The sequence below is a fragment of the Pseudomonadota bacterium genome (assembly GCA_039028155.1).
Lineage (GTDB): Bacteria > Pseudomonadota > Alphaproteobacteria > SP197 > SP197 > JANQGO01.
Genome location: JBCCIS010000027.1, coordinates 1 through 56,985, shown reverse-complemented (window position 1 = coordinate 56,985; position 56,985 = coordinate 1). Strand labels below are relative to the sequence as shown.

Genomic DNA, 56,985 nt, shown 5'->3' with positions numbered 1-56,985 from the left:
ACAACGTAAACGATGACCCCGATGGTGCGGTCACGATCGACGGTGTGGCGGAGGAGGATTCCGAACTCACCGCCAACACCGACGAGTTGTCGGATGACGATGGCCTCGGTGAGTTCAGCTATCAATGGCAGGCGCTGGTCGATGGCGAGTGGACGGACATCGACGGTGCGACCGACGACACGTTCACGCCAGGCGACCACCAGGTTGGTGAGCAGGTGCGTGTTGTCGTCAGTTATACGGACGGCCAGGGCACGGAAGAGAGTATCGAAAGTGCACCGACCGATCCGATTGCCAATGTCAACGACGAGCCGGAAGGCGACGTCATCGTCGACGGCGCCGCTCAGGAAGACTCCATCCTGACAGCCAACACCGACGGCCTATCGGATGATGATGGCCTGGGCGAGTTTGAATATCAGTGGCAGGCGCTGATCGACGGTGAGTGGATCGATATCGCAGGCGCGATCGGCGATACATTCACGCCGGGCGATGATGAGGTCGGCGCACCGGTTCGTGTTGTCGTCAGCTATACGGACGGCGAGGGCACGAACGAGAGTGTCGAGAGCGCGGCAACCGATCCGATTGCGAACGTGAACGACGAGCCGGATGGCGGCGTCGGCATCAATGGCGTCGCTGAGGAAGATTCGACGCTGACCGCCGACACGTCGGATCTCAGCGATGACGATGGCCTTGGTCCATTCAGCTATCAGTGGCAGATCCTGACTGATACCGGCTGGCAGGACGTCGAAGGCGCGACGGACGACAGCTTCACGCCCGGTGACGACGAAGTCGGCTTCCAGATGCGCGTGGTCGTCAGTTACACCGACGGCGGCGGTACTGTCGAGACGGTCGAGAGCGCCGCCACCGACAACGTGGCGAACGTCAACGACGCACCGGAAGGCAATGTCGGCATTAACGGCGATCCCGAAGAGGGCGAGGCGTTGACGGCCGACACGTCCGGTCTAAGCGATGACGATGGTCTCGGTGAGTTCAGCTATCAGTGGCAGGTTCTGACCGGTGACGGATGGGTCGATATCGATGGCGCGACGGACGACACATTCACACCGGACGAAGACCAAGTCGGGTTCCAGGTTCGCGTTGTCGTGAGTTACACCGATGGCCAAGGGACGCTTGAAACCGTCGAGAGTGGCGCGACCGACGAGATCGAGCCTGAGCCCGGCGAGGTTGATGTCGTCGTCAACAACAATGGTGAAGTGTTCCTGCAGGGCACGTTTGTGGAACTGGGCATCGGCGCGAACGGTGCGATGGGTACCGTCGGTGCGGCGCCGGAATCGTTTGAGGCATCCAACGAGCCTGGTCTGCCGGGGCTTTCGTTCTATGCCAGCAATGCGCCGCTGGCCGACGGTGACAACGGCACCGGCGATGCGTTCCTGCCGGGTATCCCGGTCGAGAATTTCACGCTCGCCTTTACCGATTCGGAAGGATCGTTTGTCGGATCGAACCAGAATGATGATGGTGGCACCGACATCCCGATGAGCGTCGAAAGCACGTCGTCGGACGACGGTGTGGCATCGGCGACTCTGACGGGCGGTGTCGACGATAAGGTCGAGATCAGCCAGACGGTGAGCCTTGGTGCCGACGACACCTACTACACAACGACCGTAACGATTACCAACACCGGTGACGAGACACTCACCGGCCTTCGCTACATGCGCAACAACGATCCCGATCACGAGGTCGATGCGGTGGGCGGTATCGGCTTCCCGACGATCAACGACGTTCTGCTGAACCCGGATGGCACGGGCGGTGTCGCCGCCGTCAATGCCTTGGGCCAGTTTAGCGGCCAGAGCATCCTCTTGGTCGCCGATCAGTCGGCGCTCAACCAGGAGAACGGTCTCGACGACGGTTCAATCCAGGTGCGTGCGTCGGCCTATGGCTTCGAGAACCTCGACCCGTTCGATTCGCGGGGTTTCGACAATCCATCCGATCCCAATGGTTCGACCGCCGATATCGGCATCAACCTTGTCTATGTTCTGCCGGATCTGGAACCCGGCGAGTCGATCACGATCACCTGGGTGACCTCGACCAACAATCCGTCCGACGGCAACGACTATCTGGTCGCGCAGGCGGATCAGACGACGGTCGATGGCGGCAACGGCGATGACATCGTTCTGGCCGCGCGCGAGGAGACGAGCGAGACCCTGATCGGTGGCAACGGCACCGATGCGCTGTTCGCCTACAGCACCGGTGCGACCGGCGACGTGCTTGTCGGCGGTAATGGCAGCGATTTCCTAAGCAGTGGCGGCGGCGCCGATAGTTTGACCGGTGGCCTGGGCGCCGACATCTTCTTCTATGATGACGAGGATGATGGCCACGTTATCGCGAGCAACACCACCTACTCGTCGATCGCTTCGCCTGAGGCCGACACCATTGTCGACTTCCAGAGCGGACTGGACGTCATTCAGCTGCTCAGCGATGCCTTTGGCGACCTGCCAGAGGGCGCGCTGGTCGATGGCGTCAACTTCTCGGTGATCGCGGACTCCTATGACGGCACCAATGCCGGCACCAACGCCAACCATGATGCCGGCGAGGCGACCTTTGTCTATTCGGTCGCCGACGGCACGCTGCACTATGACGGCAACGGCGCCGATGCTGGTTACACGGCTGTCGCGGCCATGGATCAGCCAGCCGCCTCCGATATCGAGATCGTCTCCAGCACGTAGCCGGGCCGCCGGTTCGCCGGTCTCGAGAAGCCCCAACTCGGGCTGAACATGCCCATTCCGACGCGATTCGGTGTCCGGCCCGCAGATTCGGCTTTAAATCGGCCCAAAGTGTGATGGCTGACACACCTACCTGCATCCGCTACCGGCGATAGTTTCCTTGCTCTAAAGTAGTAGTGCGTTGATATGGCGCGCCCGTGACGCTGGGGCTCAATCAACGCGGTGAGCGCACAAAAAGGGCCAAAAACGGCCTTGTTTGAGGGACACACGCACATGGCGGTCGAAAGTACTGCAAGTACGGCCTTGTCCGCTCCGGTCACGTCACCGTCGCCCCATGTGGTCGATGGCATGGCGCAAGGGCCGTTGAGCCTGCCATTCGGCGACATGGCGCTGCGTGCCGACTTCGACCGTCAGGGTCCCGATCTGGTCATTGAGGGATTGGACGGCACCCAGGTCGTCATTCAGGACTACTTCGCCACAACCGAACCTAGCGACCTCGTTCTGGGCGACGGCGCCGGTGTGCTGAAAGGTGCCCTGGTCTCGGCGCTCGCGGGTTCACCCACCGCCGGCCAGTACGCCCAGGCCGAGACGGCATCGGTGACTGACGGCGCAATCGGCCAGGTCGAGGCGGCGACCGGTGAGGCCTTCGCCATCCGTGCCGACGGCACGCAGGTGGCGCTGGAGGTGGGTTCGCCGATCTACATGGGTGACGTACTTCAGACGCCGTCCGATGGTGCCATCGCGGTGCTGTTCACCGATGGCACGCGGTTCTCGCTATCAGAAGACGCCCGCATGGTTGTCGACGAGCTGATCTACGATCCCGGTTCCGACAGCAACGTCGCTTCGTTCTCGTTGGTCCAAGGTCTGTTCGTTCTGGTTTCCGGTGATGTCGTCAAGACCGGCGACATGACCGTCGAGACGCCGGTGGCGACGATCGGCATTCGCGGCACCTCGGCGGCGATCCAGGCGGCCGCCGAAGGCCTGCAGAACCTCGTCACGCTGCTGCAGGACCCGGACGGTAATGTCGGTCTGGTCGAAGTCGCGACGGAAATCGGGACGGTCATTTTGAGCGAGGTCGGTGCGACGACGACGGTGACATCGCTGGACCAGGCGCCGACACCGGTCGAGATTTTGGGCGGCGCGGACATCGAGGCGCTCTATCGCGCCGCGCTCGCGACCATGCAGTTGCTCAGTGAGGCCAACCTTGGCGTTGGCGACAGCGTGATCAACGAGAGTTCGAACACCAACGCGAACGCGCCGTCCGATGAGGGAGCGGCGTCGACGCTGACGGTGGCGGACGTCACCGAGAACGGCAATCCCGGCGACGACGAATCCCAAGCGGGCGAGCCTGCCGACCCCAACGCCGCCGTGCAGGCGTTCGCCGAGGCGGTTGGCGACCTGTTCGAGGCTCTGGCCGAGGAAATCGAAGAGAACGAGACCGCGAACGCCGAGAGCGACGCGACGGACGATCCCACACCGACTGGCGCGTCCGCCGGCGATGAAATCCCCGGCGTCACACCGCCTGCCGACGAGAGCCTTCCGGACAAGGCGCGCAGTGATCCGCCGGTCGAGACCGACCCGGTGGTCGAGACGGATCAGGCTCCCACCGATCCGGACGTCGTTGTTGTCGGTGGTGCGGATGCGTTCCTGCGAGGCACCTTTCTTGAGCTTGGCGTGTCGGCGAACGGCGCGCTGGGCACCGATAGCGCGCCACCCGACGGCTTCGCTTCCGCCGATCAGCTCAACCGACCGAACCTGTCGTTCTATGGCGATGACGATCCACTCGCCGGCGACGATGCAACGACGGGTGATGCGTTCCTGCCGGGAATCCCGGTCGAGAACTTCACCATAGCGTTCACCGACGGCGCCGGCGCCTTTGTCGGTTCGAACCAGGGCGGCGGTCTGGGCACCGACATTGCCATGGGGCTCAGCGATACCGCGTCCGGCGGCGGCGTGAATTCGGTGACGTCAGCCGGCGGCGTCGACGGCCGTCTCGATGTGAGCCAGACGATCAGCCTCGGCCTGAACGATACCTTCTTCACCACGACCGTGACGTTGACCAATTCCGGCGACGGCACGATCACTGGCTTGCGTTACATGCGCAGTGGCGACCCCGATCAGGACGCCGACGGTGGCGGCACGTTCAGAACCGTCAACGATGTCCTGATGAACCCCGATGAGAACGGCATCGCCGCCGTTGATGCCCAGGGGCCGACCAGCGATCAGAGCATTCTGCTGCTGGCCGACCAGGGTGCGCTGAATGCCGCCAACGGTCTTGATGACGGTTCGATCGCGGTGCGCGCGTCGGCGTTCGGCTTCCTGAACCTGAACCCCTTTAACCCCAATGCGTTTGACAACCCGGCCGATCCGAATGGCCGTGCGGGCGATATCGCCATCAATCTCGTCTACGACCTGCCGGACCTGGAACCGGGCGAATCCGTGACGATCTCCTGGGTGACGTCGCTCAATGCGCCGTCCGACGGCAACGATGTCCTGGCCGTGCGTGGCGATGAGGTAGCCGCCGATGGCGGTGACGGCGACGACATCATCTACGCGACGCGCGACGACACGGTCGAGTCGCTCGAGGGTGGGGACGGCAACGACCAGCTGTTCGCCATGAGCGAAGGTGACAATGGCGATGCGCTGAATGGTGGCGACGGCAACGACGTGCTGTTCAGCAGCGGCGGTGACGATTTCATGACCGGCGGCGAAGGCAACGATCGCTTCGTTTATGACAACGTCGACGATGGATTTGCCGTGGCCGGTAACACCGCGTTCTCCAATCTGAACAGCCCGGCGCCTGACGTCATTGTCGATTTCGAGAGCGGTGCCGACACGGTCGCGTTCCTGAGCAGCGCGTTCGGCGGCCTGCCGATCGGCAATCTGCAGAACGGTGTCAACTTCTCCGTCATCAACGACTCCTATGACGGCACGAACGCGGGCGCCAATGTGAACCATGGTTTGGGCCAGGGCTCGTTCATCTATTCGCTGGCCGATGGCGTGCTGCACTATGACGGCAACGGTGCGACTGATGGCTATACAGCCGTCGCAGCCATGGACCAACCGGCCGCATCTGACATCGAGATCGTCGCGACGGTCTGACCTCTCTTTACATCGACCTTAGCTTGAATTGAGGCGCTGCGAACCGGCGAGAGGGTTGGACACCGCACGTGCCAAAGCCCGGGCGCGCCAACTCTAACGCACGGCCGAACGTCAGGAGCGCGTTGGTGCCTTACCGTCCATCCTGGGGCGTGTCTCGGGCAAACGAAGAACGGCCAGGAACGACAACACCGCCAGAGCGATCATCACGTAGACGGGTGCGAAGTCGTTTCCGGTGCGCTCCACGAGATAGGTCGTGAGCAGAGGTGTGAGCCCGCCGAATATCCCGTAGGCAATGCCGTTGCCGATCGCGACGACACTGCAACGCAAGCGAGGTTCCAGCGTTTCGGCCATCATAAGGCTGTAGACCGCCCAACCCATGGCAAAGACGACTCCCATGGCCGTCTGGCCGGCGAGAATGAGCGCGAAGCTTTCACGATGAATCAGCCACCACAGTGGCCAAGCAAGCACGATCGTGCCGGCTGCCGCAGAAAACGCTAGGGGTTTGCGCCCGATGCGATCAGCCAGCAACCCGGCCACAGGTACCGTGATCATGATGACAAAGAGCGCCAGCGTGTTGATATCGAGCGCCCTTGCCGTCGAGAGGTGCATATGCACGGTCAGGTCCGATACCGCATAGATGAAGGCGATGTAAAACCCGACGCCGCCCAGAAGGATCATGCAGATGTAACAGACGATGGAGCGCCAGGCTGTGCGGAAGACATCCTTGACCGGCATTTGATCAGCGCTATCGATTGCCTCGAAGTCCGGCGTCTCCGTGAGTTTTCGGCGCATGAGATAACCGATCAGCGAAATCACCATGCCGAACAAGAAGGGGATCCGCCATCCCCATGTCTGCATCTGTGCTTCATCCAACAGGTTCCCCATGAGCGCTCCCAAGCCGGAACCCAGGATGAGTCCGAGGAATTGGCCTGTCATGGACCAGCTCGAAATGAACGCGCGGCGTTGTTTCGGAGCGTGCTCCATCAAGAAGACCGTGGAGCTGGCATATTCGGCGGCGACGGCGAAACCCTGCACCAGCCTCAGCAAGACGAGCAGGATGGGCGCAGCAAGGCCGATGGCGTAGTAGGATGGCAAGATACCTATGGCAAACGTCGACAGGCCCATGACGGCAATCGTCGCGACGAGGATCGGCTTTCGGCCGTATCTGTCAGCCATGTGGCCCAGAACGATGGCGCCGATGGGCCGTCCTGCATAACCCACGGCGAAAGCCGCGAAGGCGGAAAGTAGGGAGGCGACGGGATCATCGGAGGGAAAGAACTGTTTGCCGATGGTGACCGCGAAGAATCCATAGACCCCGAAGTCGTACCATTCCAAGACGTTGCCGAAGCCCGCGGCAACGACCTTGGATTTCAAGGTGCCGCCGGTCGCTGTTCCATCGTTGGTCCGACTATTGGTCATCGACAACGCCGCCTGAACACCGACTAGCGCAGCAGCGCGGCCATCGAGGCAATTCGACAACCATGGTCATCATGCTCAATCCAGCGATCGACGTTCGGAATGGTCTCGCCGCCAACTGTTTCACCCGCCGGATTGTCCATCATGGCCTCGCGCGATATGTCCTAGATCACTGATTATTGCGTGTGAATCGTCAGTAGTGCGGGGGCGTTACCACGCCATTGGACGAAAAGGCGTTCAGACAACGAGCCGGCCGGGATTGAGCAGATCGTCGGGATCGAGCGCGTGTTTCAGGCGCCGCATCAAATCAAGTTCGACATCAGACTTGTAGCGCTCCATCTGGCGCAGACGTAACCGGCCGACGCCGTGCTCGGCACTGAACGAGCCGTCCATCGCCACGACCATGCCTTCGACGGCGTCATTGATGTCGCGTTCGCGAGCCAGCAGCCCGTCGCGATCCGCCTCGCTGCGCGATGTCAGGTTGAAGTGGATGTTGCCGTCGCCCAGGTGACCGAAAGCGATCACCAGCGCGTCCGGCGCCATGGCGTTGACGAGGTCCGTGCCCTCGTTCAAGAACGCCGCGACACGTGACACCGGCACCGCCACGTCATGTTTGATACCGCCGCCATTCAGCACCTGAGCTTCCGGGACGCCCTCTCGGATTGCCCAGATGGCCTGCGCCTGTGCTTCAGATTCCGCGATAACGGCGTCAATCACCAAGCCGTCTTCCAGGGCCTCTGCCAACACGCTTTCCACCATCTGACGCAGTGTATCGCCCTCGCCGCCAGAGCTCGCCTCCATCAGGACATAGGCACCGTGGTCTTGCGTGAACGGGTTCTTGTGTTGCGGCATCAGACGGAAGACGAGGTCGGCGGCGTCGCGCACCAGGTATTCGAAACCGGTGATCTGTCCGCCGGTCGCTTCCTGGGCGCGATGCAGCAGTGTCACCGCCGCTTCCGGATCGCGAACGGCCAGCCATGTGGTGACCACCGAACGCGGGCGGGGCCACAGCTTCAGAACCGCGCCAGTGATGATGCCGAGCGTGCCTTCTGACCCCAGGAACAGCTGCTTCAGGTCATAGCCGGTGTTGTCCTTGCGCAGCGCGCGCATGCCGTCCCAAACCCGGCCATCGGCCAGTACGACTTCCAGCCCGAGCACGTGGTCACGGGCATTGCCAAAGCGAAGCACGTTGGTGCCGCCGGCATTGGTCGAGAGGTTGCCGCCGATCCGGCAACTGCCTTCCGCCGCCAGGCTGAGTGGGTAGAGCCGGTCGGCGTCGGCGGCCGCTGCCTGGACATCAGACAAAATGCAGCCGGCATCGACGGACATCGTGTTGTTGTCGGTGTCGACGGCGCGGATCTGTGTCATCCGGTTGAGGCTCAGAACGACCTGAGTGCCGGTGTCATCGGGTACGCTGCCACCGACCAGCCCGGTATTGCCGGATTGCGGGACGACCGCGACGCCGGCCTTGTGACAGGCGGTGACGATCGCGGAAACCTCTTGCGTACTGGCGGGACGCAGAACCAGGGGTGTCGCACCAGGCCAGCGGTGGCGCCAGTCCGTGACATAGGGCTCGGTATCGGCCGTGCTCTCAAGCCATCCGGATGCACCGACGATGGCTTTAAGCGTGTCGGTCAGACCGTCTGGCAGGGGTGGGGGCGATGTGGTTTCAGCCGTTGAAGACATGAAGTGAAGCTTAGGCCAGATCGTCGGTTGGGCAAACCGACGCCGCGGCGCCGCGCCGCAGACGATCATTGATGGCGCGCCCCAGGCCGTCTTCAGGCACCGACATGACGGCAATGCAACGTGCGCTTGACTGCTCGAGCTCATGCAACATCGCGAACAGGTTGGCGGCGGCCTCCTTTAGATCACCCGTTGCGCTCAGGTTCCGCGTCGTTGCGGCACCGGCAGGAACGTCTGGGCCGAAGGCGAGGAGCGCCTCGTCCGGTTCCGCGGTGTCGGCATGAAGGCGCAAGGGGATACGCGGGGCATAGTGACGCGCCAACATTCCGGGGGACGGTAGGTTGTCGCCTTGAGGTTCGGTCTCGTCGTCAACCGCGCCGGCGCGTTCGGCGAGTTCTTCCCGTGAAACCGCGCCGTTGCGCAGTAGCCGCAAGGAGCCATCACCGGTGCAGGCGACCACGGTGGATTCGAGGCCGATAGGGCAGGGACCACCATTCACGATCACAATGTCCGACCCAGGAAACCCTTCGGCGACATGTTGCGCCGTCGTCGGGCTTAGACGCCCGGATGGGTTGGCGCTGGGTGCCGCGAGTGGCAGGCCGGTCTTCTTCAACAGGGATTGGGCGACCGGGTGGGCGGGAACCCGCAGCGCGACCGTTTCGCCACCGGCGCAAGCGAGGTCGCAGACCGCGCCATTCACCTGGCGTGGCACGACGATTGAAAGTGGACCCGGCCAGAAACTCTCGGCAACCGATCGCGCGGCGGCGTCGAACGTGCCCAGCACCTCGGCCGCCGCCAGATCTCTCACGTGGACGATCAGCGGATTGAAGGTCGGTCTGGCCTTTGCTTCAAAGATGGCGGCGACGGCTGTTGGACTGGTCGCATCACCGCCTAGGCCATAGACGGTCTCGGTCGGAAACGCGACCAGACCGCCGTCGTGCAGATGATCGGCGGCCCGGGCGAGACCTGTCTCATCCGGCGGCAGTAGCGGCATTCAGTCGGTGCGTCCCCTGACGATGAAACTGGGATTTTCGAAACCCGGCTTGCCGTAGGCGAGTTCACTGCCATCGGCGTCGCAAACACTGCCGCCGGCGGCCCGCACCACCGCGTGGCCCGCTGCGGTGTCCCATTCCATGGTCCGGCCGAAGCGCGGATAGACATCGGCCGTGCCCTCGGCCACCAGGCAGAACTTGAGGGAGCTGCCCGCCGACTTCGTGCCGGCGATGGCGAATTGGGTGAGGTAGGCCTTGGACTTTTCATCCAGGTGCGACCGGCTCACCGCCGCATAAAGGCCCTCGCTCGGCGGCTTGCGCGCGCTGACACCCTCGGTCGTGCCGCCGGAGCGGCGGGTCACGGCGTTGCCGTCGGTGGCATAGAGCAGGTCCTTGGCCGGCGCGCCGACCACGCCCATCACCGGCAGGCCGTCTTTGACCAGCGCAATATTGACGGTGAACTCACCGTTACCGCTGATGAACTCCTTGGTGCCGTCCAGCGGGTCCACCAGCCAGAAGGCGGCACCCAGATTGCCGGGCTCGTGGCCGGCGGCGACGCTCTCCTCGGCAACAACCGCGATGTCGGGTGTCAGGGCGGCAAGGCGCTCCAGAATGATGGCTTCGGCGGCTTCATCGGCGTCGGTGACCGGCGAGGCATCGGGCTTGGCTCTGATTTCGGCGCTGCCGTACTGGCGCATGATCTCCACGCCGGCCTCGTCCGCCACGGCGATCAGATCGCCGAGCAGGCCGCTCAAATCCTTGGTCATTCCGTACTCCGTGCCGCGAGCCGGTCGTCATAGCGGGCCGGAAAGAGGCTGGCAAGGGCCAGCCGCCTGTGGTCGTCGGCGTCACGATTGGGTAGTCTGAGCCCATGACTGCGCCAGCTCGTCTCGTGCCCTCGTGGGGAGGCCTGACAGCCCTGTTGCTCGGCCTTGGCCTCGCTGTTTTGCCGGCGCGGGCGCAGGAGACGTCGGACGCGAAGCCGGCGGATATCGAGGCGATGGTCGAGGCTGGCCAGGCCGTGGTGCTGCCGCTGGGTGACGCCTTGAAGACGCCCGGGACTGTTGTGGATGCGGAGACGGTATCGCCTGAGGACGACGGGACCTCCGAAACGGCCGATGACAATACCGATGAAGACCATGTGGCGGGTGTAGACGCGGCGGATGCTGGCTTGCCCGACGACCAGTCCGAAGACAGCGCAGCCGACAACGCTGCCGTGGATGAACCTCAGGTCGAGGTTGTGGTGGAAGAAACAACCGAAAAGCTGGAGCCGGAAACCGTGCCCGAACCCGACACGGTGATGGAGGCCGTGCCCGACGAGGCGATCGCCGACGAACCGGTGGAGGAGGTTGTCGCCGCAGAGAACATCGAGATGCCTGAACCGACGTCATTGATCGAGGACGAAATCGATGACGGGTCAACCGGCGTGTCAGTCCCGTCCGCCGACCTTGAATCGGAGATCGAGGCGGCGGCTCTCGTGGATGAAGCGACCGGGGAAGGGTCGGCCGATTTCGGCGACGTCGAAGAACCCACGACCGAGACGATTGTGGTCGAGGAGACCATTGTCGACGAGGTGATCGTCGATCCGGACACAGGGGAACCGGCGGCCGAGGCGATCATCGTCGAGGAAACGGTAATCGAGGAGGTCACCACGGTTGAGCCGGGCATTGAGGAGACGCCTGTCGAAGAGCCCACCGTTGACGAGCCCGTCATCGAGGAAGCCGCTGTGGACGAGTCCACCGATGAGGCGCCCGCCGCAGACGATCCGGCCATAGAGGTGTCGGTCGCCGAGGAACCGGAGTCAGAGACTATTGAGGTCGTGCCCGACGATCAGGCTCTAGAGGAAATCGTGGACGGCGCGATTGAGAGCCAACCAGCATCAGAGGAGCCGGCGGTCAGCGACGTCGAACCGGAACCCGAAGAAATCGTCGTCGCCGAGACGGCCGTCGAGGCGCCGGTAATCGAACAACCGGCCGTTGATGAACCGGAGGCGCTTGTCGGCGCAATGGTGCCGCTCCGCACCGCTGAATTGGGCAATGCCGAATCAATCGGCCCTTACCGCCTTTGGCTGGCGTCTTACAAGACGGTGCGCCAAGCAAAGGAGGGTTGGCAGCAAATCGCGCTCGCCAACCAGGACCTGCTGGCTGATCTGACACCGATCATCGTGCTCAAGGATCTAGGCCAGGACGAGGGCACGTTCTTCCGCCTCCAGGCCGGACCTCTGCAAAGCCAGGGCACCGCTTCGGCGCGGTGTACCGCCCTTGTCGACCGCAACGTCTACTGTTCGGTGCTCGGACCCTAGAGCAGATCCTGTTTTGGTGGAATCGCTTCGCGATTCCGCCAAGGCAGGTGAATCTGCTCTACTCTTAGATAGAGAGCGGATTCACGTGGTTAGGTGGAACCGTCTTACGGTTCCACCTAACCACGATCCGCTCTAGGATCCTAAATCTCGTTGGCGACCTTCAGCCCTTCCAGCACCGCCTCCTCGGCGGTGCGGGGCGCCAGACAATCACCGATCTCGTGCAACTCACCGTCCCAGCCGTCCAGCTCGGCGGCCAATCCGTTGACGGCGCTGTGACCGAGTGACGTCACCACGGTGTCGACCTCGTCCACGATAATGGGTTCCCCGCTGGTGACGTGCTGGAAGTAGGCGCTCGTGTCGTCGACGCCGAACAGCCTGGCATAGGGAATGATCTTGACGCCGAGCTTGTTCAGGATGCCGGCCCAGTGGTCGCGCACATACATCTGGATGGTTTGGCCGGGCATGTAGCCGTCTACCGCCAGGGTGACGTTGCACCCGTTGCGCGCAAGCTGTTCGGCGACGCCCAGGCCGATCCAGTCGCAGCGCCAGTCGGCAACCACCACCGAACCGCCGACATTGGCTTCGCCGCGCACCACCGCCCAGGCGTTGACCACGTGCGCTTCGTCGGCGCCCTCGATGTCGACGGGCCTGGGTTCGGCGCCCGTTGCGATGATGATGGCATCCGGCTTCTCTTGCTCGACGAGTTGCCTGTCGACCTCTTGATTGCGCACGACCGTGACACCGGCGAGCTCCATCTCGCGGGTCAGGTTGGTGACGATGCCGCCGAACTCGGCACGGCCTGGCAACATCTGGGCAAGGAGTGTCTGGCCGCCCAACTGAGCCGACTTTTCATAAAGGGTGACGTCGTGACCGCGCTCCGCGGCGACGGCCGCGGCCTTCATGCCGCCGGGTCCGCCACCGGCTATCAAGATTTTTTTCTTTTCTCCTATAGGCTTACGTGATCCGTACTGAACCTCGCGCCCGGTCTCGGGGTGCTGAATGCACGATATGCCGACGCCCAAGTGCATGTGCCCGATGCACGCCTGGTTACACGCGATGCAAGCGCGGATGTCGTCGACACGGCCCGCGAGCGCCTTGTTCGCCATGCCAGGATCGCAGATCTGGGCGCGTGTCATGCCGATCATGTCGGCCTGACCGGTGACCAGAACTTCCTCGGCCTGTTGCGGTTGGTTGATGCGCCCGGCGACAAACACGGGCTTCGAGATCTTTTCGCGCACCGTGGCGGCGAACGGCGCGACATATTTGTTCTCGATCCACATGGGCGGCACGATGTGGATGGACCCGCCAAGCGATGATGACGAGCCAGCGATGACATTGAAGTAGTCGAGGTCGCCATCCTCATCCAGTTTGACGATCGCTTCGACGACCTGTTCGGCCTCCAGGCCGTCATAGGACATCTCGTCGCCGGAGATCCGCATGCCGATGACGTAGTCGGGTCCGACCTTGCGGCGGATGTCGGCGGCGATCTCGCGAATGAAACGCAGGCGGCCGTCCAGATCGCCGCCGTATTCGTCGTCGCGCAGGTTCAGCTTGGGGTTCAGGAACTGGGCCGGTAGGTAGCCGTGGCTCGCTACGATCTCGACCCCGTCAAGGCCGGCATTCTGCATCCGCACCGAGGCATCGCCATAGCCGGCAATAATCTCGCCGATCATGCGTTTGGAGAGCGGGCGCGGCATGATGTGGAATCGCTCGTTGGGCACGGCCGACGGCGCATAGGCGACCGGCGCGCTGCCGTCGATCGATTCAAAGTTCTCGCGGCCGGGGTGGAACACCTGGCCGAACACCTTGCAACCATGGGCGTGTACCGCGTCCGCCAGCTTGCGGTAGCCGGGGATGCAGCGGTCGTTCATGGCCGAGACCGTGTGCGATGTGTAGACGCCGCTGTCGTGGACCAGGGCGACCTCTGTAATGATCAGACCGGCGCCGCCGACCGCCCGCGACTCGTGATAGGCGATGAAGTCGTCGTTGGGCAGGTAATCCGAACACAGGGTCGTCATGTGACCGGTTGAGAAGATCCGGTTCTTGAACGTCACGCCCTTGATGGTGAGCGGCGAAAACAGATTGGGGAACTGATCGGACATGGCCTATTCCGGCGATGCTGGCAAAGACCTCCGAGCTTAACCAACCTGGAACGACAACGCCATGCGCTGGTGAGCGGTATTAGGTTGGACTAAGCTGCCGCCAACGGTTGATCGAGGGGAGTGGCGTCCATGGCAAAGCCCGCAACCAAGCTCTTCAAGCGTGCGGATATGGCATTCGCCGACTATGGCGGGCCGCCCGGCAAGGCAACGATCGCCAGGTTGATCGGTCCGGATCTCAGCACCACCATGGGCGCCGGCATCGCAACCTTTGACGGCTGTTCGCTGGAATGGACCGTGCTCTATGACGAGTTGATCGTGGGTATCGAGGGGCTGTTCCGCCTTCGCGTCGGCGGTGAGGTGTTCGAGGCCGGCCCCGGCGATGTCATCTGGATACCGGAAGGTACCGCCTTGAAGTACGAAGGCGACGGTGCAACGGTGTTCTACGCACTTCACCCCGTTCAGTGGAAACAAAAGCACGGTCTGGACTAGGCCGTCGGTAGAGGGGACCGAGATCATGGCAACACGCGTGAATGTGGCGGCACAAGCGGATCTGGATAAGGCGGTCGACGAGGTGATCGCGGAGTTCATCGCCGAGAACCCGAAAAGCCAGGCCGAAAACGAAAAGGCTGCATCCTCGATGCCTGGCGGCAACACGCGCACGGTTCTGTTCTATCCGCCGTTTCCGCTGACCATCGCGCGCGGCGAGGGCGCGAGCGTTTGGGATATCGACGATCACAAATACACCAACTTCGTGGGCGAGTTCGGCGCCGGCCTGTTCGGCCATTCAGATCCGCAGATCACGGAGGCGATCAATCGTGCCGTCAGCGACGGTACCGTTCTGGGCGGACCGAACCGCTATGAGCGCATCCTTGCCGCTGAGCTGGTCAATCGTTTCCCGGCGCTGGATCTCGTTCGCTTCACCAATTCAGGGACCGAAGCCAATCTGTTCGCCTTCGTTACCGCCCGCGCGGTAACCGGCCGCGACAAGGTGATGGTGTTCGATGGTGGGTATCACGGCGGTGTTTTCCTGTTCCATCACGGCGGCTCGCCGATAAACGCACCGTTTGACTATGTCATCGCACCCTACAACGACATCGAAGGCACGCTTGCCCTGATCGAACAGCACGCTGGCGAATTGGCCTGCGTCAATATCGAGCCGATGCAAGGCGGCGGCGGCTGTGTACCTGCTGAACGCGAGTTCCTGGTGGCGCTACGCGAAGCGACCGAGCGCCACGGCATCATTTTGATCTTCGACGAGGTCGTCACGTCACGCCTTTCCGGCGGGGGTCTGCACGGCAAGCTCGGCATCACGCCGGACCTGATTGCCTTGGGCAAGTACATTGGTGGTGGTGCGACGTTTGGCGCCTTTGGCGGCCGGCGCGATATCATGAAGCGCTATGACCCCTATGAGGCCGATTCCTTTGCCCATGCTGGCACGTTCAACAACAACGTCATCACCCATGCGGCCGGCGCCACGGCGATGACCCAGATCTATACGCCGGAAGTAGCGGAGGCCTTCAATGCGGCAGGCGATGCCATGCGCGACAGCCTGAATACCACGATCGACAAGCACGGGCTGCCGATGGTCGTGACGGGACTGGGCAGCGTCATGCAGATCCATGCGTGTCGTGGCCCGATTCGCAACGCCCGTGATGCCCAGCGCGGGTCGCTGCAGAAGAGCAAACTCCTGTTCTATGACCTGTTGGCGCGCGGGCAGCGCCTGACGTGGCGCAACTCCATGCTGCTCAGCTTGCCGCTGACCCAGGGCGACCGCGACGCCTTTGTTGCCGCCTTCGATGACGTGCTCAGCGCCCGCGCGCACCTGCTCGCCATCGAGTGAATTGACAGGACCTAGTTCTCTGCGGTCTTGATGGCGCCGGCGACGTCACCGGACACCAGGTCCGCAGCGTCGAAGTCAGGGTTGGCTTCCGGGATCTCCAGATGCAGGTCGCCGGTGTGATCGAGCGCCAGGCGCCCGTCGGCCAACGTGAAGTCCGTCATATGGCCGCCGCATGAGCGGGCATCGTCGATAAAGTGCAGGTGGTAGCCCGGCACGTTGAGACCGACGGTGTAGTCAGGCAGGCGAAAGCCGAGCAGGGTGCCTGCGATATCCTCGTACTCGTAGACCGGCTGGTGCTTCACGGCCTCGACGAGCGATGGGTAGGGACGCTCCTGGCGCGGTACCGTCCGTACTTCCATGAAGGAGAACCGACCGTCGAGCCGGATCGCGTAGAACCCATTCTTCTTCGGCGCGAGGTTGTCCAGTAGGGACTCGAAGGCGGTCCGGTCCAGCGGACCGGCGATGTCCTGCTCGTGCTCGGCTTCGAAGAACATGACCGTCGCGAAGGGCGTCTTCCAATCGGCGGCGACCGGATAGGCCTTGCCGTCAGCGCGCAGGGCATAGAAGTCGCCGTCGATCAGGATCATCTCACCGTCGAGCGCGTTGAAAGTGCCGAGGCCGAAATCGCCGTGTTCGGCGAGCTCGCCAAAGGTCAGGTCGCCGTCAAAAACGCCTTGCAGCAGCGCGGAGACGGTCGAGGACTGGAAGAACTCGTGGGCGGCTTCATGGTCGTCATGCAGACCGCGCGCACCGTCATGATGGGCATGAAGTGCCCGCATCAGGGTTAGCTTGCTATCCTGTTGGTCCATAACGCGTTCAGGCCTCGTAGACGACGTCGCCACCGACAATCGTGGTGGTCACCTGGACGTTCTTAAGGTCCATGCTGTCGATGGTCCAGGGATCGCGGTCGAGAACGGCGAAATCGGCGAGTTTGCCCACTTCGATCGATCCCTTCAGGTTTTCCTCGAACCCGGTCCAGGCGCCCAGTGTCGTATAGGTGCGAAGCGCCTCGGTCACCGTGATCGCCTGGCTCTTGCCCAGCGGACCGCCGGAATCGGTGCGCCGGTTAACCAGGCTGTCGAACACGGGCCACGGGTTCGTCGAGCAGATGTTGGCGTCGGAATGGCCGGGTGCCGGGACGCCGGCGTCGATCAGGCTGCGGTGGGGCCACATATCGTCCATGGCCGGCTCGCCTCGGTTGTTGCGATAGGCGTCGCCCAGGTCGTACATGAAACCGGTGGCCGAGCTATCGGTCACGTCGAGGTCCTTGAGGCGCTTGACCAAAGGCGGCGTGACATAACAGCAGTGTTCGACACGGCTGCGGTGGTCGTCTTTCGGGTGGGTTTTGAGTGCGGCCTCGATCGCGTCGAGCGCAAAGTCGATGCCTCGGTCGCCGACGCCTTCGACGCAGACACGCAGGCCCGCGCCGTGACAGCGCACGACTTTTTCGCGCAAGTCATCGGCGTCATAGAGCAGCATGCCGGTATTGGGCACCGGCTCACCGGGCACGGCTTCACCGACATAAGGTTCGTAGTATGCGGCCGTTCGGCCACTGGTTGAACAATCCGGACACCATTCGATGCCGACGATGCGCAGCCACTCATCGCCAAAACCAGTGCGGAGGCCCGCCTTCAGTACGTCTTCGGTCATCTGATCGTCGTCGCCGTTAACGATGATGCCGATGCGCATGACAAGTTCATCGACCTCCAAAAGGTTCATGTACGCTTCGACACCACGCGGTTTGGTCAGGCTGTTGTGCATGGACGTGACGCCATTGCGCAGGTAGAGCCCGAAGACGTGCTTGAGACCGGTGGCGTACTGCTCGACCGTGTAGGCCTCGTTCATCTTAAGCACCATCTGGCGCGCGGCGGCCTCGCGGAGCAGGCCGGTCATCCGTCCGTTTTCGTCGCGGTCATAGCGGCCGTGTGGCGGATCGGCCGCATCGTCAGGAATGTCGAAGACGCGCAACATGGCGGAATTGACGACCGCGATGTGACCGTCGGTGCGGCCGATATAGACCGGCTTGCCGTGGGCGACGGCGTCGAGCTGATCAAGCGTCGGGTAGCCGCCGCACTTTCGGTCGTCATAGCCGAAAGCGCGGAACCAGTCGCCGTCCGCCATGGTGGCGGTCTTCTCCGCGACCAGCTTCAGCATGGCGTCGACCGAGCCGATGCGGTTCGGTTTGACCTCCTCCCACAAGGTCGCCGTGATGGCGTGGGAGTCCGGATGGCAATGGCTGTCGATCAGCCCGGGAATGGCGGTCTGACCGCCGAGGTCGGTGATGCGTGTCGAATCACCACGCCAGGCCATGACCTCGTCGCTTGAGCCGGTGGCGATGATGCGGCCACGCCAGCACGCTACAGCGTCGACGACCGTCTCTTGTTCATCCAGCGTGGCGATCTTGCCGCCGTGCAGGATAAGGTCGGCTTGTAATGTCATTGTATCCCCTATGCCGCGTTTTCGACTTCGGCCTTGATCCTGTCCCCCAGCTCACGTTCGGCAACAGCCAGTTCGAACTGGCTTTGCAGGTTCATCCAAAACTGAGGTGCTGTGCCGAAGTATGCGGCGAGGCGCAAGGCCGTTTCGGCGCTGATGCCTCGCTTGCCGTTTACGATCTCGGTGATGCGCCCGGATGGTACACGCAGTGCCAAAGCAAGTCGGTTGGCTGAGAGATCGCGCGCCTTGAGTTCGCGAGAGAGAATACGTCCTGGGTGTACGGGTAGCATGCTCTAACCTTTGTGATAGTTGACGATCTCGACGTCGTACGCGTCGCCGTCGCGAAAACGAAAACAGATTCGCCATGGTCCATTAACGGTCATTGCCCACTGGCCTCGCCGATCGCCCTTTAGCTTGTGCAGTCCAACACTTTTCAGCGGGCTCAGATCACTCAGCGAAGTCGCCGCGTTTAGCGAGGCGAGAAGATCCACAGCGGCGTCCACATCCAATCCGGCGAACCCGCGTAGCTTCCCCGACTCGGCAAAGCGACGGGTTACCGACGATCCCCATGATTGAATCATGGGTCAGCTTACTACGAGATGCGTAGTACGACAAGCGTATCAACTTCCCTCGAACACGGTCTTGCCGCCGACGATGGTCTCCGCCACCGCCATGTCGCGCAGCTGTTCTGTATCCATCGACCAGGGATCATCATTCAGAATCGCAAAGTCGGCCAGCTTGCCCGGCGCGATGTCGCCCTTCAGGTCCTCTTCGAAACCGGTCCAGGCGCCGAGTGTCGTGTAGGTGCGCAGCGCCTCGGTCACACTGATCTTCTGGGTCTGGCCGAAGGGCTGGCCGGTGTCGGTCTTGCGGTTGACCAGGCTGTAGAAGACCAGCCACGGGTTGGTCGAGCAGACGTTGGCATCGGAATGGCCGGGCGCCGGCACGCCGGCGTCGATCAGGGCACGGTGCGGGAACATGTCCTCCATCGCCTGGCCGCCGCGGTTGGCGATATAGGCATCGCCCAGGCTGTACATGAAACCGGTCGCCGAACTGTCGGTGACCTCCAGCTTTGTCAGCCGATCCAGGATCGCCGGGGTCACATTGCAGCAGTGCTCGACCCGGCTCCTGTGATCGTCGCGCGGGGTTTCTTCGAGCGCCGCTTCGATGGCGTCGAGCGCGAAGTCGATGCCGCGGTCGCCCAGGCCCTCGACACAGACGCGCAGGCCCGCTTTGTGGGCGCGCTTGACGCGTGGGATCAGGTCTTCGGCCGTATAGAGCAGCATGCCGGTATTGGGCACCGGTTCGCCCGGCACGGGCTCGCCGATATAGGGCTCGTAGAAGGCGGCGGTACGGCCGCTGACGGAGCAGTCTGGGCACCACTCGATACCGACCACGCGGATCCACTCATCACCGAAGCCGGTCTTGATGCCAGCGCCGATGTAGCCGTCGACCATGTCGTCGTCGCGCCCGTCGATGATGATGCCCATCCGCATGGTGAGGTCGCCGGCGTCGCGCATGCGCTGATAGGCGTGAACGGCCTTCTGCTGGGTCAGGCTGTTGTGCAGCGATGTCACGCCATGGCGGTGATACATCGGGAAGACCTGCTTCAGGCCCGCGATGTAGTCATCGACCGAATAGGCCTGCTTCATCAGACCTTCCAAATCCCAGGCCGCCATTTCGCGCATCAGACCGGTAAGCTTGCCGGTTTCGGGATCGCGATCGTACTGCCCGTGGGGCGGGTTCTCGACGTCTTCGGCGACGCCGAAATGCTCGAACGTCGCGCTGTTGACGACGGCGATGTGGTGGTCGGTGCGGCCGATCCAAACGGGCCTGCCGTTGCCGGCCTTGTCGAGCTCATCGCGGGTCGGGTAACCGCCGCATTTCTGATCGTTCCAACCCTGGCCGCGGAACATCTCGCCCGGCCCCATGGCGGCGGTCTTTGCATCGATCAGGTTCAGAAGCGCTTCGATACTGTCGGTCGCCTCCGGACCCACGTCTTCCCACAGGTAGTCGTTGATGGCGTGGGCATCGGGATGGCAGTGGCTGTCAATGATGCCGGGGATGACCGTCTTGCCGCCCACATCGATTGTGCGCGTGCCGGGTCCGGCTAGCGCATCAGCATCGCTGTTCGAGCCAACGGTGACGATGCGCCCGTTCCAACAGGCGACGGCTTCAGCGATTGTCTCGTTATCATCCAGGGTGGCGATGCGTCCGTTCTTCAGAATCAGATCGGCCGACAGGCTCGGCATCGATGTCCTCCTTGTTGTTGTTGGTTAAACCGTCAGTCGTTGGTCAGGTAGTCATAAGCCGACAGCACGTGGCTCTTGACCGTATGCAGGAAGTCGTCGACGGGCACGTGTTCGTCGCGCTGGCCCATGCCCTCGGGCGAGGGGCCGTAGACATAGGCGCCGATGCCCAGATAGCGCCACAAGCGTGCATCGGTGCCGCCAAGGCTGATAACCGGCGTCGGGCGGAAGCCGCGCAGCGTCTCCACGTTGTTCTGCAGGTGCGTCACCATCTCGCCATAGGGATCGCACCACGACGGTGCGGTGTAGTTCATCTCCTCCATCTCGACTTCGGGGTGGCGGGCAAGCACCTCGTCGATGACCTTCTGTACCTGTTCCTTCTCGCAGCCGACGGGCAGGCGCATGTCGGCTTCGACCACGCATTCGTCGGGCACCATGTTCACTTTCAGCCCGGCGTCCATGCGGCCGATATTCAGCGTCACCTTTTGCACGATGTCGCTGGCGCCCTTGCCCATGGCGCGGTCGGTCTCCTCGCGCGCTTCTTCCAGCGCCTGGCCGACATTGTGCGGCGCCGGCGTGTCGATCTCTTCGACCGCCCTCAGATCATGGCAGAACTGCATGGCGGCCCAGGACGCGCTGCCGCCGGCATGCACATAGGCGCCGTGGGCGCCCTTGGTGCGAATGCGGAAGCTGATCCACCACGGTCCCTTCTCGCCGAATCGGATCGAATAGGGGCTGGACGGCTCGCCGTTCAGGCAGCAATCGCCGTGGACTTCGGGCAGGTGCTCGACCAGGTAGCGCGCGCCCCAGGGCCCAAAGGTCTCCTCGTCGGAAACGCAGGTCAGCGTCAGCTTGCCCTTCAAGAATTCCTTGATGCGGTTGAGATACATGTAGGTGAAGATCGACGTGCTGGTGCCGCACTTCATATCGGCGGAGCCGCGCCCCCAGACCGCGTCGTCGGCGATGGCGCCCGACCACGGGCCACCGTGCTGCCAACCCTCGTCGGCGGCGGGAAAAACATCGATGTGTCCGTTCAGGACCAGATGTTTGCCGTCGCCGTCACCGTCGAAGCTGGCGACGACATTGGGGAACATCGGCTCAGGGTCGACCAGGCGGAAGTCCAAGTCGTGCTCGTGCAGGAACGTGCTGATATGGGCGACGGCGTCGCGGGTATCGCCGGGCGGGTTGGGGCTGGGCGTGGCGACGAACTGGCTGTAGAAGCCGATGAGTTTGTCGCGATCTTCTTCGATCCACTGCAGAAGCTGCTGCTTCATGTCGCCCATCGGTATCTCCCTTTGTTTTTTCAGGCGCGTCTCGGTGCGACGGCGGGGATCGGCACGTCCGGCCAGAACGGCAGGGCGTGCCGGCGCGGCGTCCAGGTTCCTGCAGCGATCAAGCCACTGACGTAATCGGCGATCTCGTCCATGCGGGCGAACCAGACATCACCTTTCTCCAACATGTGCTCGATGAGTTGTTCGATCGCCATGGCACGCGCCAGCCGGCCGCTGACGAAGGGATGCCAGACCGCGCACCAGAATGCACCGTGCTCCCAAGCGGCATCAAACTCCTCGACGTGAACCTTGTAAGCCTCAGACGGTGCCTTGATCGGTTGGCGGACGCCGAAGTCGGGGAACGTCACGTACTGCGTCCAGTCATCAAGCGGCCAGTGGCTGGGCAATTCAACCAGGCTGCCGCGTTCGTTCTCGACCACATAGGGGATGTCATCGCCCATCAAGGACGCGTCATAGACCATGCCGTGGTCCTGCAGAAAACCGAGTGTGCGGCGCGACATGGCATAGGACGGCGCGCGGAAACCGCGCGGCTTGGAGCCTGTGGCCTTGACGATAGCCTCGACGCCGCGTGCGATGTCATCGGCTTCTTCGTTGTCGGACATCAGGTTCGGCTTGCCGTGAAGCCAGCCGTGATGGCCGATCTCATGGCCGTCGGCCAAGATCGCCTCGATGGTCGCGGGATAGTTTTCGATGCACCAGCCGGGAATGAAAAACGTTTGGCGCAGCCCGAACTTTTTGTAGATATCCAGGATACGCGGCACACCGACCTCCGGTCCGTAGCGCAGGTCAGAGGTACTGGCGACCTTGGCGTCGGCGGTGTCGGGATAGCTGACATGGATCAGGCTCTCGCCGTCCATGTCGAAGGTGAAGGCCACAGCACAGCGGGCCCCGTTGGGCCAGGGGATCGGATTTCTCAGCATGGAGACCTGTCAAGAACGGCGCGACGTGTCGTGTTGTGACTCTAGGCGACAAGTTCACGGTGGGCAAACCCCTTTGCACGCGAGACGCCGGTCGTGACGCTGACGGTCACCCTTATCGCGCTGGCCGTGGTCGTCGCGTTGTTTGTCCTCGCTTATGTCCGGGCGCACCGTCCGCTGGAGCCTGGGCGGCCGCGCATGGTTCCGTGGTTTGGCATACAGATGGTCTGCCTGGTGTTGATCGTCGTCCTGCTTGCGCATCTCGTGTCGCTGCTGACGGGCACGCCTCTGGTAAGCCGCCGGGGCTATTAGGGTCGGCCCTGCATCAGCCTGCCGGCTCTTCGATGTCACGCACCCAGGCGACGTAGTCCGCAATGGCGTCGTTCAGCGGGCGCGGTGACCAGCCGGTATCGCCCTTCAGCCGCGTGATGTCGTAGGCGCCCCAGGCTCCACTCTTTCGCGCCGGATTCCCAGTAAGCGTCGCGTCATCGTTTGTCGTTGGGGACCAGGTGAAGCCCGGTACGGTTGAGGCGACGATGTCGGCCAACCCGGCGAGCGTGACCGGTTCGCCATAGGCGATGTTGTAGACATCATGATTCAGCGCCGGTGCGTCCAGCATGTCGGCGATGGCGCGCGCGACATCGCCCGAATGGATGAAGTCGCCGACCGCCTCGGCGCCGGCAATTGTGACGGGCTCGCCGGCAACCGCCTTGTGGACGAGCACGTTGGGGTCGCAGGCATAGTCGCGGCCCGGCGTCCACCGGTCCATCGGCCCATAGACGCTGGCCAGCCGGGCAATGTGGAGGGGGATGTGAAAGAGGTCGCGGTAGCGTGAGGCGATCAGTTCGCCGGTCAGTTTGGTGATCGGGTAGAGCGTGGTTGGGAAGGGGCGGACGTAGCCGTCTTCCGGCAAGGGTGAACCGTCGGCGGGGCCTTCGGTATCATAAACGCTGCCAGTGCTGACGTGGATCATGCGCTTCAAGTCCGGCAGGGCGCGGGCCAGTTCCAGCGCATGCACGGTTCCCATGACGTTGACCCCGGCGATCATCGCCGCCTGGGTCGCCTCGGTTGTGCCGGAGGTCGGCGTCATGGCCGCGCCGTGCACCAGGCGGTCGATGTCGTGTTCCTCCGCCAAGCCAGGCAGCAGGTCGCGATTGCGGACGTCGCCGGTAACGGCGGTCAGCCTGCCGGCGACCGGTTCGAAGAAACGCCTGGCCATGGCATCCGGTTCGGCGATATCGACCAGGACTACCCGTTGATCCTCGTGGCGCTCTAGCCAATGACGGACCAGATTGCTCATGACGAACCCGGTACCGCCGGTCACCAACAAGCTCATCGCCATCCCCATGGTCGTTGCAAAGTGCTGTAAAAATGTTCTACAACCCCTTCACCAGCGTAACTTTCCAATACGAAGAGGATACAAGATCGTGGCAACAAACACCGCCCTGCGTCCCGCCGAGTTCAGTGCTGAGGAATGGGAACTGCGCTGCAATCTGGCGGCGCTCTACCGGGCTTTCGTGCGCTATGGTTGGACCGATCTGATCTACACGCACATCTCGGCGCGCCTGCCGGAAGAGGGGCTCTATCTGCTGAACCCCTATGGATTGCTGTTCGAGGAAATCACCGCGTCCAACCTGATCACGCTGGACTATGACGGCAACGTCGTGCGCGGTGATTATCGCTGCAACTACGCGGGTCATGCCATACATCACGCGGTGCTTAAGGCCAGGCCCGACGTCAACTGGGTGCTGCACAGCCATACCCGTGCCGGCATGGCGGTTTCGTGCATGAAGTGCGGTCTGCTCCCCTTGGTACAGCAGTCGATGTTCTTCCATGGTCATGTTTCCTATCACGACTGGGATGTCCAGACCTCGGGCCAGGAAGAGTGCGACGCCTTGGCCGCCGACTTAGGCCCGAAGAACATGGCGATGATCCTGCAGAACCACGGCCTGCTCGCCTGTGGTCGCTCGGTCGGTGAAGCCTTTGTGACGCTTTACAACCTGGAGGTCGGTTGCAAGGTGCAGGTCGATGTTATGCAGTCGGGCCAGGATATCTTGCTGCCGGGCGACGAGGAGCTAAAGCGGACATCGGTCTACGGTGATCCGGACAATGTTGGCGGCATGGGCGGCGACCGCGAGTGGGACGCCATCATTCGCTGGCTCGAGCGTACCGACACCAGCTACCGCACCTAGAGCCCCTTACCTTGAGACCTGCCGCCTCACATCGGACCAATGTGAGGCGTGCATCGGTCTCGATCTTGGCGACCTAGTTCAGATAATCGGCGTCTTCGCGCACCTGGATCAGCACAGGGCGGCCGGCGGTGAAGCCATCGCGCATGGCGCCGGTCAGGCTATCGAGGCTGTCTGGTTCGACGGCTTCGGCGCCAAACGCCTTGGCCAACGCCAGATAATCGGGATTGCGTGGGCTGACACCTATCGTCTTGATGTCCTTTTCGATCATGTCGTCGCGTATCTGGCCAAGACCGTCGTTGTTCCACAGGATGATCGGCAGGCTGACGCCTTCGTCGACACCGGTCGCGAGTTCCTGAACGGTGAACAGGAAACCGGCATCGCCGGCCAACGTGACGCCCGGACGGTCTGGCGCGCCGAGCCGCGCGCCGATCGCCGACGGCATGGCCGAGCCAAGCGTGCAGTAGCCGCTTGGGTGTGTGTAACTGCGCGGGGTCGATGTGCGGTAATAGGTGTTGCCCATGTAGCCGGGTTGGGTCGCGTCGGTGATCAGCCAGCCATTGTCGGGCAGGGCGGCGCGGATCGAATCCAGCACCTTTGCGTGTTTCTTGGCCTTGTCACCGGCCATCGCCTCGTCGATGACGGCCTTGCGCAAGGCGGCGATGGCTTTCCCATCGCCGAAGCCGCGCCCGTTCGCGGCGGCGGACAGGGCGTCGGCCAGCATCGAGAGCGCCGCGCCGCCGTCGCCCAGCACCGCGGCATCGGGCGGTAGATCGCGCGACAGGTTCTCCACATCGATATCGATGCGGATCAGATTGCCGTTGATCGGCAGGAAGCCCGGCACCCAAGTATCGGTTTCCGAGAGCTCCGTGCCGACCGCGATGACCAGGTCCGATTCGCCGATGAAGCTGTGTACCAACGGCGATGACATGCCGCTGCCGGCATTCAGCGCGTGGTCTTCGTCGATCGCGCCCTTGGCGGCGGTGGTCAGCAGCACGGCCGCGCCCAGCCGCTCGGCCACTGCCAGAATTGCGTCTCCTTGATCGACGACACCGCCGCCGGCGATGATGACGGGTCGCTCGGCGCCCTTGCACAGCGCGGCGGCCCGCTCGATCGAGTCAGGCGCCGGCATGGGCCGACCAGCAAGCGGGCTGGCATCGGCCGCGAACTCGGCGGCCTCGGCGATCTTGTCAATCGGCAGTTCCAGATGCACCGGCCGCGGCCGGCTGTTGGCGAACACCTCGAACGCACGCGAGACGGCCGACGGAATTGACGTGCTGTGCATGATGGTCTGCGAAAACGCGGTCAACGGCGCGATCGACGCGCGCTGGTCGGTAATCTCGTGCAGCCTGCCGCGCCCGGCGCCCAGGTCCTCCGTCGCGTTGGTGCTGGCGATCACCAGCATTGGCTGCGAGTCCGCATAGGCATTGCCGACGGCGGTCGCGATATTGGTGACGCCGGGACCGGTGATGACGCAGCAAACCGCCGGTTTGCCGGAGATGCGGGCATAGCCGTCGGCCATGAAGCCGCCGCCCTGTTCGTGGCGGAACATGACATGGTTCATCTCGGTATCGGCGATGCCGCGATAGTACTCCAGCGTATGGACCCCCGGCATGCCGAACACGGTGTCGATGCCGTAACCCTGTAAGAGCTGCATCAGGGCCTGGCCATTGGTCATGTTCGTGCTCATGGGGGTCTCCGTTGTTGGGGCCGTCGTGTCAATACCGTCCTGGGTGCGGCGGTATGTCGGGAAAGGTGATCTTCGCGGGGTGTCAGGCGGCTTGTCAACGCGGGACTCAAGCACCGGGTCTCTGCTCGTGTCGAACGGCAACTCGCTGCCAATCTGGACCTGTCACATGATCATCATTCCGTGTCGCGGAATGTCGCCGGCTCGTCAATCGACGATGCTTTGCATCGCCAGACTGTATAGGTGCGACCAGCCAGTGACCAGATAGTCGGGTTGTTGGATCATGACCAACATCGCGAAGTTGCTGTCGCGGTTAGCCAGGAAGAATGTTCCGCCGTACCCAACCCAGAAGAAGGTGTTGTCTCCGAACAAGACGGCGCTTGAGGTATCCTCGCCGCAAACGCCGATGCCGATACCCCAGGAACACCCGATCATGAGGCTGTCAAAATTGTAATGGTAGCCCAAGGCAACGTTTGAGATGGAATTGGTTAACATGGCGTTGACGCTCACAGGCGCCAAGAACACATTGCCGTCCTTAGTGGTCCCATCGTCGAGCAGCATCTGCACGAACCGCCAGTAGTCGAGCGCTGTGGACACGAGCCCGTTTGCTGTCGAGTGATAGTTGCGCGGCGTCGCGGCATCGAATACGAGATTGGCATCAGGCCCATTCGCGCGCTCAATGGGTTGGGCGAGGCGATCGGCGTTGTCGGCCGGGATCTGGAATCCGGTATCGACCATCCCTAGAGGCCCGAAGATATCCTCGGCGTAGATGTCATCGATAGCCTTGTCGTGTACGACCTCAAGCACACGGCCTAGGACCGTGAAGTTCGTCTCGGCATAGCTAAAGTGAGTTCCTGGGTCATACAGGAGCGGAATCTCAGCGGCGCTTTTGACGGCTTCGGCCAGCGTCAGTTCCATGTTGTGGCCAATGCCGGCGGCTCTGAATTGCTCACCGACATAACCCGGATAGAACGTCTCATCGCCAAAACCGCCAGCGTGCCGCACCAGGTCAAAAAGAACAATCTGATCGAGTGCGGGACGCGTAAGTTCCGGCTCATTGAATCCCCTGACGTGGCGCTCGTTCAGCACCGTCATGTTCTCAAATGCTGGCAGGTACTGACTTAGTTTGTCGACAAGGCTGATCTCACCACGCTCGACGGCGCGCAACACCGTCAGGGCAGTAATGGGTTTTGTCATCGAGTAGATCCGAAAGATGGCGTCCTTCGGCATGGGCGTGTCGTCAGCCGGCCCGAGCTTGCCCAAGGCCTCGTAAAGCGCAATCGAGCCGTGCCGCGACACCAGCACGACAGCGCCGGCAATCTCGCCATCCGCGATGGCGTTTTCCAAAAACTCGGTCAGCCTGTCGAGGCGCTGTGGATCGAGACCAACGGATTCCGGAGCGACAATCGGAAGTTCTGTTTCATCGGCAGTAGCCAGTGCGACTGGCGCAGTCAGGACCATGAGTAGAACCAACATCCTGGTACACATCGACAGTAGCGCCACTTTCGTGAATGACATCGTCATCTGGTCTCGATGGCCTCCTGTTCCGCAAGCGACATCTAATGATCGCTGTGATGCTGTTCCGTCGAGCTGACAGGATCGAAGTCCCACTCGAAGCTCAGATCACGCAACACGGCGTGCAAGTGATTGGCCACGTCGACGTGCCGGTTCTGGGCACTCCACTGCTTGTTTGCAACGGCCTCAATCAGGAGTGAGCCAAGAACAACCCGCACAAAGACATCTTGCGCAGAGTCCGCTTCGTCAGTCCCTGCCCACATGACGCTCAAGGGAGCACCGGACGCCAGCAAATCTGTAACGATCGCCAAGTACTGATCACCGACGTCAGGCGGCATTGTCGAGAAGAAGCGTCGATACAGTTGTTTAAGGTGCCAGATGGTTGCGGCGTCAAGTTTGCCTATCCCTACCTGCATCATGCGATCCGGCGGGTTCAATGACGCGTCGGGCAACAGACCGGTCACGAGCCATGGCGGGTAGACATCTTGCTGCAGCGGAGCGGTCTGGTGAAACGTATCCACGGGGACAAAGGAAGCCTGGCGAACGTCATCCGGTAGCCCGGCCAAGAAGGCGCGGACGTGCTGGAGTGTCTCCGCCATCAGTCCCTGGGAGGAAATCCAGGTTGCCTGCGCGCTCAGGTCGTCCGGATGAGATGGGGGTGGTATGACCATAGGATATGACCCCAGAAACAGAGGCGTCGCCTGAACCACAACGGCGCCGGTTTCGTGGTCTTTGAGGAACGTCAGATTGATCGTTGTGTGATGTCCCTCGAAGCGTATGGCCCATGTGTCCGAACCGGGCTCGCCGAACAAGGCAATCGTGTAGTCGCAGAACTGTTCGTGGCGCCCACTGAGCCCGGGTGGTCCGCCGGGCCATTCCCAGGCCGTGCTGTACGACCCATCGGATGTCGGTGGATTGTTGCCTCCGACATTGATTGTGTCGGCCGTCGTCGGAAGTCCCGGTACGCAGTGTTCAGGAATGCGGAAGACCGAGGGGGCCAGCAGGTCAGGACAATGCTCTTTGGCCGCACCCGTGTAGCCAGTCAAGCCTGCGTCTTCATACTCCCCGATCAAACGGTTCCGGTTCATGATGGCAAGGAGTGTCTGGTAGCCGGCATCGGACAAGGCAGATGACAACAGACGCTGCAAGGCGACGTGTTGAGGATAGGTCAAGCTGCATTGTGTCAGACCCCAGCCGACACACCATGCCAGAACCGCGCAGAACGAGGGCGTGCTGCTCGTATCCCTGCCGGATGTGCGGGCTTTGTCGTCGAAGTCGAAGAGAACCTGCGCCTTTTGATCTGAGTCCAAGGTGGACAAGAAGATCCTGGCGGCGTCGACGACGTTCTCGACGTACGCGTCGGGGACTGCTGCTAGCTCGATACCCGTCTCACGCTGTTCGTCCGCTGTTTGACCGGCGGTCGTCGCGACCAAGAGAGTAAGCAGGACCGCCGCAGCCAAACATCCGACCCAGCCTTTCAATAGGACACCCCGATAGCCAAAAGCGACAAACCTTAGAGGTCACAAGCCCCTGGCCACGATATCGCCATACGGTTGCAGTCGCAACGACGTCCAAGCGCATGGCTCGGCAAGACGCCCGGCGTTCCGCCTTTCGAGCGGCCCCGCCAATTGATCCATTTCCTTGATCATCTGTGGGTTGCCGTCATCAATGCGAGATAGGGCTACACGTCGCACGCGACGACCGGCTTGGCAAACATCTCGCCGGACGGTATGCAGAGGACAGTTCGAACGTGACATGACATAGAAAGACGTTGCCGGTGTTGCCCAGACGCTAGACCCGTCTTCTTTCCAATGTGGAGCCAGACCATGAACCCGCTTCGTTGCCGCAACCCTGAAGGAAACACGCAGGAACTGACCGATTGGGGCGTCAATTCAGAGTATGGGAAACTGCGTGATGTCTTGCTGGGGCCGGCCGACAACTACCGTTGGCTGCCGACCAGTTCGATCTCTAAGGCGACGCTGAAGCGCGGCGACAAGTTCGACAAGCAGCTCGCCATGAAACAACACCGCGAGATGGTCGACGCCTACAACGATGCCGGCGTCAACGTGCACTTCCTCGATCCCGATGAGGAACTGCCCTATCAGGTCTACGCCCGCGATTCGTCATTCATGACACCCTATGGCGCGGTCGTGACGCAGATGGCGCAGTGGTGGCGCCGCGGCGAGTACGGCCCGGTCCTGCGCTTCTATATGGAAAATGACATCCCGATCTATGACATGGTGACGGCCGGTTCGTTCGAGGGCGGCGATTTCGATGTCATCGAGCCCGGCGCGGTCCTGATCGGTTTTTGCGGCGAGCGCACCCAGGAGCAGTCGGCAGAGCAGGTGAAGCGCTGGTTCGACAAGGAAGGCTGGGAGGTGAAGCTGGCACCGATCGCCGAGCACTATGTCCACATCGACCTGATGGTCTGCATGCTGGCCGAGAAACTCTGCGCGGTGTGCCTGGACACGACCGATCCGGAGATCGTCAGCTGGCTGAAAGCCAAGAACATCGAGATCGTGCCGGTGAACTATCAGGACACCATGGCGTTGGCGTGTAACGTGATGGCGCTGGGCGACGACAAGATCCTCGCGCCGGCGCACGCCAAGGATCTGGTCGACAAGCTGAAGGCCCAGGGCTTCGAGGTCTACGACCCCGCCATGGACGTTTTCACCCGCGGCGGAGGCGGCATCCACTGCATGGCCCAGGCGCTGAGGCGCGATCGGGTCTGAGTTTCCGCAGGTAGTGGCGGTGCAGGGCAGTTGCGCTCGTCGTCACAGCTTCCGTTGGCGGGCGCCGACGTTGGTCAGCCGCAGCGTGTTGTCGTGATGGCCGTCACCTTGACGACGCCTAATTCATCGACAGGCGGTCGTTGACAACCCACGGAGATGCCTTGGACAGCTTGCTCTAAATATTCTTGTTTTATTACAAGTAGTTAGTTCGTTGCGGGCGAAGCGTCTTGCTATCGCTTTTCAGAAAATGCTCATGCCTGCGGTGAGCGCCATCACGCTCTGTTGCATGTCAACCATCACAGTCTTGGGCGTAAGCACTGGCCGACGTGTGTCTTGTGACGCGGGTCACGCGACATCGCGCCATGGATGCCCCATATCAATTCTCGACAGAGCGCACGTGCCCGCAGCCAAAGAGGGAACCAGGGGATGCAACAGCAAGCTACCGCTCAAGGCCACAGCCACAAGAGCTTCAACATCAGCGCCGCCCAGGCAGCAGATGGATTTCGCCAGATGGTCTACGGCCTCGGATTTGCCGTCGGTGGCATGTTGGCCGGGCTGGTCCTCTCACTGCTGATCAACCAGATCTAAGAACAACAGGGGTCGAGTGCGTCGACGCGCAACGAACCAACCTCCAAACCCCCCAGCAGCGGCCGGTGGTCATTTGACCCCGGCCGTTCGCTTTTGACGCGATGTGATTGCGCTACGTGCGGTAGACGACGTCGGGCAAGACACACAACATCTCGAACAGCATGTTGGCCCCAGCCAGCGCCGTGTTTCCGTGGGGGTCATAGGGCGGCGACACCTCAACCAGGTCGCAACCGATGATATCGAGCCCGCGGCAACCACGAATGATCTCCAGCCCTTGCGCCGGTGTCAGGCCAGCGATCTCGGGCGTACCCGTGCCCGGCGCGAAGGCCGGATCGAGACCGTCGATATCAAAGGAGATATAGACCGGCCCGCCGCCGACCTTCTGGCGCACTTCCTCCATCAGCGGTGTGAGCGACTTATGCCAGCACTCCTCGGCTTGCACGACGCGGAAACCCTGGTCGCGCGGCCAGTCGAAGTCATCGGCGTGATAACCGGAACCGCGCAGGCCGATCTGCACGGTGCGATTGCCGTCGATGACGCCGTCCTCGGCCAGTCGGCGGAACGGCGTTCCGTGGGCGATCGGTTCGCCGAACATCAGGTCGTTGACGTCAGCATGGGCGTCGACATGCACCATGCCGAGGGGCCCGTGCTTTTTCTTCAGCGCCCTCAGTATTGGAAACACAATGGTGTGGTCGCCACCCAGGGTCAGGGGGATGCAGTCATGGGCGACAATCTTCTGATCGTAGAAGTCGGTGATGATGTCCATGGACTTTGGCAGGTGGAACGTGTTGATCGGGACATCGCCGATATCGGCCACCTGCAGGCTGTCGAAGGGCGCGGCCCGCGTTGCCATGTTGTAGGGGCGGATCAGACAGGACTCCGCCCGAATCTGTCGCGGCCCGTAGCGCGTGCCCGCCCGGTTCGATGTGCCGATATCAAGCGGGATGCCGACGAAACAGGCGTCCAGGCCTGAGGCATCGGTTTGCGTCGGCAAGCGCATCATGGTCGCCGGCCCGCCAAAGCGCGGCATGTCGTTGCCGCCGAGCGGCTGGTTGAGTTCCCGTGTCATGGCCATGCCTCAGATTGGTGTCGGTGACGTTGTTCTAGTCGATTTTTGAGCTTCAAGAAAACACTGCTTCGCCGGACGGCAAAGCTGGCCAAGCCGGGCGGGCTAATCCTAGTCTTGGCCGGAACGACCTGAACGGGAGGGGGAATGATGGCGAAGGCACCTGTTATGATTGTGACCGGTGGCAGCCGCGGCATCGGCGCAGCCATCGCGCGGTTGGCGGGCGAACGCGGCTATGACGTCTGCGTCAACTATGCGGCCTCGGCCGACCGGGCTGAAGCGGTTGCCGGCGCGATACGGGCGGCAGGGCAGAATACCATCGCGGTCAAGGCCGACGTGGCGAAGCCCGACGACGTCGAGTACTTGTTCCAGGAGACCGACGGTGCGCTGGGCGGCGTCGACGTGTTGGTCAACAACGCGGGTATCTCCATCGAAACGCCGGTCGCCGACCACGAGGTCGCGACAATCCAGTCGATCATCGATACCAACTTGCTGGGCCCCATGCTGACGACACGCCAAGCGATACGCCGCATGTCGACGGCGCGCGGCGGTAAGGGCGGCGTCATCATCAATATCTCGTCGATCTCCGCCATCTATGGCGGCCTGCCGGGCGATGTCGTCTACGCCGGTACGAAAGGCGGTCTCGACTCGTTCACCTTGGGCATCGCCAAGGAGGTTGGCCAGGAGGGCATCAGGGTATGCTGCGTGCGCCCGGGACTTATCCGGACCGAAATCTGGGATGACGGCATGGGCCAGGACGAGGTTATCGAGCTTGGCAAGAAGGCGGTGCCGATGGGCCGCATTGGTGAAGTCGACGAGATTGCGTCAGCGGCCCTGTGGCTTGCCTCCGACGAAGCAGCCTACATGACAGGTGCCATCATCAACGTCAGCGGTGGCCGAGAAACCTACGTGCGGACCTGAGCGAAGCGACTGAAAGCGAAGGGCGCAAGAAGCGTCGGTTTGTCACCGTCGAGAGCCCAAGCCGCGATGAGTTGCGCTGTGGCCGGTGCAATGGCCCAGCCGTGGCCGCTCCAGCCGGTCGCAAGGATAACGTTGGCGAGGCCAGGCAGCCGGTCGATGACTGGGATGCCGTCGATCGAATCGGCCTCCAGATGCCCGGCGTCGGCTGTCTCGACCTTCAGATCCGCCAGCGATGGATAAACCGCGACCGCATCGGCCACATTGGCCGCGACGTTCTCCGTAACTGTCGTGCCGGTCTGCGTCGCGGCATCCCAGCGGCCGGTGCGGCCGCCGGAGATCATCAAGCGGCCGTCTTGCTCGCGTTTCAGAGACAGCGTCCGGCTGGCATGGCCGATCAGATGGTGTACCGGATTATTCGCCAAAGGCGCGGAGAGCAGCGCTTGAAACGGCAAATTCCATGTCGGTAGATCGAGCCAGGGTTGAACCAGCTTGCGCACGCCACTGTTGGCCAACAGCAACAGGTTGCCGTCTACCGGGATGGTGTCGCCGGTGCCGGTTTCAACCGCCACGACACGATCGTCACGGGTTACCAGACGCGTGGCGCTGACGCTCTCGCGAATCATGGCGCCGGCGGCTTTGGCGGCCGCAGCATAGGCGCGCGTCGTCGCGCCATGGTCGGCAACGCCGTCGCCGGGACAATGAACCGCCCCTTGGATCGCCGGAGCGATGTCCGGTTCCAAGTCCAGCAATGCCTCGCGCGATAGTCTCTGCGTTGGTACATCGCAGAGGTGTTGCATACTGACCCGGGCATCGGCGGCGGCCAGATCCGTGACGCTCTCCAGCAGCATCAAGTGTCCGGTCTGCTCGAACAGCGGCGAGACGTTCAGGCGCTCGTGGAGTGAGGGCCACAGCGCGCGCGAGCGCACCATCAAGGGCAGTTCGCGGTGATCGCGGTAGTTGGCGCGCACGCCGCGCCGGCCCGGTCCGCCGGATGCGCCGGACGCAACATGTTTGGCTTCGAGCAGCAATACCTCGGCGCCACGCGTCGCCAGTTCCCACGCGACGGCAGTCCCGTAGACGCCGCCGCCAACGATTATGTTCTCGGCCATAAATGGCAAACCCCTTCAACACAACCAATCGATCCGCTAGCGAAACGAACTCTAACAGATCAGGTACCAGGAAGGGGTTCGCACGCGCAGATCCTGCTTTGAAGGAATCGCTTCGCGACGACATCTAGACAGGTGCATCAGCTCTGGTGCTCAGGCACGCCAGAACGGTTTTATGGATTCAACGCGCGCCTGCCGGTCCGTCATGCCGATGTCATCGAGTTCATGGCTTTCGAGCCGGGCGAGCACCCTGCGGCTGCGGTACCGGTGTGCCCAGATGGCGAGGTTGGTCAGCAGGTCGGCGATCAGCGGGCCTTGCGGGCCGTCGCTTTGGCGTAAACGCTCGAGGACCTTATCGCCGTAAAAAATTTGATGGGTTGGGAGAGAAGACATCTTGGCCTCCTGGTCGTCGCATTGAAGCTGAGAGTGAGGACGTAAGGGCCTGTCCGACCTTGTGCAAACCATGTAATCTGATGGCCCTATCAAGTTTTCTCATGGGGTTCCGTGGCCCGTTGGTTACCGTCACTCAATGCCATGCGCGCGTTCGAAGCGGCCGCGCGGCACTTGAGCTTTACCCGAGCCGCCGAGGAGCTGCATGTCAGCCAGGGTGCGGTCAGCCACCATGTAAAGACGCTGGAAGACCAGCTTGAGACCAAGCTGTTCGACCGTAAGCCCGGCGGTCTGGCGCTGACCGATGCCGGTGCCGCCTATCTGCCGGTGCTGCGCGATGCGTTCGACAGAATGGCCCGAGGCACCGCTGACATTACCCAGCGCCACACGTCCAACATCCTGACGGTCAGCGTCTCGCCGAACTTCGCCGCGCGCTGGCTGGTCCATCGGCTTGGTGACTTCGCCGCCACACATCCGGATATCGATCTCAGGGTGTCTGCGGCCATGGAGCACATCGATTTCGCTGTCGGTGATCTGGACGTCGCGGTGCGCCACGGCGACGGGCGCTGGCCCGACCTTCACGTCACGCCCTTGATCCGCGAGGAGGTCTATCCGGTCATCAGCCCAACGCTTCTCGAACGCGGGCCGGCGCTCAACGAACCCAACGATCTCAGCCATTTCACGCTGCTGCACGACGTGAGCTCGCGTGGATGGTCCGACTGGCTCGACACTGCAGGCGCCGACAAGGTGGAGGCAGACAAGGGACCGTTCTTCAACATGACCAGTCTGGCGCTTGATGCGGCGGTGACCGGCCAGGGGGTGGCGCTCGCGCGCCGCGCACTCGCCACCCAGGATCTTCTCGTCGGACGACTGCTGCGGCCGTTCGACATCACGCTCAAGTCGGAGCGCGGCTACTTCATCGTGTGTCCGGAGGCATCCGCGGACATTCCCAAGATTGTTCGGTTCCGCGACTGGTTGCTGGGAGAAAACCAGCGCGACTTGAAGAAACTCAAGGCGCTTTATGGGCGTCCAGTGTCGCCAATGTCGCGCTGATGGACGGGTGTGTGGCCAAGCGGTCGACCCACTCCACAAGCCGCGGCCGATCTGGGCGCCAATCGATATCCGTGTTGGTGTGTTCCAGTTGCAGTGCGCAGATCAAGACGATCTGCGCCATCGACAGGTCACCTTGCATATGAGGGTCGTCAATTTCGGATTCCCAGACTTCGGTCAAGCGTCGGCATCGTTCTCTTTCATGGTCGATGATGCCGGGTGAGCGTTCGTTTTCGGGCCTGTAGCCTTCGCGCGTCCAGACCGCCAAGCCGGCCAAGAGGCTATGGGCCAAGGCTTCCAGACGTCGGCCCCGCCATTCCGTCTCGTCATTGCGGCGGCCGAACATCGGCTTGCCGTCCAACTGGTCGAGATAGGCGCAGATCAGCGCGGAGTCCTCAAGGCCGATGCCGTCATCGGTGATCAGATAGGGGACACGGCCGGAAGGATTGATCTGGTAATAGGGGCTATCCGCCTCGCGTGTTTGCGCAAGGATCACCGTCACGCGATCGCCGAGCCCTTTCTCCAAAGTCACGATGCGCGGCATGCGGGCATAAGGAGAGTTCGGCGTGGCGAAGAGCTCCATGGCCGCGCCTAGTAGCCCTTGAATACCGGCTTGCGTTTCTCGGCGAAGCTGCGCGGGCCTTCCTTGGCATCTTCGGAATGCAGCATCTTCTTGTAGAGCGGCAGGGCTTCGTCGTGCAGCACCTTGAAACACTCGGGGATCGAGTGGTGCATGGCGTAGCGCACGATTTCCTTGGTCGCCATCAAGGCCAAGGGACCCGCTTCGGCCAGGTGATCGGCCTGCTCGCGGGCGCGGTCCATGAGTTTATCGGGTTCGACGATCTCGTTCACCAGACCCCATTTGAGCGCTTCGTCCGCACCCATGCGCCGGCCCGCCATCATGATGTCCATGGCGACGACAAAGGGGAGGCGGCGCGGGATGATCTGAACCGCGCCGGCATCGGCGATGAAACCCATATGGGCGTCGGGAATGAAGAACTGGGCGTGCGGCACCGCGTAGGCGAAATCGCACGAGAGCGCGATTTCCCAGCCGCCGCCGACGGCGTAGCCGTTGATCGCCGCGATGACCGGCTTGTAGAGATCGAACATCTCGGTGATGCCGGCGAAACCACCTTCCGGTTGGCCGGCCCAGGCGTCACGGTCTTCGCCCGCCGCATCGGCGGCGTCGAATTCGGCAGCGCCCTCCTTCAGGTCCCAGCCCGGCGAAAAAAACTTCTCGCCCGCGCCCGTGACGATCCCGACCATGAGCTCTGGATCGTCGCGCAGGGTCACGAAGGCGTCCGACAGCGCGTGGCTGACCTTGCGGCCGATGGCATTGGCGGGCGGGTTGTCGATGGTGATTTCGAGCACCTTGCCGCGCCGTTCGGTGTGGACCACGTCGCTCATTCAAGCCTCCTTATCGGGTGTCTGTCGTATCAGGGCATCGACGGCCAGGACGCCGTCACCGTCTGCCATGACAAGCAGCGGGTTGACGTCAAGCTCGGCCAGCCGGCCCCGGTGATCATGAGCGTAAGCGCCAATCGCTATGATAGCGCCAACCAGAGCGTCCATGTCGGCCTTCGGTCCGCCCCGGAAACCATCCAAGAGCTTGGCGATCTTGAGACGGCTGAGGGCGTGGCGCACGTCGTCCTCGCCAACCGGCAGCAGCAGGCTGACCGCGTCCCGGAAGAGTTCGACCAGCACGCCACCAGCGCCGATCACCAGCACCGGCCCGAAGCTGTCATTATGGGTGACGCCGACGAGCAGTTCGGCGACGGGTTTGGCCGCCATGGGCTCGATCAGCACCTCGGTGATGCCAAGCCGGGCGGCCATATCGTCGGCCGCGCGCTGCACCGCGGCGGCGTCCTCCAGAGCGAGCGCGACGCCGCCGACATCGGTTTTGTGCAAGATGGAGTCGCTCAACAGTTTGAGCGCGACGGGAAAACCTAGACCGGCCGCAACCTTGCCTGCCTCGGCCACGGACGCCACCCGCCCGTCCGGTATCGGCAGGCCGTAAGCCGCCAATGCTTGTTTGCTATCGGCCTCGTTCATCGCGACGGGCTCACCCGTCAGCTTGCTGGCGGGGGGCACGGCGAGATGGTCGGTTCCGCCCTGCGCCATCAACTCGCGCCGGCGTTCACCGAACAGGCACGACTTGGCCAGCGCATGCACGCCTTCGCGGATGCCTTGCAGGGCGGCGACGCCGGCATTGTGGGCGATGGCGCGGGGACGGGGTGTCGAATTCTCCGGCATGGACGTGGTCCAGGCCATGGGAATGCCGGCCTTTGCCTGGGTATGGCAGAGCGCGCGCAGAACCGCATCCGAACCGTCGACTTCGCCGGTGTCTTCAGGATTGACGTCCATCACCAGCAGCCCGGCATCGACATTGTCGTCGACAAGAACCGGGAAGATCGTGCTCAGCGTGTCGTAGTCACCCCAGAAGTTGGTGTTGTAGTCGAACGGGTTGGTGATGTTCGCAAAGTCGGGCATCACCTTGCGCAAGGTATCGTACTGGTCCTGATCCGGTTGCGGCAGCTCGATGCCGAACGGCTCGGCGAGGTCGGCGACTGTCTCCGAATCACCGCCCGAGCAGGTGTAGACGACAATGCGCCGGCCCTCGGGCACGCCGGTGTGGGTGATGAACTTGGCCGTCTCCAGCATGTCCGACGGCGCCTCGACCCGGATGATGCCCAGACGGTCAAACAAGGCCTGGTACATCGCGTCATCGCCGGCGAGCGAGGCGGTATGCGACAGCGCGAGCTTTTTGCCCATGGCGGACACGCCGGCCTTGTGCGCGATGATCGGTTTGCCGGCCTCCAGCGCGCGGGCGGCGATGCGGCTGAAGCGCGCGATATTGGGAATGGTCTCGATGAACAGCGTGAAACAGGTAATCGCGGGATCGTCGACCAGCACATCCAGATAGTCGGAGATATCGAGAACCGACTGATTACCACAGGAAATGACATAGGCCAGCGGCGCCGAGCGCTGGTTGTTGCAGACGTTGACGCAGAGATTGCCGCTTTGCGCGATGAAAGCCGATCCGCGCTCGACCCGCTCGCCGAGCGACGGGATCGCCAACAGCGGTACACCGTGGAGATAATTGTTGATGCCGTAACAGTTGGGCCCGACCAGCGCGAGGTCGCCAGCGTTGGCGACCAGTTCGGCTTCCAACTCGACACCGACACCGCCCACCTCGCGGTAGCCGGCGGCATAACAGATGACTCCTCCGGCGTTCATGCCATTGAGTTCGGTGACGATGGTGTTTGTCATTTCGCGATTGACCGCTAGGAACGTCGCATCCGGCGCGCCAGGCAAGTCGTCGACCGATTTGAAACACGGAATGCCGGCCAGGTTGTCGAGCTTGGGATTGACGACCCAGACTTCGCCGTTGAAACCCATGCGCCGGTTGGCGTTGATCGTGTGCTCCAGGAACGAACCGCCGATGTAACAGACGGTGCGCGGATTGAGCGTACGCTGCAGGTTGTGTCGACGTGCTTCACTCAGCATGACGTGGCGCCGCCTCAGGACTTCTTCGGTTTCATGGCGGCCCAGTCTTCGTCCGACATGGCACGCAGGAAGTTGAACTGGCCGGCGCCTTGCAACCACTCACCGCCGTCGATGGTAATGACGTCACCGTTGATGTAGCCCGAACCGTCCGCCATCAGGAAAGCCGCGAGATCAGCGAGCTCGTGGTGTTCGCCGACACGGCCCAGCGGCACACTCGACGCGCCAAACTCATCGGACAGTGGTCCGCTCTTCGGCATCAGCCTGTCCCACGCGCCGGGCGTTGGAAATGGTCCGGGCGCGATGGCATTGAGGCGGATACCGCGGTCGCCCCATTCGACGGCCAGACTGCGGGTCATGGCGAGCACGCCGGCCTTGGCCATGGCCGAGGGCACCACATAGCCCGACCCGGTCCAGGCATAGGTTGTGACGATGTTGACGACGGTTGCCGGGTCACCCGCCGCGAGCCACTTCTTGCCACACGCCAGCGTCACGTAGCAGGTGCCATGCAGCACGATGTTCAGCACCGCATCGACAGCACGGTGCGACAGTTCTTCCGTTTTCGAGATGAAGTTCCCGGCCGCGTTGTTGACCAGGCCGTGCAGCGGACCGTCCCGCCAGATTGTCTCGACCATGGCCGCAACGGCATCGGCGTCGCGGATGTCCACGCTGTGCGTCGTAACCTTGGCATCGAGTTCACTGGTAAAGGTCTCGGCTGTCTCGTCGAGCACGTCCTGCCGACGCCCGCAGATGACGAGCTCGGCGCCAAGTTCGCAATAACGCCGGCCCATTGCCTTGCCGAGTCCGCTGCCGCCGCCGGTGATGAGGATCTTCTTGCCTTTCAAGAGGTCGGGCTGAAACATTGGTTCGGTCTCCGGGCTCTTATTGTTGTTCGCTTGCTGAGGAAATGACGGTCACTGCCCCTTGAAGACCGGGTCGCGCTTGGCGATGACGGCGGCCATCGCTTCCTTCGCGTCCTCTGTCGTCGCGCAGATACCGCCCGCTTTCTTCTCTTCGGTTAGCTGGTCAGCCAGATCGCGGGTCGACGCGCTGTCGATCAGCGCTTTGGTCAGACGAATGGCGACGCTGGGGCCGCTGCCGAGCTTTTCGGCGAACGCCATGGTGGCGGCCTCCAGGGCGTCGGATTCGTGGACCTCGGTCAGCATGCCATTGTCGCGCGCTTCCTCGGCCGACCAGATATCGGCGCTGAAGGCGAACCGCTTGGCGGCCTCCAGACCCATCAGGCGCGGCATGAACCAGGTCCCACCGGCATCCGGATTGTAGCCCATGGTGGTGAACGAGCAGCGGAAGCGCGCGGCGGCGGAGGCAAAACGAAAGTCGCAGGCAAGCGCCATGTCGAGCCCAGCGCCGACCGCCGTGCCGTTGATCATGGCGATCGTGGGCGCGGGCAGAGCGTGCAGCATAAGGATCGCCTTGTGCATCTCGCCGACCCAATCGCGGTCCTCGACAGACTCACCCCGGTCGCGCGCCGCGGCCATCTCCGACCATTCCTTGACGTCGGCGCCGGCGCAGAAACCTCTGCCGCGACCGGTCAGAACAAGACATCGCACGGCATCGTCCTTGGCGGCGGCAAAGGCCGCCTGCAGATCTTTCACAAGGCCGAAGTTGAGGGCGTTGCGGGCATCGGGGCGGTTCAGCGCGAGTAGGCGCACGGCACCGATATCGGCTTGTTCCAGACTCTCGCTCATGGCCGTCCTCCCCTGAAATCGTGATCGGTGGGAGTCATAGCATCCGATGCCGCGTGCAGTGCAACATGAAACCGTGGTGCAAGGCCGTGGTTGGCCCAATTTGACGGCGGCGGGTTCGCCGCCCACAGTCGACAACCATGTCGCATTCTCATCGTATCTTGCTGCCCACGATCGTCGCGGCCTGGTTCCTTGTGGGAACCTCGCCCCTGGTGTCGGCCGAGGAGGAGATTGTCGTCGGTGCGGTCCTGACGTTAAGCGGCGAGGGCGCTCAGAACGGCGAAGACATACTGGAGGGCCTCCAACATGCCGTTGATGCGCTGAACGGCATCGGCGGAATCGAAGTGGCCGGCGTCTATCGGCCCGTGCGTCTTGAGGTCTTCGACGATCAAGGCAGCGACCGGCGTGCCGTCGCACTGGCGCGCGTATTGGTCTTGCGGCGCGACGCCACAGTTGTCGTTGCGGGGTCACGGCCGTCTGCTGGGATTGCCATCGCACCGATTGGTGCCGAGTTCCGCCGACCGATGATCGATGTCATCGGGCTGCCGACAACGGATGCAACCGATATGGTGCCCTATCACTTCTCGGTTCTGCCGTCGCTCGAAGACCGCTGGATGCCGGCCATCACGTTCGCGGTTCTTGTCCGACGGCTACAGGGCAGCGCCTCGGAGGACCTGTCGCTTGGCCTGGTTGCTGGCGACGACGTTCTGCGGGGCGCGGCCCAGCAGATAGCAGCCGGTTGGGGATTGCAGGCCGTCGGCGAGGCGGACGGGCACAACGGCAGTGTGGTGCTGCTGCTCGATCCTCCACGGCAGTGGCAGGCGAATATGACGTTCGGCAGCGCCATTGTCATCGTACCGGCATGCCGGGATGCTATTCGGCTGCGTCAGTCACGTCCGACCGGGGCCATTCTGTGTACGGCGCTATGGCGGCACGACGCGGCGTCGTTAGCATCCGAGTCCGCGCTTGCCGGAGAGATCGCGCTGCTTGCGGTCGCCCAGGCGATCGCGCGCGGCCGCACCGCCTATGGCCAGGTGCTGCGTGATGTCCTGATGCTGTTGGACGTCGAGACGCCGATCGGCCCCATCAGGTTCGGCGCGGACGGCCGTAATGTCGCAATCGCAGCCCGGCTTTATGCTGTCGAGGCTGACGGGCTTCACGAGCTTGATCCGGCCGATCCCAGCTCGCTGTGGCGTTTGGAGCCCTGAAGCGCCGTCAAAGTGCAGTTGTCCCCGTCTTCTACCATGGCGATCTGTTCCCCTGCCGGGATACGTGGTTAAACTTTGCGCGTGCGTAGGGGCGCGCTCGGGGTGCCATGACACACGGCGGTGCCATTGCTGGTGTCAGTTGTCGCGGTGGGCGGACAGCCAAAGGCCGAAGTGCGCCCAGGAGCGCCGACGCGTGCGATTGACTGACCGGGGATCTGGACATTGAGCGACAATTCGACAGCAGAAGACGCAACGAGCGGTGCGAGTACGCCGCTGGAGAAAGCACCTGAACCCGCGTCTGAAGCCAAGACGCCGAAAAGCAGGGGCCGCAAGATCGCGCTCTATCTGCTGGGGGCTGCCGTCGTCCTCTTCATCTACTTCATCTTCGCCGACAGGCTGACGCCCTATTCGCCCTATGGCTATGTGCGCACCTATCTGGTCGAGATCGGACCGGAGGTCAGCGGCACGGTGTCCGATGTGGCCGTCGACGACAACATGCGTGTCGAGGAGGGCGGTATTCTGTTTCGCCTGGATCGTCGGGAGTTCGAGATTGCCGTCGACGCGGCGGAAGCGCAACTGGGTCAGGCCGGCCAATCGATTGGCGCCAATACGGCTGGTGTCAGCGCGGCGCAGGCCGGCGTCACCGAGGCAAAGGCCAACTTGGCCAACATCCAGGAGCAGGCCGCACGCGTACTGACCCTGGTTGAGGAAGGTGTCTACGCGCAGGCGCGCGCCGACACCGCCAATGCTGAACTGGAGACGGCGGAAGCCCAGGTTCGCGAGGCCGAGGCCAACCTGCAACAGGCTCAGGAAGCGCTTGGACCGACCGGTGAAGACAATCCGATGTTGCAGGCGGCCCTGGCTGATCTTGACCTCGCCCGCCTTAACCTCATACGCACGACGGTCCACGCGCCGTCGAACGGCGTTGTGACCGGCCTGCAGCTGGCGCCCGGCCAGCAGGCAAACGCTGGTGAAGCCGTCATGGCGTTTTTGGATGTCGAAGATGTTTGGATCGTTTCGTATCTGACGGAAAACAACCTGGGTCTGGTCAGGAAAGGTGATCGCGTCGAGATTGCCCTCGACGTGCTGCCGGGGCGGATCTACGAGGGTACCGTGCAGTCGACCGGGCTTGGCGTCGCGATGGACGATACGACGTCCGGCGGCAACCTGCCGTCCGGTCTGCCGGGCCGTTCGGTCACAGGCAGCGATCTTCGGTTCCCCGCGCGTATCACCTTCGACGGCTCGACATATCCGGAGGGCATTCGTTTCGGTGCCCGCGCCAGCGTCATCATCTATCCGACCGACAACGGCCTGATGAACATGCTGGGTTGGATCCGGATCCGGCTCTCTAGCTTGTGGAACTATGTCAACTAAGACGGCTGCCGCCGTTCAAAGCAACCCCATGGAGGGCCACGGCCTTCGCCTAATGATCGCGGTCGTCCTGGCGATGATTGCCGGGGTGATTCATGGCGACTTTCTCGTCGTCTTCATGGGGCCGGTCTTTGTCACCATGTTCGCGGTGCCCGATGGGCCAGCGCCGACATTGACCAAGGCCGCCGTGATCGCCTTGCTGGTTTGGGTCACCGGACTGGCGACCAGCGGCATCGGCGACTTTTTCTCAAACCATCAATCGGTCCTGGTCCTGTTCTTCGCCGCTGGCCTCTTTGCCTGTTTCATGCGTGACGCGCTGGTCGGGCCGTCGCCGGTTATCGGACTTGTTCTGGTCGTCATGGTGGTCGCCGGAACGATGAGCGCGAATTTCGCGCCGCTGGCCAAGGACGTTATCAATGCCCTGCCGGTCGCCGTGCTGTTTTCGATGATTGCGATCATGTTCGCCCATGCGATCGTGCCGTCGACCGCCGACGAGACAGGTGTCGAACCTCCGGGCGAGCCCGCCGATGCCCCCGTGCGCGACGCGCTTATGCGCACGGCCATTCTGCTGCCGTTAATCATCTGGTTTCTGGCGACCGGCAAGGTCGGCAGTTTCTATATCCTGATCGTCGCCATTTCGGTCTTGCGTGTGCCCAAGCCCGAGACGGTCGCGCTAGCGCTGGTGGCCGCCAATTTTTTGGGCGGTGCTGTCGCTCTCGTCGCGGCGACATTGATCTTCATCACGCCTTCACCGTTGTTCGGCGTGATCGTGCTCGCGCTGATGGCCCTTGGCCTGGGCCTGATGGTCGAGCAGGGCGGTGTGCGCGGCAAGCTCGCCGGCGCCGCCTCCGGCCCGGCGATGATCATGCTGATGTTGGCGCTGTCCGTACTCGACGGCAGCGATGTTTACATCAGCCGTGTCCTCGAGATCGCCGCGTCGGTCCTCTATGTGCTTCTGGCCATGGCGCTACTGAGTTCGGTGGCCAGAAAGCCGTAGCCCGCTAGCGCAAGTTGACGAGGCGCACGGGCACGCCGACTTCCAGACCCAGGCGTTCGGCGGCGCTGCCGCGATTGACGGCGATCTCCGCCAGGCCATTGGCGTTCTCGTACCAGGTGGCGTCGCCAACCGGGACATCGCCAAAGGTGCGGCTGCGTTCCAGATGCTGGCCGTTGATCTCAAGCGCTGTGCCCATCGGCAGCGCGTTGGCACGCATGCCGGTCATGGCATTGCCGTAGCGGTCTATGTAAACGATCTCGGGCAGATCGTCTGGCCAGTCGTGGTGCATCCGGTGTTCGGGATCGACCGGCTCGCCCGGCGGATGCTCGCCGCGCGCCAGGCATGCGGCGACCGGTGCGAAGAGGTCGCGCCCGTGAAACGTCGCCGACATCGCCTTGGGCTGGTGGGTGATATCCCACATTCGGCAGTCGTCATTACGTTGCATTACGACGTTGAAGAGGCCGTTGTCCGGACCAACAAACCAGCGTCCGCCGGCCCTGACGACCACCGGCCGCCGCCAAGCCGTCCCGACGCCCGGATCGACAACCGCAAGAAAGACCGAATCGTGCGGAAAAACGTCCGTATAGGCGGCCAACAGATAGGACGAGGCGCGTGGCGCGAAGACCGGGGCGTCGGAAAAGAGGTCGAAGACCGGGGTATTGGGAACCTCGCGCCACAACGCGGCCTTGACCTGACCGATATAGGGGCCTTCCAAACCGAAGTCTGTGAATAGCAGGATCATGAGGTCCGGATCGTCTTGGCACGGCTGTCTGCCGTGGCGTCGCCAACAGAATAGGCCAAGTCGCGGCGCTCTTCACGAACTGCCGTCGGGCCAAGTTTTGCGTTGAGGGCGGCTTGGCGGAATACTGGCGCCGGGGTTCCGGACAAGACAACTAGGCACGGCGGCGCGGTAATGCGGTTTTTGATTTCCATGGTGGTCGTGGTCGCCGCGCTGGTGGTCGTTGCATACTTTGGGCTGAGGTCGATCGGCCTGATCGGCGAATCCTGCCCACCGCTCGACGATGACGGGTTCCAGGTCATGATCGAGAACCGGCTTCTCTTTGCCCTTCGCGCCAATGTGCACGAAGCCACAACGAACGAGTTGCGGATCGGGCCGGAGCAGTGTGTCGCCGTCGACGTTAACTCCGTGCGGGTCACCGTGGAGACGTGGGCTTTTGACGAGACCGGCACACCGAATTGTACTGCCGAACTGCGTCCCGCCAACCGCCTGACCATCTTCGAGCGTGGCGGCAATGTTTATTGCGAGGTCGGCGAAGCCCGCTGACAACGAACGGTTTTGCTAGCGCCGGCTGCTTTCCGCGAGATCGCGATCCATCTGGTCGCGCACCGTCTTCATGGCAATGGCCGCGCCGACCGTGGACGTCCTGGGTACGCCGACATAGGGATGCTGTTCTTCTGTCGGGCGGGACGCGCGGCGCGTCATGCGGAAAAGCGCAAAGAGCCCCAACAGAAGGTGCGCGGCCGCAAGAAACCAGAAGAAACCGGCGGGGCCAAACTCCGCCATCGCGAACCCCGCGATTGCCGGGCCGGCCATGCCGCCGATACCGCCCGCCATCAGCAGACCGCTGGATGCGGCAACCATCTGTTTCGGCGAAAGGAAGTCGTTGGTATGGGCGACGGCCAGCGAATAGATGGGAAAGGAAAGGCCGCCCATGAGCGCGCCGATGGTGAGCAGCACGGGTGCCGTCGATACATCCAGCGTCGCCCCGGCGACACCGACAAGGCCGGCCAGAATGCTGGCCGCCGTCAGGATTTGCCGACGATCGAAGTGATCGCTCAAGCGGCCGATTGGCCATTGCAGGATCATACCGCCAAAGACCATGGCGGTGATGAAGAGCGAAATGTCGGTCAGCGACATCCCGATCTCCTGGGCGTAGACCGCGCCCAGCCCTACCATGGTGCCGGCCGCCGCACCCTGCAGCATGGACCCTGTGACACCCAATGGCGAGATCCGCGCCAGCTGCCGCAGCCCGAGTTTATCGTTGGCTTGAAACTCCGGCGCCGGATAGGCGGTGAGCGAAATCGGTACGACCGCGAGCGACACCAAGACCGCCGAGACGATGAAAAGGACAAAGCCATCCGGGCTGGCGGTGTTCATGAGCAGGGGGCCGAGCGCCATCGAGCCCAGCATGATCACCATGTAGACCGAGAGTAACTGACCGCGGGTCTTGTTGGTCGAACGGTCGTTGAGCCAGCTCTCCGCGACGATATAGAGGCTGGCATAAGCGAAGCCTGTCAGGACGCGCATCAGCGTCCAGATCACCGGTTCCACCGCGACGGCATGGATCAGGGGGGCGATCGACGCGATCGAGGCCATGGCGCCGAACACGCGAATATGGCCGACCCGTGTGACAAGACGAGGCGTCAGCGTCGATCCAATCAGGAAGCCGACGAAGTAGCCGGCCATGATGACGCCGGTCACTTCGGTCGGGAAGCCGGCCAGGGTCGCGCGCACGCCAAGCAGGGTGCCCTGTAATCCGGCGCCCAGCATAAGAAGACCGATGCCCAGCAGAAGGGCCCAGATGGAGACGACGGCAGCCAGCATGATCGCGGCACCCCACAGAATTGCGGCGGGGCTTATGCGCGATTTGCCAGATGAAATCCATCCAAATCGTACGGCAGCACACACGCCGGATTGCGTTTCTTGACGGGCCGGAGTCGCCGTTCAAGACTGAGCGCTGTTGAAACGGCAGCGGAGGGGCCATGAGCATCACGTTGACACCACTGGCCAACGCCCTGGGCGTCGCGGTCGAAGGCCTTGACCTCGCCCGGCCGATCGCGTCTGAGACAGCCGATCGGCTGCGCGCCGCGTGGTCACAGCACCACCTTCTGCTGCTGCGCGGCCAAGACATTAGCGAAGACCAGCAGGTTGCCTTCGCGACCCTGTTCGGGCCGGTCTCCCACCGTGGCGCCTATATGAAGGACCGCCAAGCGAGCCACGTGTCCAACGTTCGCGCTGATGGCATTCTGGGCGGCGGCGTGCTGCATTTTCATTCCGACCACACATTCTTCGTGCGGCCGCTGAAGGCGATCTGCCTCTATGCCATCGACGTGCCGCCGTCCGGCGGCGATACGCTTTTCGCCAACGCGATCCTGGCCTATCGGAACCTGCCGCAGGATCTGAAGGCCCGTATCGATGATCTGATCTCCGTGCAGTTGTTCGACTATACAGGCGATTACAATCGCCGAACGCTGCTCGACGATGCGCCGGCCGACGCGCCGCGTTGCGACCACCCATTGGTCAAGACGGACGAGTCATCGGGCGAGAAGATCCTCTTTATCCACGAACACACGACCGCCGCCATCCACGGTCTCGATCACGACGCGGTCGATGCGTTGCTCGTGGATCTCATGCCCTACTTGAACGATCCGGGCATCGGGTATCGCCACTGCTGGTCGCCGGGCGATGTGCTGTTGTGGAACAACATGACGCTGCAGCACGCGCGCACCGACTTCGACCCGCGCCAGGCGCGAACCCTTCGGCGCGTACCGATCGCCGTCAGCGAGGCCGAAGCGAACGACGCCACCGCGACCGTGGTGTAGACGCCAGGAAGGGAAGACCATGAGCACACCGCTTGTCGACACCGCCGTTGCCTGGCCGGACGGCGCCCAATGCGCGGTCATGCTGAGCTTCGACTTTGATGCCGAGACCCTGTGGATCGGCCGCGACCGCGCCAATTGGAAGCGGCCGGGCATCCTCTCCCAGGGCAAGTACGGCGCGAAGCTCGGCGTGCCCAAGGTCCTCGAGACACTGGAGGATGCCGGCATCAAGGCGACGTTTTTTGTTCCCGGCTGGACGGCAGAAAACCACACCGATCGCGTCGAGGCGATTGTTGGGGCGGGGCATGAGGTCGGTCATCACAGTTATCTGCATGAGTGGATCGACCCGGAAGATCCGGCTGCCGAGGAGGCCGAACTCGACAAGGGGCTCGAGGCACTTGCCAAGACGGTCGGCGTGACGCCCAAGGGTTATCGCTCGCCAGCCGGCGAGACCAGCGACAACATGGTGCGGCTCCTGACCGATCGCGGTTTTCTCTATGACAGCTCCATGATGGACGACATCAATCCCTATCGGCATGTCCTGGCCGACGGCACGCCCGGGGTCGTTGAGGTGCCGTGGCACTGGAGCCTGGATGACGCGATCTACCTACTGTTCTCGATTCGCAATCCCCGCCCGGTCTTCACCAACAGTCATATCCTGGAGGTCTGGCAGGACGAGTTTCGCGAGATCTACCAGTGGGGCGGCCTGTTCGACCTGGTCATGCATCCGCAGATAATCGGCCGGCCATCGCGTATCGCGCTGCTACGCACATTCATCGCCTGGATCAAGACGTTCCCCGGCGTCTGGTTCGCCACCGGCAGTGAAGTCGCCGAGGCGTGGCTGGCGCAGACGGGGAAGAGCACCTAGCGCGCCGCAAAGGGAGCCACGCATGGGGACATGCCGATTCGCCAGCAAGACCGCGATCGTGACCGGCGCCGCCGGCGGTATCGGCAGGGCGACGGCGCTGCGCCTCGCCGGCGAGGGTTCGTGTGTGCTGGCGGTCGATATCAAGCAGGACGAATTGGCGGAGACCATCGATCTGTCCGGTGGGCCTGAGGTCGTGCCGATCATTGCCGATCTGACCGATCGCGATGCGCCGGCGACGATTGTCGATAAGGCTCTCGCGCAGTTCGGCGGCATGGACATCCTGATCAACAACGCCGGGATCAGTGGGCGCAACCGCAGCGGTGGCGACGTCGATGACCAGCAATGGGATGCGGTTGTCGATATGAACGCTTCGTCAGTCTATCGCATGGCGCGGGCGGCGCTGCCTCATCTGCCGCGCCCCGGCGGCAAGATCGTCAATATCAGCTCGGTATTCGGTCTGGTTGGTTTTCCCGGGTCGCCTGCCTACGCCGCCGCGAAAGGAGCGGTTGCACAGCTGACACGACAGATGGCATCGGATTATGCTACCGATGGTATCAACATCAACGCGATTGCACCGGGGGTCATCGAAACCGCAATGACACGTGACAGCATCAACAACGACCCGTGGTATCACGATGCCATGATCAAAAACGCGCCCATGGGGATTGGTCAGCCGGATGATGTTGCCGGCGTGATCGCCTTCCTGTGTTCCGACGATGCGCGCTATGTGAACGGCCAGGTCATCGCCGTCGACGGCGGATGGTCGACGACACGTTACTGGCCGAAGCCGTAACCATGACGCGTCCATTGCCTTTTGATGTCCAGTCTTTGCCGGGTGCCAGTTTTGGCGGTCTGATCGATGTTGACGATGTCGATGCGTTTGTCGCCGCGGCCGAGGCCGTGCCAGACGCGCTGATGAACGCCATGCTGGATGGTCATGGCCTTTTGCTATTGAAGGGATTTCAAACGATCGCGGACGATCCTGGTCTGCTGGTCAAGCTTAGCCGTCTGTTCGGCAAGGAGGTCGAGAACTATCGGCTGACATCAACGGATCCAAACTGCATTCACCCCGATCATCCGGAGATCCTGGTGCTGACCAACCTGCCGCCCTGCAGCAGAAAACCGCCCGGTAAGCCGGAACCGGCGGCGCTGCCCGATGGCAGCCTGCCGGTGCAGTTTCCCCATCGCCGGGGCTGGCATACGGACCAGAGCTTCCGCCGGCCGCCGCCGGATATCTCGCTTTTCTGCGCGTTGGTGCCGTCACCCAAAGGGCAAGGGCAGACGCTCTACGCCGATGGCGTCGGCGCCTATGAGGCGCTGTCGGAGGCACTGAAGGCGCGCATCGAGGATCTGGAAGGTCTACACATTGTCCCCGGCAGCGGTCGCGCGGAGTATGCCGTGCGCGCCGGCGAGACTCCGCGCGACTTGGAGCCGCGCGAGGCGCCGCAGCGCCAGCCGGTTGTGCGCGTGCATCCGGTGACCGGCCAGAAGGCGCTCTATCTGTGTGAGGCCGGCCAAATGGACTGGGTCGAGGGTCCCCTGATCGGTATGGAGCCGGGTATCCATGGCGACGGCGCCAAGCTGCTCTATGAGCTGATGGAGCATTTCACCCAGCCGCGCTTTGCCTATGCGCACGAGTGGGAAGCCGGCGACCTCATCGTCTACGACAACCGCTGCACGATCCACAGCGCCACATGGTACGACGCCGACCAGTTCGACCGCGTCATGTGGCGCACTACCGTGTGGGGCAACCCGGGTCCGCTCTATGACGGCGAGGAACGAAGCTGGATGGTGGCATGAGGACGCGGCCATGAGCGCGCCGCGCAACCAGCCGATCTATGACGCCGACGAGATCCTGGACGGCATCCGCGACTGGGTGACGATCGAAAGCCCGACGGTTCACGTAGCGGGCGTCAACCGGATGATGGACAAGGCCGAGGAAGCCATGACGCGGCTTGGCGCGCAAACCGAGCGTCAGCCCGGCATCGACGGATACGGCGACATTGTTATCGGCCGCGTCGCCGGCCGCAGGCCGGGGCCGGGCGTGCTGGTGCTAGGGCATCTCGATACCGTCCATATGGTCGGCACGCTTGACGACGAACTGCCGTTCCGCCGCGATGGCGACCGAGTCTACGGGCCCGGCATCTACGATATGAAGGGCGGCATGTTCACGGCCTATTACGCGCTGCGCCAACTGTTGCGCGCCGGTGAAACGCCCGAGCTTTCCGTGACGTTCATGTTCGTCTCCGATGAAGAAGTCGGTAGCCCGTCGAACCAAGCGCGCATCGAAGACGTCGCAAAACAGCACAAGTATGTGCTGGTGCCCGAACCGGCGAAGGGCGGGACCGGCATGCTGGTTACCGGCCGCTATGCCTTCCTTCGCTTCGTCGTGCGGGTGCGTGGCAAGCCCGCCCATGCCGGGTCCCAGTTGACCCGGGGACGCAGCGCCATCGCGGAGATGGCGCAACAGATCCTTGCCATCGAGGCGATGACGGACAGGGAGCGTGGCATCACCTATAGCGTCGGCGTCGTCGAGGGCGGCACGTTCGTCAACGTGGTGCCGATAGCGTGTTCGGCTGAGGTCTTGTGCGTTGCGCCGTTCGCCGAGGCCATGGACGAGATCCGCACCAACATGGCCGCACTTGCGCCGATCAATCCCGAATGCACCGTCGAGGTCGAAGCCGGCCCGGTGCGCCCGCTCTTCGAGCCGAGCGAGGCGACGCTCGCGCTCTATGCCGAGGCGGAGAAGATCGCCGGCGAGATCGGCTTTGTGCCCGGCCACGGCAGCTTTGGCGGCGGCAGTGACGGCAACTTTACCGGCGCGCTCGGTCTGCCGACGCTGGATGGTCTGGGCCTGATGGGCGACGGTGCGCACACCCATGACGAACACGTTCTTTATTCGTCATTGGTGCCGCGCGCGAAGCTATTGGCCGGGCTGTTTCGAACGCTGACCTAGGTCGGCGTCAGGCCCCGTTCAAGACGATGCAGCCGGTCTCCGCGACGTCATAGCCGCCCATCTGCTTAGCGCGTTCGCTGAACCGTTCGGAGCGTGTGAACCACAGGAGGTCCTGCCACGGTTTGTCGAAGAAGTCGTGGCGTCCGATGACGAGGTCATAACGTTCGCGGGTCAGCGGTACGAAGTCGAGGTCGAGTTGTTGGGCGACGGCGGCAACGCCGAAACCGGCATCGGCGCGATCCTCGGCCACCGCCAGACCAACCTCGGTCTCGCTCAAGGCCGGCGCCGCGATGATGTTGAGGTCACTGATCGACAAGTCCTGTTCGTTCAACAGATGGCCGAACAGCAGGCGGCTGCCGGCTTCCTGCTGGCGGTCGACAAATCGCGGCTGATGGGATTTCAATGGAGGCAGACCAGTGATCGCTTTGGGATTGCCCTTGGCGACGATCAGTCCCTGGTCGCGCCAGGCCCAGGTCAGGGCGATGACCGAGCGACCAGCCAGCGTGCGATAAAGCGTCGGCAAGTTGTGATCGCCGCTTGGCGGATCGAAGACATGCAGGCCGCAGGCAATGGCCTGGCCATCGGCGAAGCGGCGCAGCCCGTCCAGGCTGCCGCCGAACATCAACGCCAATCCACAATTGGATTCGCGCACGGCCCAATCGAGCAGGGGGTCGTGACTGCCGGCGATAATCGGCGGCGGCGCTTGGCGCACTTCCGGATCGCCCTTTTGCGCCAGGTTCTGCACGACCCACAGATCGATCACGGTTTTGGGGAACAACCACTTGCCGGTAACCCGCGTGCACGGGATCTTGCCGGTCTTGACGAGGTCATAGACCTTGCGTTCCTTGATGCGCAGATAGGCCGCGACCTCGCGCGTGTTCATCATGTCCGCCATGTGTTCGCCATGTATCCGCCGGGAGGCTTCGGCCAAAGGAGTTGCGCGACGGCCACCTAGATATCACATGGTGCAGGTGAACGAAGCTGCCTGATGGACGCCATGCGCCTGATCATCGCGATTTTCCTGCCGTTTTTGCTGTTTTTCACCATCGGACGCCCACTGGCCGGGATCATCTGCCTGATTTTGCAGATCACCCTGATCGGCTGGATTCCCGCCGCGTTATGGGCGGTCTACGCCTTGAGCCAGTTCCAGACCGACCGCAAGATCGATGATATGCGGCACCAGGAGCATCAGTCATGAACCGAGACGCACTCAACACGGTCGTCAAGCTGGTGATTGCTTCGCTGGTCGTCGGCTTGGTGATGGCCATGGTGAACGTCACGCCGCTCAGCCTGATCCAGAACCTCGGCGACAACTTCGAGGCGATGTTCAGTGCCCTGGTCAATGCCGCGAGCTGGGCGATCACCTACATCATCATGGGCGCGGTCATCGTCGTGCCCATCTGGCTGCTGTTCCGCCTGATGGGTGCCAAGAACAAGCGCAGCAGCGGCTAGAGCCTAAGCGGCGTTCGGCTGGCGGGCGCGTCGTTTGCGTTCGTGGGGGTCGAGCCAGCGTTTGCGCAGGCGGATCGATTCCGGCGTCACCTCGACCAACTCGTCGTCGGCGATATAGGCCATGGCGCGTTCCAGCGTCATCTTGACCGGCGGCGTCAACAGCACCGCATCGTCCTTGCCGGCGGCACGGATGTTGGTGAGCTGCTTTGACTTCAGCGGGTTGACGTCGAGGTCCTGACCTTTGTTGTGCTCGCCGATGATCATGCCCTTGTAGACCTTGTCGCCCGGCGCGATGAAGAGCGCGCCGCGTTCTTCCAGGTTCCACAGCGCGTAGGCGACGGCGCTGCCTTGTTCGGCGGAGATCAGCATGCCCTCGCGCCGGCCCGGCATGTCGCCCTTATAGGCCGCGTAGCCGTGGTAGAGCCGGTTCATGATGCCGGTGCCACGGGTATCGGTCATGAACTCGCCGTGGTAGCCGATCAGACTGCGCGACGGGATATGGAAGACGAGGCGGGTCTTACCGCCGCCTGATGGCCGCATCTCTAGCATGTCGCCCTTGCGCTGGCCCATCTTCTCGACCACGGGGCCGGTGAAATCGTCGTCGACGTCGATGACCACTTCCTCGATCGGTTCGAGCAGCGCGCCGGTCTCCTCATCCTTTCGGTAGAGGACGCGGGGGCGGCCGATGGCCAGTTCAAAGCCCTCCCGGCGCATGGTCTCGACAAGGACGCCAAGCTGTAGCTCGCCGCGCCCGGCGACCTCGAACACCGTCTTGTCGTCGGTCTGGGTCACCTCCAGCGCTACGTTGCCTTCGGCTTCGCGGGCCAGGCGATCCCAGATCATGCGGCTGGTGACCTTGTCGCCCTCCTGACCGGCAAGCGGGGAATCATTGATCGAGAACGTCATCGCGAGCGTCGGGGGATCGATCGGTTCCGACGCCATGGGCTCGGTGACCGAAGGGTCGCACAGGGTGTCGGCGACGCTCGCCTTGGTGAAGCCCGCCAGGGCCACGATGTCGCCGGCCTCGGCCTTGTCGATACCGACCCGCTCCAAACCGCGAAACGCCAGGATCTTGGAGATGCGCGTTTGCTCGAGTGTCTCGCCGTCGCGCGACAGTGCCTTCAGCATGGTGTTGGTCGCTAGGCTGCCGGCCTCGATGCGACCGGTCAGTAGCCGGCCGAGGTAAGGATCGGTCTCAAGCGTCGTCGCCAGCATGCGGAAGGCGCCCTCCGGCACGACCTCGGGCGCCGGCACGTGGCCGACGATCAGGTCGAACAGCGGCGCCATGTCATTGTGGGCATCGTCGAGTTCGCGCACCGCCCAGCCTTGTTTGGCCGAGGCATAGACGGTCGGGAAGTCGAGCTGTTCGTCGTTGGCGTCGAGCGCGGCGAACAGGTCGAAGATCTCGTTCAGCACCTCGTCGGCGCGCTGCTCCGGTTTGTCGATCTTGTTGATGACGACGATGGGTTTCAGACCCAGGCGCAACGCCTTGCCGACCACGAACTTGGTCTGCGGCATCGGGCCTTCGGCTGCGTCAACAAGAACGCAGACGCCGTCGACCATGCTCAGGATACGCTCGACCTCGCCGCCGAAGTCGGCGTGGCCCGGCGTGTCGACGATGTTGATGCGGGCATCGTTCCACACCACCGACGTGCACTTGGCCAGGATCGTGATGCCCCGCTCGCGCTCCAGATCGTTGCTGTCCATGGCCCGTTCGGCGACCTGCTGGTTGGCGCGGAAGGCGCCGCTTTGCTTCAGCAGCTCGTCGACGAGCGTGGTTTTGCCATGGTCGACATGGGCGATGATGGCGATGTTCCTGAGGTCCATGCCGATGCTACCGGTTGCGGGGGTTTCGGGATGCGTCCCTATATCGTGCCTGGCGGCCCCAGCACAAGTGGCGGGGATCACGAAAGTTTCGGGATGTTTACAGCGTTGCGCTGGTGTGAAGCACGGGCGAATAGCCGGCGGCCAGCACCGCGACGGACGAGGCGGGCGTCAGAACATCGACCTTAAGGGGTTCAATGGCGGTGCCCTTGCCATAGCCCTCCGGCGACCAGGGTAGCAACGCGCCACGGTAAACCAGGCCGGCGCGGTTGGCTGTGCCGGGCAGAACAACCATGGCGCCATCGGGCAGGCTTTCGAGGTTGGCCTGATAGGTGACCTTGCTGCGGTCGCGCCTGGCTCGCTCCCGGTGGGTGATATCGTCCATCTCAACCGCCTTGGGCGGCGAGGCGAGGCCTTGTGCCAGCGCCCAGGCATGGCGGTAGCGGTTGTAGTCGTCGCGCCGGCACAGCGCGCAGGGGCGATGGCCGGCGGCAAGTGCCGTCGCCTCGTCCATGAAAAAGAGCTCGGTCCACACGCCAGGTTGCATGACCGGGCGCCACCAGCCCTTGTAGGACAACTGGCAGGTGATCCAGGCCCGCAGCCGCCAGCGCCGGGTGGCGAGTTTGCCGGCCTCGTCGCACAGGCAGCCACGGTTGCCCAGGAAGAGACCGCGCGCGGGGTGATCAACTATCTCGCCAAATGGCGTCACGCGGTTTTGCAGCGGCATGACGGCACCTATGATGGTGTGAACTGGGAGGGATTCGGGGTTATGTCGTTTCTAGTCATTGCCGCCATTTTTCTGGCCGCCGCCATTGTCGCCGTGCCGTTGTCGAAGCGGGTGGGTTTTGGATCGGTCCTCGGGTACTTGGTCGCCGGCGTGGTGATCGGCCCGTCGGCCCTTGGCCTCGTCACCAATGTTGATGACATCTTGCACTTTGCCGAGTTCGGTGTCGTGCTGCTTCTTTTTGTCATCGGCCTGGAGCTGCAGCCCTCGCGCCTGATGACCATGCGCAAGGCGGTCTTCGGCATGGGCGGCGCCCAGGTCCTTATCACCGCCATCCTGCTGGCGGCGGCGGCGTTCGCCATGGGGCTGACCCTGGAAAGCGCGATCGTTGTCGGCTTGGCGCTGTCGCTTTCGTCGACCGCGTTCGCGCTGCAGATCCTGGCGGAGAAGGGGCAGTTGTCGAGCGCCCATGGCCGCTCGTCGTTCGCCATCCTGCTGTTCCAGGATCTCGCGGTGATCCCGATCCTGGCGCTGCTGCCCTTGCTGGCGCCAAGCGCGGGT

52 protein-coding genes (1 of these 52 only partly in view) are annotated in these 56,985 nt (G+C 62.9%); 23 read left to right on the top strand and 29 right to left on the bottom strand.

The features are described 5' to 3' along the window. Both AAF563_15100 and AAF563_15095 read left to right on the top strand, forming a co-directional pair. On the top strand, window positions 1–2,681 hold the final stretch of the coding sequence (locus AAF563_15100) for a FecR domain-containing protein (GenBank protein ID MEM7122608.1). It extends 6,145 nt beyond the left edge of the window; only the last 2,681 of its 8,826 coding nucleotides appear in the window; the start codon falls outside the window, past its left edge; its stop codon occupies window positions 2,679–2,681. Window positions 2,682–2,951: 270 nt separating this feature from the next. Further along, entirely contained in the window at window positions 2,952–5,780 is a 2,829-nt protein-coding gene (locus AAF563_15095) for a FecR domain-containing protein (protein MEM7122607.1), read from the top strand. A gap of 111 nt (window positions 5,781–5,891) precedes the next feature. On the opposite strand, the gene AAF563_15090 is transcribed toward AAF563_15095, so the two are convergent. From AAF563_15090 to cysQ, 4 genes are all read right to left on the bottom strand, one after another. Beyond that, window positions 5,892–7,199 (bottom strand): MFS transporter, encoded by a 1,308-nt coding sequence (locus tag AAF563_15090; GenBank protein ID MEM7122606.1) that lies wholly within the window; start codon window positions 7,197–7,199, stop codon window positions 5,892–5,894. Window positions 7,200–7,433: 234 nt separating this feature from the next. Continuing rightward, the gene (locus tag AAF563_15085; GenBank protein ID MEM7122605.1) at window positions 7,434–8,882 is read right to left on the bottom strand and encodes an FAD-binding oxidoreductase; all 1,449 of its coding nucleotides are present in this window, start codon (window positions 8,880–8,882) and stop codon (window positions 7,434–7,436) included. Window positions 8,883–8,892: 10 nt separating this feature from the next. Continuing rightward, window positions 8,893–9,873 carry an L-threonylcarbamoyladenylate synthase gene (locus AAF563_15080; GenBank protein ID MEM7122604.1) on the bottom strand — a complete coding sequence of 327 codons (981 nt, stop codon included), beginning with the start codon at window positions 9,871–9,873 and terminating at the stop codon, window positions 8,893–8,895. Next, complete coding sequence (gene cysQ, locus AAF563_15075) at window positions 9,874–10,638, bottom strand: 3'(2'),5'-bisphosphate nucleotidase CysQ (GenBank protein ID MEM7122603.1); 765 nt, start codon at window positions 10,636–10,638, stop codon at window positions 9,874–9,876. It lies immediately after the preceding gene. A gap of 104 nt (window positions 10,639–10,742) precedes the next feature. Here cysQ and AAF563_15070 point away from each other — a divergent pair, with 104 nt between their 5' ends. Next, a complete protein-coding gene (locus AAF563_15070; protein ID MEM7122602.1) occupies window positions 10,743–12,173 on the top strand; it encodes a hypothetical protein in 1,431 nt (476 codons plus the stop codon). A gap of 140 nt (window positions 12,174–12,313) precedes the next feature. On the opposite strand, the gene AAF563_15065 is transcribed toward AAF563_15070, so the two are convergent. Further along, window positions 12,314–14,275: an FAD-dependent oxidoreductase gene (locus tag AAF563_15065; GenBank protein ID MEM7122601.1), complete on the bottom strand. Its 1,962-nt coding sequence runs from the start codon at window positions 14,273–14,275 to the stop codon at window positions 12,314–12,316. A gap of 129 nt (window positions 14,276–14,404) precedes the next feature. Here AAF563_15065 and AAF563_15060 point away from each other — a divergent pair, with 129 nt between their 5' ends. Then, complete coding sequence (locus AAF563_15060; GenBank protein ID MEM7122600.1) at window positions 14,405–14,764, top strand: ethanolamine utilization protein EutQ; 360 nt, start codon at window positions 14,405–14,407, stop codon at window positions 14,762–14,764. A 25-nt stretch (window positions 14,765–14,789) separates the two neighbouring features. Then, on the top strand, window positions 14,790–16,115 hold the full coding sequence (locus AAF563_15055; protein ID MEM7122599.1) for an aminotransferase class III-fold pyridoxal phosphate-dependent enzyme: 1,326 nt from the start codon (window positions 14,790–14,792) through the stop codon (window positions 16,113–16,115). Window positions 16,116–16,126: 11 nt separating this feature from the next. On the opposite strand, the gene budA is transcribed toward AAF563_15055, so the two are convergent. From budA to AAF563_15020, 7 genes are read right to left on the bottom strand one after another with little or no spacing between them, the layout of a single operon-like run. Next, window positions 16,127–16,924 (bottom strand): acetolactate decarboxylase, encoded by a 798-nt coding sequence (gene budA / locus AAF563_15050; protein ID MEM7122598.1) that lies wholly within the window; start codon window positions 16,922–16,924, stop codon window positions 16,127–16,129. A 7-nt stretch (window positions 16,925–16,931) separates the two neighbouring features. Then, on the bottom strand, window positions 16,932–18,554 hold the full coding sequence (locus tag AAF563_15045) for an amidohydrolase (protein ID MEM7122597.1): 1,623 nt from the start codon (window positions 18,552–18,554) through the stop codon (window positions 16,932–16,934). A gap of 8 nt (window positions 18,555–18,562) precedes the next feature. After that, complete coding sequence (locus AAF563_15040; protein MEM7122596.1) at window positions 18,563–18,841, bottom strand: HigA family addiction module antitoxin; 279 nt, start codon at window positions 18,839–18,841, stop codon at window positions 18,563–18,565. Between the two features lie 3 nt (window positions 18,842–18,844). Next, on the bottom strand, window positions 18,845–19,132 hold the full coding sequence (locus AAF563_15035; GenBank protein ID MEM7122595.1) for a type II toxin-antitoxin system RelE/ParE family toxin: 288 nt from the start codon (window positions 19,130–19,132) through the stop codon (window positions 18,845–18,847). A gap of 39 nt (window positions 19,133–19,171) precedes the next feature. Next, a complete protein-coding gene (locus tag AAF563_15030) occupies window positions 19,172–20,803 on the bottom strand; it encodes an amidohydrolase family protein (GenBank protein MEM7122594.1) in 1,632 nt (543 codons plus the stop codon). 32 nt (window positions 20,804–20,835) lie between these two features. Then, window positions 20,836–22,083 (bottom strand): M20/M25/M40 family metallo-hydrolase, encoded by a 1,248-nt coding sequence (locus AAF563_15025; protein MEM7122593.1) that lies wholly within the window; start codon window positions 22,081–22,083, stop codon window positions 20,836–20,838. Between the two features lie 20 nt (window positions 22,084–22,103). Beyond that, window positions 22,104–23,012, bottom strand: coding sequence for a polysaccharide deacetylase (locus AAF563_15020; GenBank protein ID MEM7122592.1), 909 nt, complete (start codon window positions 23,010–23,012; stop codon window positions 22,104–22,106). A 93-nt stretch (window positions 23,013–23,105) separates the two neighbouring features. On the opposite strand from AAF563_15020, the gene AAF563_15015 reads away from it, so the two are divergent. Then, entirely contained in the window at window positions 23,106–23,321 is a 216-nt protein-coding gene (locus AAF563_15015; GenBank protein ID MEM7122591.1) for a hypothetical protein, read from the top strand. Between the two features lie 13 nt (window positions 23,322–23,334). Here AAF563_15015 and AAF563_15010 read toward each other — a convergent pair whose 3' ends face one another. After that, a complete protein-coding gene (locus tag AAF563_15010; GenBank protein MEM7122590.1) occupies window positions 23,335–24,345 on the bottom strand; it encodes an NAD(P)-dependent oxidoreductase in 1,011 nt (336 codons plus the stop codon). A gap of 91 nt (window positions 24,346–24,436) precedes the next feature. On the opposite strand from AAF563_15010, the gene AAF563_15005 reads away from it, so the two are divergent. Continuing rightward, complete coding sequence (locus AAF563_15005) at window positions 24,437–25,201, top strand: class II aldolase/adducin family protein (GenBank protein ID MEM7122589.1); 765 nt, start codon at window positions 24,437–24,439, stop codon at window positions 25,199–25,201. 73 nt (window positions 25,202–25,274) lie between these two features. On the opposite strand, the gene AAF563_15000 is transcribed toward AAF563_15005, so the two are convergent. The 3 genes from AAF563_15000 to AAF563_14990 form a co-directional block, all read right to left on the bottom strand. Next, entirely contained in the window at window positions 25,275–26,888 is a 1,614-nt protein-coding gene (locus tag AAF563_15000; protein MEM7122588.1) for a 5-guanidino-2-oxopentanoate decarboxylase, read from the bottom strand. 204 nt (window positions 26,889–27,092) lie between these two features. Next, window positions 27,093–28,409: a serine hydrolase domain-containing protein gene (locus tag AAF563_14995; protein ID MEM7122587.1), complete on the bottom strand. Its 1,317-nt coding sequence runs from the start codon at window positions 28,407–28,409 to the stop codon at window positions 27,093–27,095. Window positions 28,410–28,444: 35 nt separating this feature from the next. Then, window positions 28,445–29,860, bottom strand: a complete 1,416-nt coding sequence (locus AAF563_14990) for a DUF3500 domain-containing protein (protein ID MEM7122586.1) — start codon at window positions 29,858–29,860, stop codon at window positions 28,445–28,447. A gap of 366 nt (window positions 29,861–30,226) precedes the next feature. On the opposite strand from AAF563_14990, the gene AAF563_14985 reads away from it, so the two are divergent. Then, window positions 30,227–31,132 (top strand): arginine deiminase family protein, encoded by a 906-nt coding sequence (locus AAF563_14985; protein ID MEM7122585.1) that lies wholly within the window; start codon window positions 30,227–30,229, stop codon window positions 31,130–31,132. A gap of 426 nt (window positions 31,133–31,558) precedes the next feature. Continuing rightward, window positions 31,559–31,720, top strand: a complete 162-nt coding sequence (locus tag AAF563_14980; GenBank protein ID MEM7122584.1) for a hypothetical protein — start codon at window positions 31,559–31,561, stop codon at window positions 31,718–31,720. Between the two features lie 112 nt (window positions 31,721–31,832). Here AAF563_14980 and speB read toward each other — a convergent pair whose 3' ends face one another. Continuing rightward, on the bottom strand, window positions 31,833–32,795 hold the full coding sequence (gene speB, locus AAF563_14975; GenBank protein ID MEM7122583.1) for an agmatinase: 963 nt from the start codon (window positions 32,793–32,795) through the stop codon (window positions 31,833–31,835). Window positions 32,796–32,936: 141 nt separating this feature from the next. Here speB and AAF563_14970 point away from each other — a divergent pair, with 141 nt between their 5' ends. Next, window positions 32,937–33,707: an SDR family oxidoreductase gene (locus AAF563_14970; GenBank protein ID MEM7122582.1), complete on the top strand. Its 771-nt coding sequence runs from the start codon at window positions 32,937–32,939 to the stop codon at window positions 33,705–33,707. On the opposite strand, the gene AAF563_14965 is transcribed toward AAF563_14970, so the two are convergent. Continuing rightward, entirely contained in the window at window positions 33,692–34,816 is a 1,125-nt protein-coding gene (locus AAF563_14965) for an FAD-binding oxidoreductase (protein ID MEM7122581.1), read from the bottom strand. The two genes, AAF563_14970 and AAF563_14965, sit on opposite strands and share 16 nt — an antisense overlap. A 150-nt stretch (window positions 34,817–34,966) precedes the next feature. Continuing rightward, window positions 34,967–35,206 (bottom strand): DUF1127 domain-containing protein, encoded by a 240-nt coding sequence (locus tag AAF563_14960; protein MEM7122580.1) that lies wholly within the window; start codon window positions 35,204–35,206, stop codon window positions 34,967–34,969. Window positions 35,207–35,317: 111 nt separating this feature from the next. Here AAF563_14960 and AAF563_14955 point away from each other — a divergent pair, with 111 nt between their 5' ends. Continuing rightward, window positions 35,318–36,256, top strand: a complete 939-nt coding sequence (locus tag AAF563_14955; GenBank protein ID MEM7122579.1) for a transcriptional regulator GcvA — start codon at window positions 35,318–35,320, stop codon at window positions 36,254–36,256. Here AAF563_14955 and AAF563_14950 read toward each other — a convergent pair. From AAF563_14950 to AAF563_14930, 5 genes are read right to left on the bottom strand one after another with little or no spacing between them, the layout of a single operon-like run. Beyond that, window positions 36,213–36,836: a glutathione S-transferase N-terminal domain-containing protein gene (locus AAF563_14950; protein ID MEM7122578.1), complete on the bottom strand. Its 624-nt coding sequence runs from the start codon at window positions 36,834–36,836 to the stop codon at window positions 36,213–36,215. The two genes, AAF563_14955 and AAF563_14950, sit on opposite strands and share 44 nt — an antisense overlap. Window positions 36,837–36,844: 8 nt before the next feature. Continuing rightward, window positions 36,845–37,660, bottom strand: coding sequence for an enoyl-CoA hydratase-related protein (locus AAF563_14945; protein MEM7122577.1), 816 nt, complete (start codon window positions 37,658–37,660; stop codon window positions 36,845–36,847). Continuing rightward, on the bottom strand, window positions 37,661–39,760 hold the full coding sequence (locus tag AAF563_14940) for an acetate--CoA ligase family protein (GenBank protein ID MEM7122576.1): 2,100 nt from the start codon (window positions 39,758–39,760) through the stop codon (window positions 37,661–37,663). Between the two features lie 14 nt (window positions 39,761–39,774). After that, window positions 39,775–40,620, bottom strand: a complete 846-nt coding sequence (locus tag AAF563_14935; GenBank protein ID MEM7122575.1) for an SDR family oxidoreductase — start codon at window positions 40,618–40,620, stop codon at window positions 39,775–39,777. Between the two features lie 51 nt (window positions 40,621–40,671). Further along, entirely contained in the window at window positions 40,672–41,466 is a 795-nt protein-coding gene (locus AAF563_14930) for an enoyl-CoA hydratase-related protein (protein ID MEM7122574.1), read from the bottom strand. Between the two features lie 137 nt (window positions 41,467–41,603). Between AAF563_14930 and AAF563_14925 the strand changes: the two genes are divergently transcribed. From AAF563_14925 to AAF563_14915, 3 genes are all read left to right on the top strand, one after another. Then, window positions 41,604–42,671 (top strand): ABC transporter substrate-binding protein, encoded by a 1,068-nt coding sequence (locus AAF563_14925; GenBank protein MEM7122573.1) that lies wholly within the window; start codon window positions 41,604–41,606, stop codon window positions 42,669–42,671. Window positions 42,672–42,893: 222 nt separating this feature from the next. Then, the gene (locus AAF563_14920) at window positions 42,894–44,045 is read left to right on the top strand and encodes an HlyD family secretion protein (protein MEM7122572.1); all 1,152 of its coding nucleotides are present in this window, start codon (window positions 42,894–42,896) and stop codon (window positions 44,043–44,045) included. Then, window positions 44,035–45,039 (top strand): hypothetical protein, encoded by a 1,005-nt coding sequence (locus AAF563_14915; GenBank protein ID MEM7122571.1) that lies wholly within the window; start codon window positions 44,035–44,037, stop codon window positions 45,037–45,039. The genes AAF563_14920 and AAF563_14915 overlap by 11 nt, the downstream gene beginning before the upstream one ends. 4 nt (window positions 45,040–45,043) lie before the next feature. Here AAF563_14915 and AAF563_14910 read toward each other — a convergent pair whose 3' ends face one another. Next, a complete protein-coding gene (locus AAF563_14910; GenBank protein MEM7122570.1) occupies window positions 45,044–45,781 on the bottom strand; it encodes an SAM-dependent chlorinase/fluorinase in 738 nt (245 codons plus the stop codon). A gap of 171 nt (window positions 45,782–45,952) precedes the next feature. Between AAF563_14910 and AAF563_14905 the strand changes: the two genes are divergently transcribed. After that, window positions 45,953–46,324, top strand: a complete 372-nt coding sequence (locus AAF563_14905; protein MEM7122569.1) for a hypothetical protein — start codon at window positions 45,953–45,955, stop codon at window positions 46,322–46,324. A 15-nt stretch (window positions 46,325–46,339) separates the two neighbouring features. Here AAF563_14905 and AAF563_14900 read toward each other — a convergent pair whose 3' ends face one another. Then, on the bottom strand, window positions 46,340–47,605 hold the full coding sequence (locus AAF563_14900) for an MFS transporter (protein MEM7122568.1): 1,266 nt from the start codon (window positions 47,603–47,605) through the stop codon (window positions 46,340–46,342). A 158-nt stretch (window positions 47,606–47,763) separates the two neighbouring features. Between AAF563_14900 and AAF563_14895 the strand changes: the two genes are divergently transcribed. From AAF563_14895 to AAF563_14875, 5 genes are read left to right on the top strand one after another with little or no spacing between them, the layout of a single operon-like run. After that, complete coding sequence (locus tag AAF563_14895) at window positions 47,764–48,603, top strand: TauD/TfdA family dioxygenase (protein MEM7122567.1); 840 nt, start codon at window positions 47,764–47,766, stop codon at window positions 48,601–48,603. Between the two features lie 19 nt (window positions 48,604–48,622). Further along, window positions 48,623–49,468, top strand: coding sequence for a polysaccharide deacetylase (locus AAF563_14890; GenBank protein ID MEM7122566.1), 846 nt, complete (start codon window positions 48,623–48,625; stop codon window positions 49,466–49,468). A gap of 22 nt (window positions 49,469–49,490) precedes the next feature. Further along, a complete protein-coding gene (locus AAF563_14885; GenBank protein MEM7122565.1) occupies window positions 49,491–50,261 on the top strand; it encodes an SDR family oxidoreductase in 771 nt (256 codons plus the stop codon). Beyond that, window positions 50,228–51,268, top strand: coding sequence for a TauD/TfdA family dioxygenase (locus AAF563_14880; GenBank protein ID MEM7122564.1), 1,041 nt, complete (start codon window positions 50,228–50,230; stop codon window positions 51,266–51,268). The genes AAF563_14885 and AAF563_14880 overlap by 34 nt, the downstream gene beginning before the upstream one ends. Before the next feature lie 10 nt (window positions 51,269–51,278). Further along, on the top strand, window positions 51,279–52,424 hold the full coding sequence (locus AAF563_14875; protein ID MEM7122563.1) for a M20/M25/M40 family metallo-hydrolase: 1,146 nt from the start codon (window positions 51,279–51,281) through the stop codon (window positions 52,422–52,424). A 7-nt stretch (window positions 52,425–52,431) separates the two neighbouring features. Here AAF563_14875 and AAF563_14870 read toward each other — a convergent pair whose 3' ends face one another. Beyond that, the gene (locus tag AAF563_14870) at window positions 52,432–53,319 is read right to left on the bottom strand and encodes a helix-turn-helix transcriptional regulator (protein MEM7122562.1); all 888 of its coding nucleotides are present in this window, start codon (window positions 53,317–53,319) and stop codon (window positions 52,432–52,434) included. Window positions 53,320–53,421: 102 nt separating this feature from the next. Between AAF563_14870 and AAF563_14865 the strand changes: the two genes are divergently transcribed. Beyond that, window positions 53,422–53,622: a YqaE/Pmp3 family membrane protein gene (locus AAF563_14865; protein MEM7122561.1), complete on the top strand. Its 201-nt coding sequence runs from the start codon at window positions 53,422–53,424 to the stop codon at window positions 53,620–53,622. Next, complete coding sequence (locus AAF563_14860) at window positions 53,619–53,876, top strand: DUF6460 domain-containing protein (GenBank protein MEM7122560.1); 258 nt, start codon at window positions 53,619–53,621, stop codon at window positions 53,874–53,876. The genes AAF563_14865 and AAF563_14860 overlap by 4 nt, the downstream gene beginning before the upstream one ends. Window positions 53,877–53,879: 3 nt before the next feature. Here AAF563_14860 and typA read toward each other — a convergent pair whose 3' ends face one another. Continuing rightward, window positions 53,880–55,703 carry a translational GTPase TypA gene (gene typA / locus AAF563_14855; GenBank protein ID MEM7122559.1) on the bottom strand — a complete coding sequence of 608 codons (1,824 nt, stop codon included), beginning with the start codon at window positions 55,701–55,703 and terminating at the stop codon, window positions 53,880–53,882. A gap of 97 nt (window positions 55,704–55,800) precedes the next feature. Continuing rightward, complete coding sequence (locus AAF563_14850; GenBank protein MEM7122558.1) at window positions 55,801–56,427, bottom strand: hypothetical protein; 627 nt, start codon at window positions 56,425–56,427, stop codon at window positions 55,801–55,803. Between the two features lie 42 nt (window positions 56,428–56,469). Between AAF563_14850 and AAF563_14845 the strand changes: the two genes are divergently transcribed. Continuing rightward, window positions 56,470–56,985, top strand: a 516-nt coding sequence (locus tag AAF563_14845; GenBank protein ID MEM7122557.1) for a cation:proton antiporter, incomplete at its 3' end; no start/stop codon positions are given.

Excerpts from the sequence above, each read along its gene's own strand:
- speB (MEM7122583.1), bottom strand. The coding sequence starts at position 32,795 with ATGGCCATGACACGGGAACTCAACCAGCCGCTCGGCGGCAACGACATG.
- AAF563_15025 (MEM7122593.1), bottom strand. The coding sequence starts at position 22,083 with ATGGGCGACATGAAGCAGCAGCTTCTGCAGTGGATCGAAGAAGATCGC.
- AAF563_15085 (MEM7122605.1), bottom strand. The coding sequence starts at position 8,882 with ATGTCTTCAACGGCTGAAACCACATCGCCCCCACCCCTGCCAGACGGT.
- AAF563_15065 (MEM7122601.1), bottom strand. The coding sequence starts at position 14,275 with ATGTCCGATCAGTTCCCCAATCTGTTTTCGCCGCTCACCATCAAGGGC.
- AAF563_14935 (MEM7122575.1), bottom strand. The coding sequence starts at position 40,620 with ATGTTTCAGCCCGACCTCTTGAAAGGCAAGAAGATCCTCATCACCGGC.
- AAF563_14910 (MEM7122570.1), bottom strand. The coding sequence starts at position 45,781 with ATGATCCTGCTATTCACAGACTTCGGTTTGGAAGGCCCCTATATCGGT.
- AAF563_14885 (MEM7122565.1), top strand. The coding sequence starts at position 49,491 with ATGGGGACATGCCGATTCGCCAGCAAGACCGCGATCGTGACCGGCGCC.
- AAF563_15020 (MEM7122592.1), bottom strand. The coding sequence starts at position 23,012 with ATGCTGAGAAATCCGATCCCCTGGCCCAACGGGGCCCGCTGTGCTGTG.
- AAF563_14915 (MEM7122571.1), top strand. The coding sequence starts at position 44,035 with ATGTCAACTAAGACGGCTGCCGCCGTTCAAAGCAACCCCATGGAGGGC.
- AAF563_14950 (MEM7122578.1), bottom strand. The coding sequence starts at position 36,836 with ATGGAGCTCTTCGCCACGCCGAACTCTCCTTATGCCCGCATGCCGCGC.
- AAF563_15055 (MEM7122599.1), top strand. The coding sequence starts at position 14,790 with ATGGCAACACGCGTGAATGTGGCGGCACAAGCGGATCTGGATAAGGCG.
- AAF563_14895 (MEM7122567.1), top strand. The coding sequence starts at position 47,764 with ATGAGCATCACGTTGACACCACTGGCCAACGCCCTGGGCGTCGCGGTC.
- AAF563_15040 (MEM7122596.1), bottom strand. The coding sequence starts at position 18,841 with ATGCTACCCGTACACCCAGGACGTATTCTCTCTCGCGAACTCAAGGCG.
- AAF563_14945 (MEM7122577.1), bottom strand. The coding sequence starts at position 37,660 with ATGAGCGACGTGGTCCACACCGAACGGCGCGGCAAGGTGCTCGAAATC.
- AAF563_14900 (MEM7122568.1), bottom strand. The coding sequence starts at position 47,605 with ATGCTGGCTGCCGTCGTCTCCATCTGGGCCCTTCTGCTGGGCATCGGT.
- AAF563_14865 (MEM7122561.1), top strand. The coding sequence starts at position 53,422 with ATGCGCCTGATCATCGCGATTTTCCTGCCGTTTTTGCTGTTTTTCACC.
- AAF563_14905 (MEM7122569.1), top strand. The coding sequence starts at position 45,953 with ATGCGGTTTTTGATTTCCATGGTGGTCGTGGTCGCCGCGCTGGTGGTC.
- AAF563_15080 (MEM7122604.1), bottom strand. The coding sequence starts at position 9,873 with ATGCCGCTACTGCCGCCGGATGAGACAGGTCTCGCCCGGGCCGCCGAT.
- AAF563_14960 (MEM7122580.1), bottom strand. The coding sequence starts at position 35,206 with ATGTCTTCTCTCCCAACCCATCAAATTTTTTACGGCGATAAGGTCCTC.
- AAF563_14850 (MEM7122558.1), bottom strand. The coding sequence starts at position 56,427 with ATGCCGCTGCAAAACCGCGTGACGCCATTTGGCGAGATAGTTGATCAC.
- AAF563_14860 (MEM7122560.1), top strand. The coding sequence starts at position 53,619 with ATGAACCGAGACGCACTCAACACGGTCGTCAAGCTGGTGATTGCTTCG.
- AAF563_15070 (MEM7122602.1), top strand. The coding sequence starts at position 10,743 with ATGACTGCGCCAGCTCGTCTCGTGCCCTCGTGGGGAGGCCTGACAGCC.
- AAF563_15030 (MEM7122594.1), bottom strand. The coding sequence starts at position 20,803 with ATGCCGAGCCTGTCGGCCGATCTGATTCTGAAGAACGGACGCATCGCC.
- AAF563_14980 (MEM7122584.1), top strand. The coding sequence starts at position 31,559 with ATGCAACAGCAAGCTACCGCTCAAGGCCACAGCCACAAGAGCTTCAAC.
- cysQ (MEM7122603.1), bottom strand. The coding sequence starts at position 10,638 with ATGACCAAGGATTTGAGCGGCCTGCTCGGCGATCTGATCGCCGTGGCG.
- AAF563_14875 (MEM7122563.1), top strand. The coding sequence starts at position 51,279 with ATGAGCGCGCCGCGCAACCAGCCGATCTATGACGCCGACGAGATCCTG.
- AAF563_14925 (MEM7122573.1), top strand. The coding sequence starts at position 41,604 with ATGTCGCATTCTCATCGTATCTTGCTGCCCACGATCGTCGCGGCCTGG.
- AAF563_14995 (MEM7122587.1), bottom strand. The coding sequence starts at position 28,409 with ATGACGATGTCATTCACGAAAGTGGCGCTACTGTCGATGTGTACCAGG.
- budA (MEM7122598.1), bottom strand. The coding sequence starts at position 16,924 with ATGGACCAACAGGATAGCAAGCTAACCCTGATGCGGGCACTTCATGCC.
- AAF563_15090 (MEM7122606.1), bottom strand. The coding sequence starts at position 7,199 with ATGACCAATAGTCGGACCAACGATGGAACAGCGACCGGCGGCACCTTG.
- AAF563_15045 (MEM7122597.1), bottom strand. The coding sequence starts at position 18,554 with ATGACATTACAAGCCGACCTTATCCTGCACGGCGGCAAGATCGCCACG.
- AAF563_14880 (MEM7122564.1), top strand. The coding sequence starts at position 50,228 with ATGGTCGACGACACGTTACTGGCCGAAGCCGTAACCATGACGCGTCCA.
- AAF563_14930 (MEM7122574.1), bottom strand. The coding sequence starts at position 41,466 with ATGAGCGAGAGTCTGGAACAAGCCGATATCGGTGCCGTGCGCCTACTC.
- AAF563_14985 (MEM7122585.1), top strand. The coding sequence starts at position 30,227 with ATGAACCCGCTTCGTTGCCGCAACCCTGAAGGAAACACGCAGGAACTG.
- AAF563_15095 (MEM7122607.1), top strand. The coding sequence starts at position 2,952 with ATGGCGGTCGAAAGTACTGCAAGTACGGCCTTGTCCGCTCCGGTCACG.
- AAF563_14965 (MEM7122581.1), bottom strand. The coding sequence starts at position 34,816 with ATGGCCGAGAACATAATCGTTGGCGGCGGCGTCTACGGGACTGCCGTC.
- typA (MEM7122559.1), bottom strand. The coding sequence starts at position 55,703 with ATGGACCTCAGGAACATCGCCATCATCGCCCATGTCGACCATGGCAAA.
- AAF563_14890 (MEM7122566.1), top strand. The coding sequence starts at position 48,623 with ATGAGCACACCGCTTGTCGACACCGCCGTTGCCTGGCCGGACGGCGCC.
- AAF563_14870 (MEM7122562.1), bottom strand. The coding sequence starts at position 53,319 with ATGGCGGACATGATGAACACGCGCGAGGTCGCGGCCTATCTGCGCATC.
- AAF563_15000 (MEM7122588.1), bottom strand. The coding sequence starts at position 26,888 with ATGAGCACGAACATGACCAATGGCCAGGCCCTGATGCAGCTCTTACAG.
- AAF563_15035 (MEM7122595.1), bottom strand. The coding sequence starts at position 19,132 with ATGATTCAATCATGGGGATCGTCGGTAACCCGTCGCTTTGCCGAGTCG.
- AAF563_15010 (MEM7122590.1), bottom strand. The coding sequence starts at position 24,345 with ATGAGCTTGTTGGTGACCGGCGGTACCGGGTTCGTCATGAGCAATCTG.
- AAF563_14970 (MEM7122582.1), top strand. The coding sequence starts at position 32,937 with ATGGCGAAGGCACCTGTTATGATTGTGACCGGTGGCAGCCGCGGCATC.
- AAF563_15060 (MEM7122600.1), top strand. The coding sequence starts at position 14,405 with ATGGCAAAGCCCGCAACCAAGCTCTTCAAGCGTGCGGATATGGCATTC.
- AAF563_14940 (MEM7122576.1), bottom strand. The coding sequence starts at position 39,760 with ATGCTGAGTGAAGCACGTCGACACAACCTGCAGCGTACGCTCAATCCG.